The sequence below is a fragment of the Paraclostridium sordellii genome, assembly GCF_000953675.1.
GTDB lineage: Bacteria > Bacillota > Clostridia > Peptostreptococcales > Peptostreptococcaceae > Paraclostridium > Paraclostridium sordellii.
In genome coordinates this window covers 3,059,752-3,117,422 of sequence record NZ_LN679998.1, presented here as the reverse complement: position 1 = coordinate 3,117,422, position 57,671 = coordinate 3,059,752, and the positions used below count along the sequence as shown (strand labels likewise).

Genomic DNA, 57,671 nt, shown 5'->3' with positions numbered 1-57,671 from the left:
GAAAGATGTGATATCTTAAGAGAAGCTGATGCTATATACATGGACGAGTTAAAGAAAGCTGGATTATACAGTGAAATATGGCAAGCATTCGCTACTTTACCTGATGTAAAAACTGTTGGAGTTATGGGAGATGAAAGAACATATGCTTACTTAGTAGGTATAAGAGCTGTTACTTCTTCTGATGGTATGACATCAGATTGGTATAAGATGCCATATGATGTATTAGAAAAGATTTCTAATAGAATAGTTAATGAAGTTGATGGAGCTAACAGAGTAGTTTATGATATAACTAGTAAACCTCCTGGAACTATTGAATGGGAATAAAAAGTTTATTCGAACACTTAATTAATAAATTATAAAAAAATAAAAAGCTTAAGCTTTTTATTTTTTTATTTTATTTTTATAGACGAAAACATATCATCATTGGAGGAAAATATGCAAAATACTTTAGAAAAGTTTTTTAAATTAAGTAAAAATAACACAAATGTTAAAACAGAAGTTTTAGCAGGAGTAACAACTTTTATGACTATAGCATATATATTAGTTGTAAATCCTAGCATATTAGGACAAGCTGGAATGGATAAAGGAGCGGTATTCACAGCAACAGCTATAGCTTCAGGTATAGGGTGCTTTGTAATGGGATTACTTGCAAATTATCCTATAATATTAGCGCCTAGTATGGGTATAAATGCATTTTTTACTTATACTGTAGTACTAGGTATGGGATATACTTGGCAATTTGCTTTATGTGCTATGTTCATAGAGGGAGTTATATTTGTATTATTAACAATAACTAATGTGCGCGAAAAGATAATAGAATGTATGCCAGAGGTTTTAAAACATGCAATTACAGCTGGAATAGGATTATTTATAACATTTATAGGGCTTGTAAATGCAGGTATAGTTCAACAAGGAGGAGCTATAATATCTTTAGGAAATATTAAGTCTCCTGTAGTTTTACTTGCTATAATAGGTTTAATGATAGCGGCTACATTATTAATAAAAAATGTAAACGGAGCATTTTTAATATCTATAATAATAACATCTGCCATAGGGATGATATTTACTATAGTACCTATGCCAACTGGAATAATAGATTTACCACCATCTATTCAGCCTGTATTTATGAAAGTATTTGATGTAAGTCGTAGTCAGATATTTAGTTTAGATATGCTAGTTATAGTTCTTACATTATTATTTGTTAATATGTTTGATTCAATTGGATTTTTATTAGGAATAGCTCAAAGAGCTAATTTATTAGATGAAAATGGGAATATGCCAAATGTAAAAAAAGCATTACTAGCTGAGTCTATTTCTACTACTTCAGCATCTGTATTAGGAACATCTACATTGGCTACTACTGTAGAAAGTGGATCTGGTATAGCTGTAGGAGGAAGAACAGGACTAACAGCATGTGTAACGGGAATTTTGTTCTTTATATCTTTATTCTTTGCTCCATTATTTGTATCGATACCTGCTCAAGCAACTGCACCGATACTTATACTAGTAGGATTCTTGATGGCAAGTTCTATATTAAAAATAAATTTTGAGGATTTTACAGATGCGATACCAGCATTTATAACATTTATTATGATGCCTTTATCATATAGTGTTGCTGATGGTATTATGTTTGGAATAATAGCATATACTTTCTTAAAATTAATTGCTGGAAAAAAGGAAGAAACAAAGATTTCATTACTTGTATTAAGTATAATATTCATTTTAAAATTTGCATTTTTATAAAAATTAAAGTCTATAAACAATATGTTTATAGACTTTTTTATTTGCTAAATAAAATTAAATAAACAATTCAAAAAATGCTAAATAAATTAAATAATTTTTGTAAAAATAATATTTAATTTATTATCAAATATTATTGATTTGATAATAAATATCAATAAAAAGCTTAAGGTATAATTCAGTTAATTTTTTATTTTCTAAATTAAGAATATAATTGTTAAAAATTAAACTAATTAAAAAATATAAATTATATTCCATTAATGTAAATATTATGTAAACAAAAACTATGATTTTTTTGTTGAATATTGTTATATAATTAAAAAAAACAACTCAAGGGGTGAAGTATATGGAAGAAAGATTAGTAGGTATAATTACTAGCAATGATAAGAGTTGGGACAAGAGATGGAAATACAATTGTGCCATATTCATTGTAAGTTATATTTTCATGGGAGCTGTTACTGGTATAACCAACGATTCGTACATATCATATCTTAACTTAACAGTACCAGATGTTGTAAAAGGCTTACCAATGTATACATCTATAGGAACTTTCATAATGGCAATGACACTTTTATTAGTTCACAAATTGGGATACAAAAAAATTATAATATGTGCACCAGTTGTATTAATAGGAGCATTATTATCATGTATTTATAGTAGTAATGCAGGAGTTATTCTTGTAGCCAACATCTTAGTTAATATTGGAGCCGGATTATTCGACTTCATATATCCTCTAATGTTCACATCATATACACCAAAAGATAAAAGAATCTCTATGTTCGCAAGAGTTATGTATTGTAACTTAATAAGTCAATCAATATTAACATTTTTAAATGGGAAAATCGTCGTATGGAAATTTAGTAAATATTTAGATATAAGCTATGATAAAGCTTCAGTTTTATCTGAAAATGCAAGTAAATTAAATTCTACTCAAATGGGATATTATATAAGTTCTTATGAGTTTGCTTTATGGATTGCAATTATATTTACAGCTTTGGCCTTAATTTGTTTATTCTTTTTAAGAGAGAGAGTTGAAGATTACAGAGAAACAGAAGAAGAAATAGCAGCTAGAAAATCAGAGAAAAAATTTGATTTAAAAATATTTTGTAATAAATATATTCTTATGTGGGTTGTAATATTTAGCATAATAAGATTTGGAGCATTATTAATAACACCATATTTTCCAATATATTTAAATAATTTCTTGCATATAAGTAGAGGTACGGTGTCTACTATAATTACAATGCAAACGTTAGCAATGGTATTAGGATTTTTAGCAGCACCATTTTTAGAGAAAAAACTAGGATCTATAGTGACTATATCTCTATCAATGATACTATGCATTCCTCTTATGTTAATCATGGCTAATGGTACTATGTTCGGAGGAAATATTGCATGGATAATAGGGGCTGTATTATTTTTAAGATCAGGACTGGCTAATGCATCGAATCCTATACAGCAATCACTACCACTTACATTTGTTCCTAAAAACTTAGCTCCAGCATATAGTTCATTTATACTTATATCAAATTCTATAGTAGGTATATTTGCAGGGATATATGCTAGATATTCATTATTAAAAACAGAAGCAGGATATGGGAATGCTTATTATATAGCGAGTACATTATATTTTATAGCATCAGTTTTATTAGTAGTTATATTTACAAAAAAATATAATAGAGGTTTAAGTGAAAATGAAATTAAAGAAAATGAAACAAAAGAAGAATTAGTAGAGTCAAAATAAAACAACAAAAACTAGTTTGAAATAGGATGCAGAGCTTATAGTCTATTTCAAACTAGTTTTTTTATTATATAAAATTAGAAAACAAACTAAAAATGAATAAAAAATAAAAAAAATAAAAAAATGTTCGGAAATGACTTGAAAAAATATTGGTTATAAAATATAATTAAGTTGTAAAGTTAATAAAACACGAACGAAATTATAATTATATTTTATAAATAGGAGGAAAGACATGCAAATAGCACAAACTTCGAAAAAAAATAAGTCTTTTTTGGATAGAGTTTTTAAACTAAGTGACCATAACACGAATGTTAAAACTGAAATTATAGCAGGGATAACAACATTTATGACGATGGCATATATATTAGTTGTAAATCCTAGTATATTAGGGGATGCAGGAATGAATAAAAATGCAGTATTTGCTGCAACTGCTATAGCTGCTTTTATAGGAAGTTCTGTAATGGGGTTATTAGCAAACTACCCGATTGCATTAGCTCCTGGGATGGGATTAAATGCATTCTTTGCATATACAGTTGTTTTGCAAATGGGATATAGCTGGCAATTTGCTTTATGTGCAGTTTTAATAGAAGGTTTAATATTTATTTTATTAACAGTAACAAATGTACGTGAAAAAATTATAGACTGTATACCTGGTGTTTTAAAACATGCTGTTACAGCTGGTATAGGTTTATTTATAGCTTTTATAGGTTTAGTAAATGCAGGAATAGTAGAAGGTGGAGGAGCTATATTACAACTTGGTAATATGCAAAGTCCAACTGTTTTACTTGCTATAGCAGGATTAGTAATAGCAGCAGTATTACTTTCAAAAAATGTAAAAGGAACATTTTTATTGGCTATGGTAGTAACTACTGTAATAGGAATTGTTGGAGGGTTAGTTCAATTACCTTCAGCTATAGTTTCATCAGTACCATCTTTAAAGCCTGTATTTTTACAAGCTTTCTCAGTACCTGCGAGTCAAGTTTTTAGTTTAGATATGATTGTAGTAGTATTTACATTCTTATTTGTTGATTTATTTGATACAGTAGGATGTTTAGTTGGGGTAGCATCTAAAGGGAATATGTTAGATGAAAATGGTAAACTACCTAAAGCTAAACAAGCATTATTTTCAGATGCTATAGCAACTACTACTGGTGCATTACTTGGAACTTCAACTGTTACAGCTTATGTGGAAAGTGCTTCAGGTATAGGAGAAGGAGGAAGAACTGGACTAACAGCATTAACAACAGGAGTATTATTCTTATTATCACTATTCTTTGCTCCAATATTTACTTCAATACCGCCACAAGCTACAGCACCAGTGCTTATATTAGTAGGAGTTATGATGGCAAGTTCATTACTTCAAATAGATTTTAGTGATTTTACTAATGCTATTCCAGCATTCTTAACATTTGCTATGATGCCTTTAGCTTACAGTATAGCGGATGGTATTATATTTGGGATAATATCATTTACAGTTTTAAAATTAGCTACAGGTAAGAAAAAAGAAGTAAATATATCCTTAATATTACTTTCAATTATGTTCATATTAAAATTTATTTTATTATAATAATTACAACAAAACAAATAAAAAAGAGACTATACAGTCTCTTTTTTATTTTAAAAAATATATAAAAAAAGGTTAAATACATATAAAATATGTACTTAACCCTTTTTTATACTTAGAAATTTTCAGCTCTTAGCTCATAATATCCTTGAGGATGTTTACATGCTGGACATACTTGAGGAGCTTCTTCTCCCACATGAACATATCCACAAACTGTACATATCCATTCATGAACTTCAGGTCTTTTAAATACTATACCTTCCTCTATGTTTTTAGCTAATCTTAAGAATCTATCTCTATGATGAGCTTCTATACCATGTATATGTGTAAATGAAGCAGCTATCTCTTCAAAACCTTCTTCTCTAGCTTCTGCAGCAAATTTTAAATAAAGAGTGTCTTCTTCATCTTCCCCTTTTGCAGCAGTTTTTAAATTTTCTAAAGTAGTGCCCATACCTACCCCATAAGAGCCTGTTACTTGTAAATCTTCGCCAGTAAAATCATTTAATAAATATCTGAAGAAAATTTTACCATGCATTTCTTCGTTATGTGCAGTTTCATCAAATATATCCCCTATTTGAGCATAACCTTCTTTTCTAGCTATTTTAGCATAGAATTGATATTTATTTTTTGCTTGTGATTCCCCTGCAAATACATTCATTAAGTTTTGTGCTGTTTTAGTTCCTTTTAAAGATTTCATCTTTAATTCATCTCCCTAAGTATAATTTTTAATTATTTTAAATAGATACCACAATAAATAGCTTTCAAACATCTTAATTAGATTTCTAATATTTTTGCAAAATTTAAAATTAATAGAATAATAAATTGAATAAAAATTTATAACTTGTGAACTATATTAGATAGTTAAGATATGGATTGATTTGGAGGTAATTTATGAAATTATACGGATTATTAGTAGTTAGTATAGTTATTTCAGGATTTTTAATTATAGGTTGTGCAAGTAGTTTGAGTTTTGAAAACAAAGATAATGTAAAATCAAATGCTATAGCAGTATCTAATACAAAAGAAAAATTAAGTAAAGAAGATGCTGTAAAATTAGTAAAAGAATATTTAAAAAATGAAAAATCCTATATTCCAAACTTTATAGAAGTAGATAATATTTCTGGGGATGTTTATATTGTTCATGCATATGATGTTATAACCAATAAAGAAGAAAGTCATGTTGCTACTAGTGGGTGGTTTGAGGTTAATATGTATACAGGAAAAATTATAGACATACTAAAAGGATAAGGATTATTAGTTTGTAAAATTTAAAATAGACTATCTAAAAATATCGAATCATTTGAATAAATAGTAGGAGTTTATTCATAAGATATTTATTTTTAGATAGTCTATTTTTTATTAAAAATAAAATTAAAGAATTTTTAAATATAAAATTTTCAATGTAATATCTATGAATTATATTTATTATTAATTTGAAATTAAATATAAATTAGAAAAATACGAACAAAATTAAAAATACGGTTGATAATATACGTACAATAGTATATTATCTAAATATAAAGTTCGTTATATAATATGTATATTAAACTATATATAAAGTCTATATGTACGTAAAAATAGGAGGATTGTGATATGAAAGTAGCAGTAGTTATGGGTTCAAAATCAGATTATCCAAAATTAGAAAAGGGAATAGAACTTTTAGAAAAGTTCAAAATAGAAGTTTCAGTTAGAGTACTATCAGCTCATAGAACACCAAATCAGCTAATGAATTTTTTAAAAGAAATAGAAAATGATACAGATGTAATAATAGGAGCTGCAGGAAAAGCAGCACATTTACCAGGAGTAATAGCATCGCATACTTTAATACCAGTTATAGGGTTACCAATAAAGTCATCTACAATGGATGGATTAGATTCACTTCTTTCAATAGTTCAAATGCCACAAGGAATACCTGTAGCTACTGTAACTATAGATTCTGGAGTAAATGCAGCATTAATGGCTACTCAGATAATGAGCATTAAATATCCAGTAATTAAAGAACAATTAAAGAATTATAGAAAAGAGATGGAATTAAAAGTATTAGAAGATGATCAAAATTTAAGGGGGTAATCAAAATGTTATTATATGAAGGAAAAGCAAAACAAATATTTAGTACAGAAAATCAAAATGAATACTTAGTTTACTACAAAGATGATGCAACAGCATTTAATGGTGAAAAAAAAGCTTCAATAAATTCAAAGGGAATATTAAACAATAAAATATGCACAGCTATGTTTGAAATGTTAGAAAAAGAAGGTATAGAGACTCATTTTATAAAAGGGGTTTCGGACAGAGAAATGATAGTTAAAAAAGTTGAAATTTTACCACTTGAAGTGATTGTAAGAAATATAACAGCAGGTTCATTTTGTAAAAGATATGGAATAGAAGAAGGTATAGTTTTAGAAGAACCAATATTTGAACTTTCATATAAAAACGATGATTATGGAGATCCAATGCTAAATGATGATCATGCAGTAGCAATGAAACTTGCAACTAGAGAAGAATTAGCATTTTTAAAAGAAGAAACTTTAAAAATAAATGAGATAATGAAGAAATTCTTCTTAAGTATGAACTTTAAGCTAGTAGATTTTAAATTAGAATTTGGTAAAGATGTAGATGGAAATATAATATTAGCTGATGAAATATCTCCAGATACTTGTAGACTTTGGGATGTAGATACAAATGAGAAATTTGATAAGGATAGATTTAGAAGAGATTTGGGAGATTTAGTAGAAGGATACACAGAAGTTCTTTCTAGAATAGAAAATTAATCAGGGGGATATTTAAATGTGCGGTGTAGTAGGAATATGCTCGAATAAAGATATATCAAAAGAACTGTATTACTCATTATACTCTATACAGCATAGAGGGCAAGAGAGTTGCGGTATATCAGTTTTAAATGGAAACCAAATAAATTTTAAAAAGGATATGGGACTTGTAGGAGATGTTTTTAAATCTAGTGAGTTAGAAAAACTAAAAGGAAATATAGGAATAGGACATGTAAGATATTCTACAGCTGGGGGAAGTAGCTTATCTAATTGTCAACCATTAGTAGGAAGATGTAGAAAGAGACAATTATCTATAGCCCATAATGGAAACCTTGTTAATGCAAATTATTTAAGAAATATGTTAGAAGAAGAAGGATATATGCTTCAATCAGATTCAGATACAGAGGCTATACTTTGTATACTAGCAAGATATTATAAAGGGGATATAGTTGAAAGCTTAAAAATAACTATGGATTATATAAAGGGTGCTTATTCATTAGTTATAGCGAGCAGTGAAAATGAACTTGTAGCGGTTAGAGATCCTCATGGATTTAGACCATTATTATTAGGAAAAAAAGATGACACATATATAGTAGCATCTGAAAACTGTGCAATTAACATATTAGGAGGCGAAGTTCTAAGAGATATTGAGCCTGGAGAAATTATTGTGATAAAAGATAATAAACTAAAATCATATCACTATAGAGAAAATTATAAACCGATAAAAGCAAGTTGTATATTTGAACATATATACTTTGCCAGAAATGATGCAACCATAGACAATGTTAATGCATATGAGTTTAGAGTAAAGTGTGGAGAAATTTTAGCTCAAGATGAAAATATAAATGCAGATATAGTAGTTCCTGTACCAGACTCTGGATGGGCTGGGGCCATAGGATATTCGAATGCTAGTAAAATTAAACTTACAGAAGGTCTTGTTAAAAATAGATATGTGGGAAGAACGTTTATAAAACCGACTCAAGAAGAACGAGAAATAGGAGTAAAGATAAAATTAAATCCATTAATGAATGTAGTAAAAGATAAGTCAATTGTTTTAGTAGATGATTCAGTAGTGAGGGGAACAACTTCAAGACAAATTGTTAAATCATTAAGAGATGCGGGAGCCAAAGAAATACATTTAAGAATAACTTCTCCTGAAGTAACTCACTCTTGTTACTATGGAATAGATACTCCACATCGTTCTAACTTAATAGCTTCAAAATATGATTTAGAAGAAATAAGAGATTATATAGGATGCGACACACTTAAATTTTTAAGTATAGAAGGAACTTTAGAAGCAACAGAAAATAAATCAACTTTCTGCAAGGCATGTTTTGATGGAAAATATCCAGTTGAAAAAATCGATGAGGGGGAACTTGTATCATGTTAACTTATAGAGACTCAGGTGTAGATATAGACGAAGGAAATAGAGCTGTTAATCTTATAAAAAATAAAATAAAAGGAACTTATGATAATAACGTTATAGGTGATTTAGGAAATTTTAGTGGATTATATAGTTTAAAAGACTTTATGAATATGGAAGAACCAGTACTTCTTTCATCGACTGATGGAGTTGGAACTAAGTTGAAACTAGCTCAGATGCTAAATATTCATAATACAGTAGGTATAGACTTAGTAGCAATGTGTGTTAATGACCTTATATGTCAAGGTGCTAAGCCATTATTTTTCTTAGATTATATAGCTACAGGTAAGTTAGTTCCTGAAAAAATAGATGATATAGTTTCTGGAATAGTTGAAGGATGCAAACAAGCAGGATGTGCACTTATAGGTGGAGAAACAGCTGAAATGCCTGGAATGTATTCAAAAGAAGATTATGATCTAGCTGGTTTTTCAGTTGGGATAGCAGATAAAAATAAAATAATAAGTGGGAAAAGTGTTAAAGCAGGAGATACTTTAATAGGAATCGCATCAAGCGGAATACATAGTAATGGATATTCATTTATAAGAAAGATTTTCTTAGAAGAATATAAATATGAATTAAATCAGTATATAGAAGAATTAGAAATGACATTAGGGGAAGCACTTCTTGTACCAACTAAGATATACGTGAAACTTGTTATGAATTTAATAGAAAAATATGACTTAAAAGCAATAGCACATATAACAGGTGGAGGAGTTATAGAAAATATACCTAGAGTAATACCAAAAGGTCTTGGAATAAATATAAATAAAAATTCTTGGGAAAAGCCACCTATATTCAAAATGATAGAGAAATTTAATTCTATAGATGAAATAGAACTACACAAAAGTTTTAATATGGGAATTGGGCTTGTAATAGTTGTAGATTCAGATAAATCAGGAGAGATAACTAAATTTATAAATGAAGGAGAAGAAAAAGCTTTTATAATTGGTGAAGTTGTAGATAGCCATGAAGGAGTAAGTCTATGCTAAACATTGCAGTTTTAATATCCGGAGGAGGAAGCAACTTACAAAGCATTATAGATGGTTGTGAAAGTGGATATATAAATGGAAAAGTCAAGCTTGTTATATCAAATAAAGATGGAGCTTATGGTCTAGAAAGAGCTAAAAAACACAATATAAAAGCTATAGTTGAGAAAAATGAAGATGAGGTTATTAAATTATTAAAGATAGAAAAAATTGATTTAATAGTTCTTGCTGGATACTTAAAAATTATGAGTCCAAACTTTGTAAAAACTTTTAGAAACAAAATTATAAATATTCATCCATCATTAATACCAGCTTTCTGTGGAGAAGGGTATTACGGGAAACGAGTTCATAAAGCTGTTATAGATTATGGAGCAAAATTAAGTGGTGCTACTGTACATTTTGTTGATGAAGGTGCAGATACAGGGCCTATAATAATTCAAGAAAGTGTAGAAGTTAAGTATGATGATACACCAGAAACTTTAGCATCAAGGGTACTAGATGTAGAACATAAAATTCTTAAAAAAAGTGTAAAACTATATTGTGAAAATAAATTAACTGTTAATGGAAGGGGAGTAATTATAAATGACTAAAAGAGCATTAATAAGTGTAACTGATAAGACTGGGGTAGTAGATTTTGCTAAAAATTTAAATGATTTAGGATATGAAATAATATCAACAGGAAATACATTTAAAACGCTTAAGGAAAAAGGATGCAAAGTTATACAAATAGATGAAGTTACAAACTTTCCAGAAATACTTGACGGAAGAGTTAAAACATTAAATCCATATATACATGGAGGAATACTTTATAAAAGAGATAATGAAGAACATGTTAAAACAGTTAAAGAGCATAAAATAGAAGCAATAGATTTAGTTGTTGTTAACTTATATGATTTTGAAGGTAATTTAAAAAATAATAAAGAACATGATGTAATGATAGAAAATATAGACATAGGTGGACCATCAATGATAAGATCTGCGGCTAAAAATTATAAAGATGTTTTAGTAGTAGTTGATGTTAAAGATTATGATTCTATAATAGAGAGCTTAAAAAATGGAGAAATATCATTGGAGGATAGAAAAAAATTAGCATATAAAGCATTTGCAACTACAGCAAGATATGATGCTTTAATATCTAATTACTTTAGAGGCGAATTAGATGATAAATTCCCAGAATATCTAACTATGACGTTCCAAAAGGAAGATAGCTTAAGATATGGTGAAAATCCTCATCAAGAAGCAGTAATCTATACTCAATCTAATGCTAAAAATCCAATATTAAACTATGAACAATTAAATGGAAAAGAACTTTCATTTAATAATATAAATGATTTACATGGATGCTTAGAAATAATGAGGGAATTTAAAGATAGTAAAAATGTAGTTTGTGTAGCCGTAAAACATACTAATCCATGTGGAGTTGGAATTGCAAATAATAGCTTTAATGCTTATAAAAAATGTTATGAGGCTGACAAGGTTTCAATATTTGGAGGAATTGTAGGATTTACTTCAACTGTAGATGAGGAAACTGCTAAAAAACTAAATGAAATATTTTTAGAAATAGTAGTGGCTTACGACTTTACAGAAGAAGCCCTTGTAGTTTTAAAACAAAAGAAAAACTTAAGAGTATTAAAGCTTTCAAATATAGAAGATAGTCTTCAAGGGTTTGATCTAAAATACTTAGATGGAAAATTATTAGTTCAAGATAGAGATGAAAAATTAATTAATGAATATAAAAATGTTACAGTGAATGAAGCTGATGAAAAAATGAAAAAAGATATGGAATTTGGAATGAAAATAGTTAAAAATATGAAATCAAATGCTATAGCTATAGTCAAAGAGGGACAAACATTAGCACTTGGATGTGGACAAACATCTAGAATATGGGCATTAAAAAATGCTTTAGAAAATAATAAAGATAAAGATTTTGAAGGAGCAGTACTAGCATCGGATGCATTTTTCCCATTTGATGACTGTGTAACTTTAGCTAGTGATTACGGCATAAAAGGTATAGTTCAACCTGGAGGATCTATAAAAGATCAAGACTCAATAGATGCTTGCAACAAAAATGATATGGTAATGGTGTTTACAGGAATAAGACACTTCAAACACTAGGAGGGAAATATATGAGAATTTTAGTTGTAGGTTCAGGAGGAAGAGAACACGCTATATGTTATAAGTTAAGTCAAGAACATAAAGTTGAAAAAATTTATTGTGCACCTGGGAATGCTGGAATTAGTAAAATTGCTAAATGTATAGATATAAAAGATGATGATATAAATAAACTTCTAGGCTTTGCTAAAGAAAATGAAATTGATTTAACTATAGTAGGTCCTGAAGTTCCATTAGTAGAAGGTATAGTTGATGAATTTGAAAAAGAAAATTTAAAGATATTTGGACCTAATAAGGAATGTTCAAAACTTGAAGGTAGCAAAGCTTTTTCAAAAGAATTTATGATAAAACATAATATTCCAACTGCAAAATATAAAGAATATACACAAATTGATAAAGCTATAAAGGATATTGATTTATTTGGATATCCAGTAGTTATAAAGGCTGATGGATTAGCAGCTGGAAAAGGTGTAATAATAGCACAAAATCATGAAGAAGCGGTAAGTTCTTTAGAAGATATGATGAGTGATAAAAAATTTGGAAGCGCTGGAGAAAAAATAGTAGTTGAAGAATTTTTAAAAGGAGTAGAAACTTCTATACTTGCTTTCGTTGATAATAATACAATTGTTCCAATGGAAAGTGCAAAAGACCATAAGAAAGTATATAACAATGAAGAGGGGCCAAATACTGGAGGAATGGGAACCTTCTCTCCAAGTAATATATATGATGATGAGCTATCAACGATAGTAAAAGAAGAAGTTTTAGATAAAACATTAAAAGGGTTTAAAGAAGAAAACCTAAATTATAAGGGAATATTATTTATCGGTCTTATGATAACAGAATATGGACCTAAGGTTCTTGAGTATAATGTTAGATTTGGAGATCCCGAAACACAATCAGTACTTTTAAGATTAGAAACAGATTTAATTGAGATAATCGAATCTATTTTAGATAATAAACTAGATGAAGTTAAAATAAAATATGATGAAAAACATGCAGTATGTGTAATGCTAACTTCAGGTGGATATCCTGAAAACTATGAGAAAGAAAAAGTAATAAAAGGACTTGAAGATTTAGATGAGGATATAGTTGTTTTTCATAGTGGAACAAAAATATTAGATGACCAATTAGTTACAAATGGAGGCAGGGTTATTGGCATAGCCACAAAAGGAAAGTCCCTTGAGGAAGCAAGTAAAAAAGTTTACTCAAATATTGAAAAATTAAATTTTGAAGGAATGCATTACAGAACGGATATAGGAATTTTATAAGAAACTATTACTTATATAATGAGAGACTAAACCAATTCATTTAATGGGGGTAAATACTATGATGTCTATCACTAATTTAGCATCTTCTGTAAGAAGGATACTAGTTGAGAAAAAGCAAGGATTTGACTTAGAAGCTAAGCATCTAAAGTCTGATTTAGAAGAAAGTTTAAATATAGATACAATAGAAAATTTAAGAATTTTAAATAGATATGACATAGAAAAAATAGAAGATGAAGTATATGAAAAAGCAATAAATACTGTATTTTCAGAGCCTAATACAGATGATGTATATAAAGAGTATGTAGAATTAAGCAAAGAAGATAGAGTATTTGCTATAGAATATTTACCTGGACAATATGACCAAAGAGGTGACTGGGCATCTCAATGCATACAAATTATTAATGAAGGAATAAGACCTATTATAAATACAGCAAAAGTTGTAATTCTTACAGGAAATATAACCGATGAACAATTTAAGCAAATAAAATCTTATTGTATAAATCCTGTAGATAGTAGAGAGGCAATATTAGAAAAACCTGAGACCTTAGAAGTTGATACTGAAATACCAACATCAGTAGATATATTAGAAGAATTTATAAATCTAGAAGAAAATCAATTAAAAGATTTAATGAAGGATTTAGGACTTGCAATGACTTTTGACGATTTACTTCATGTACAGAAATATTTTAAACAAATAGAAAATAGAAATCCTACAATAACAGAAATAAAAGTTTTAGATACTTACTGGTCAGATCATTGTAGACATACTACTTTCATGACAAAGATAGAGGATATAGTTATAGAAGAAAGTAAATATACAAATGTAGTAAAAGAGGCTTACGATCTTTATTTACAATCAAGAAAAAATGTTTATGGTGAAACAAATAGAGATGTTTGCTTAATGGATATAGCAACAATAGCTATGAAAGAACTAAGAAAGATAGGAAAACTAGAAGACTTAGATGTAAGTGAAGAAATAAATGCTTGTAGTATAAATGTTGATGTTGAAATAGATGGGAAAAAAGAAGAATATTTAGTAATGTTTAAAAATGAAACACATAACCATCCAACAGAAATAGAGCCATTTGGAGGAGCTGCAACTTGTTTAGGAGGAGCTATAAGAGATCCATTATCAGGTAGAAGTTATGTGTATCAAGCAATGAGAGTTACAGGAAGTGCTGACCCTAGAACTTCCTTAGAAGATACATTAGAAGGAAAGTTAATGCAAAAGAAAATAACTACTCAAGCTGCTAATGGATATAGTTCATATGGAAACCAGATAGGGCTTTCTACAGGTCAAGTTACAGAATTATATGATGAAGATTTTGTGGCTAAAAGGATGGAGATAGGTGCAGTGATAGCAGCAGCACCAAAAGAAAATGTAATAAGAGAAACTCCAGAAAGTGGAGATGTAGTTATATTACTTGGAGGAAAGACTGGTAGAGATGGATGTGGGGGAGCAACGGGTTCTTCAAAAGAGCATAGTGAAGAATCTTTATTTACTTGTAGCGCTGAAGTACAAAAAGGTGATGCACCAAATGAAAGAAAGATACAAAGATTTTTTAGAAATAAAGAAGTAGCTCAAATGATAAAAAGATGTAATGATTTTGGAGCTGGTGGGGTTTGTGTAGCTATTGGTGAAATAGCAGAAAGTATAGACATAAACCTAGATGTTATTCCTAAAAAATATGAAGGATTAGATGGAACAGAGTTAGCTATATCAGAATCTCAAGAACGTATGGCGGTAGTTATAAAAAAAGAAAACATAGAAAAGTTTATAAGTATGGCTAGAGAAGAAAATTTAGAGGCTACTCATGTTGCTGATGTAACTGACAGTAAAAGAGTTAGAATGTTTTGGAATGGGAAAACTATAGTAGATATGTCTAGAGACTTTATAGAAACTAATGGAGTTAAACAAACTACTAAAGTTAGAGTTAAAGCTATAGATAATATAGAAATAAATAACAGATTTAGAGAAAAACATCTTGAAGTAGCAGTAGATAACGTAATGAGTTTAAAAGATAGGTTTGTAGAAACTATGACAGATTTAAATGTTTGCTCACAAAAAGGACTGGTTGAAAAGTTTGATAATACAATCGGAGGAAATACAGTTTTATTACCATTTGGAGGTAAATATCAAGCTACCCCAACCCAAGGAATGGTGGCAAAAATTCCTGTTCTTAATGGAGAGACAGACACATCTACTATAATGACATATGGATACAATCCAAAGATAGGAAAATATAGTCCATTCCATGGAGCTTTATATGCAGTAGTTGAATCTGTGTGTAAAGTTGTGACTATTGGGGGTAATTTTAGTTCAATAAGACTTACTCTTCAGGAGTATTTTGAGAAATTGGGGATAAGTGAAGTAAAATGGGGTAAACCATTTTCTGCATTACTTGGGGCATATTATGCACAAAATAAATTAGGAATACCAGCAATAGGTGGAAAAGATAGTATGTCAGGGACTTTTAAAGATATAGATGTACCACCAACATTAGTTTCTTTTGCTGTTGATACTGTGGATGCAAAACAGGTCTTATCCCCAGAATTTAAAAATTCTAATTCTACAGTAATAATGTTATCAACAAAGGTATTTGAAAATAAAGTAATTGATTTCGAGGAATTAAAGAAAAACTTATCTAAAGTAACTGATCTTATAAAAAGTGAAAAAGTAAGCTCAGCTTACTCAATAGGATATGGTGGAGTATGCGAAGCAATATGCAAAATGAGTTTTGGAAATAAAATAGGATTTAGGTTTAATGAATCTATTGAAATAGATGAAAGTATATTATTTGGGGCATCTTATGGAAATATAATCCTGGAATTAAAAGATGATAATAAAGAAGTATTAGAGTCATTAAGAGGATACAACTATAAGATATTAGGAAATACAGTAAAAGAAAAATCTATATTTATAGAAAATGAAGAAATAGATATAGATTTTATATACAATAAATACTGTGAAGTTTTAGAACCAATATTTCCAACAAGAGTTGAGTCGATTAAAGAAAAAATAGAAACTATAAGCTTTATAACAGATACTAAAGGCTATAAATCAGGAATAAGTTTGGCTTCGCCAAAGGTATTTATACCAACTTTCCCAGGAACAAATTGTGAATATGATTCAGCTAGAGTATTTGAGAAAGCTGGAGCAAAAACTTCTATAAAGGTATTTAAAAACTTAACCGATAAAGATATAGAAAGTTCTATAGATTCTATGGTAGAAGAAATAAAATCTTCACAAATAATAATGTTACCTGGGGGATTTAGTGCAGGAGATGAGCCTGACGGCTCAGGAAAATTTATAGCTACAGTATTTAGGAATCCTAAAATAGCTGAAGCGGTTAATGAATTTTTAACTAAAAAAGATGGATTAATGCTAGGGATATGTAATGGATTCCAGGCACTTATAAAATTAGGATTAGTTCCTTATGGTAAAATAATGGATATAGATGAAAATTGCCCTACACTTACTTATAATAAAATAGGAAGACATCAAGCGAAAATGGTTAAAACAAGAATTTCATCTAATAAATCACCTTGGCTGTATGGCACAGAAGTTGGAGACATTCACAGTATAGCAATCTCTCATGGTGAAGGGAGATTTGTAGCAGATGAAAAAACTTTAAAACAATTAGTAGACAATGGTCAAATAGCTACTCAATATGTAGATTTAGAAGGAAATGCAACTTATGATATAGATTTCAATCCAAATGGATCTACTTTTGCAGTTGAAGGTATAACAAGTATTGATGGAAGAATTCTTGGTAAAATGGGTCATTCAGAAAGAATTGGAAACCAAGTTGTTAAAAATATTATAGGAGAAAAAGATCAAAAAATCTTTGAATCTGGAGTTAAATACTTTAAATAATTACAAACTTTTGACTATCTCAATTTTTATATTGAGGTAGTCTTTTTTATTACTATAAATTAATATATATAATATGAAGGTAAGTTATCAATTTATATAGAATAAACTTAATTAAAGATGAAATTTGAAGTATTATTAAATAAATAGTAAATAATACTTTTTTATATATTTTTCGACAAGTTTTTTAGAAATTATATGGTAATATAAATTTGCCATAGATGGAGGATATCATATGGAAATGAAAGTTTGTGATACTTTATGCTATAAAGGAAGCGCTAAGTATAATGAAGATATAATAGGTGTAAATCCATTTGGAGCATGGGTATTAGATGGAGCTACTGGACTTAATAATAAAAACTTGGTATCAAAGAAAAGTGATGCTAATTGGTATGTAAATTGGTGGAATAATTACTTACATCAAAATATATCTAAAAAAAGTACTCTAAAGGAAATTATGATAGATGGAATAGAGAAAATTAAAAATGAATATTATAAAGTTGTTGATAAGAATAAAATAGAGAAAATTGACACACCTTCAAGTTCTATTTCAGCTGTAAAATTTTATGATGACAAACTAGAATATTTTTTACTAGGGGACTGTGCCTTACACTTTAAGATTAAAGATAATATAAAAATTATAAAAGATAGATCTTTATGTTACTTGGATAAGTTAGTATATGATCAAATGGAAGCCTTACCTAATTTAGATAAACTTTCATATGAAGATATAAAAACTAAAGTAATGAGTACTATAATATGTAATAGATTGAAAAAAAATACTAAAGAAGGTTACTGGATTTTAGATTTTGATAAATGTGCTATTAATAACGCACTAAATGGTTTTATAGAAATAGAAGAAGATATAAAATTGATGTTAATTAGTGATGGATTTTCTTGTATAAGTGATAGATACAATGAAATAGACGAATTGGATTTGCTAAATGAGGTAGAAAAAAGTGGAGTTGGTATAATTTATGAAAAACTTAGGGAAATAGAAAGAAATGATTATTCAACAGTAAAATTCCCAAGGTTTAAAATAAGTGATGATTCTTCTTGTATTTATTTAGACATAAGTTTTTAATTCATTTAAGGGGGAAAATATGAATATACTACATATAATAACTCAAAAACCAAATAGCACTGGTAGTGGTATTTATATGAGTGGAATGATTAAAGGGTTTGATAAGTTAGGATATAGTCAAGGAGTAATTGCAGGTATTGATAAAGAAGATTCTATAAATTGCTTTGACGATAATATAAAGTTTTATCCTGTAATTTATAACACAAAAGAAATTCCTTTTGATACTTTAGGAATGAGTGATATTATGCCATATAAAAGTACTATGTATAAAGATATGGATGAATTTATGGTAAAGAAATTAAAGAATGCATTTAAAATTAGAATAGATAAAGCACTAGATGAAATAAAACCGGATTTAGTCATATGTCATCACCTATATCTTATAACGGCTTTTGTGAGAGAAATTATTAGCGATATTCCTGTTGTTGGTATATCACATGGAACGTGTCTTAAGCAAATAAAAAGTCATAATTTAGAACATAAATTTATAAAACATAATATAAAAAATCTGGATATGATATTTGCTCTTCATGATGAACAAAGAAAAGAAATAATAGAGACATTTGATATAAAAGAAAATAAAGTATTTTCTTTAGGTAGTGGATATGATGAAAATATATTTTTTAATAATCAAATAAAAAATAATATTATAAATATTACATTTACAGGTAAGGTATGTAAACAAAAAGGTGTAGAATCTTTAATAAAATCATTAGATGAAATTAATTATCCTGCTAATTTCATAAATGTAAACATAGTAGGGGATGGAAGTGACAAAAAAGAATATGAGGAAATCCTAGAACTTTCAAGAATGAGCAAGTTTAATATTAAATTTTTAGGAAAGGTAAATCAAAAAGATTTAGCACAAATTTTTAGAGATTCTCATATTTTTATACTTCCTTCATTTTTTGAAGGATTACCATTAGTTGTTATAGAAGCGCTAGCTAGTGGGTGTACTGTTATTACAACCAATATACCTGGGGTTAGTAAATGGATAGGAGAAGATATAAATACTTCAGGAAAAATTAAATATATAGACTTGCCTAAAATGAAAGGTATAGCATCTCCTATAGATTCAGATTTACCTATTTTTGAAAAAAGATTAGGTAAATCTATAAATGAAATAATAGAAAATATAATAACTTTTAATGTTAGAAATAAAAATTTAGATATGAGTGATAAAACATGGTTAGGTTTATGTAATAGACTAAATCAATTTACAAACTCTTTAGGGATTATAAAAAAATGTAACATTGTCACAGATAAAATTAAAATTAAATAGTAAAATAAACATAAATAAATGATAAAATTTATATTGAAAGACTAACATAAATTGGAGGGCAAATAAATGACTAGACCATCAGAATATCATAAAGAAGGATACACTTGTGCAGAGGCTATAATAAAGTCGTACAATGAAGAACACAATACTGATATACCAGTTTCATTAGGAAGTGGTATGGGAACTGGAGTTACTGTTGGGAGTTTATGTGGAGCAGTAAATGGAGCAGTATTAGTTCTAGGTTATTTAAAAGGTAGAGAAGAAAGTTCACAAGCTAATGATGCTAGAGCTTATTCTAGAGAATTAATGAATAGAGTTAGAGAAAAATATAATAGTGAAATATGCAAAGATTTAAAAATGAATAAGGTTAGCTGTTCAGAAATAATAGATTTTTCATATGATGTATTAAATGAAATAGTAAACAAGTAATAATAAACTTGATTAAAGGGGATGATTTATCATCCTTTTTTTATTTTCAAATATATATATAAATTGTGTATAATATAAATGCAGAAAAATAATATATAGATATGACTTTAATTTAGCAAAGGCACAAACGTTTGCTAAGTCTTAGATTAAAAGGAGACAAATATATGAAAACTATAGGTGTAGTCACTGATGGCTTATCTAAACTAGAAATATTTTTGAATGAAAATATACGTATGATATTTAAAGATAATATAAAAATTAATAATTACTTTTTTAATAATCTTCAAAAAGGACAAGTTATAACTGATGATATAGTACTAGTAATGCTTAGAGAAAGGTCTATAAAAATTAAAGAATATGTAGACGATAGCAAAAAAATAATAATTTTAAATAGAAGTGTTAAGCAAAAAGATATTTATAAATTATTTTCTCTACCAAAAGGAATGGATGTTTTAGTTGTAAATGATAATGAACAGACTATATTAGAAACCATGTCAACTTTATATCATATAGGTATAAATCATTTAAATTTAATTCCTTACGATAAAAATAATGAGTATAAACATATAAAGGTATGTGTAACTCCCGGTGAGGTTCATTTAGTACCTGAATATATAGATGAAATAATAGATATAGGTCATAGATTTATTGATATTTCTACATTTTTGCAGATATTAACTAAATTAAATATAGATAATAAAGAAATAACTGAAAGGCTAATAAAATATTCAGAGGAAGTAATAAGCTTACACTCTGGAATTAATCATACATACAAAAATCTAACTGTTGAAAATGACGAATTAAAATCGATTATAAACTTATCTAAAAATGGTATGATACTAATTTCAAATGATGGAGAAATAAAAGTTTGTAATGAAAGTGTAAAAAATATATTAGACATAAAATTTGATATAGTAGGAAAAAAGCTAAATAATTTAGAGGATAAAGATATATTAGGCGTGCTTAAGTTAAAAAATCCAAAAGATGAGGATGTAAAATTTAAAAATAAATATATAACTGTAAATAAGCACACTATAAATAGTTTTGGAAAAGAAATTGGATTTTATTTTTGTATTCAAGAAATCACATATATAAAGAAACTAGAACAAAATTTAAGTAAGATGTTAAGAGATAAGGGGCAAATAGCTAGATACACTTTTGATGATATAAAAACTAACTCAGTTAACATGGAGAATACTAAAAATTTAGCAAAAAAAATTGCGAAATCAGATTACACAGTTCTAATAACAGGAGAAAGTGGAACAGGTAAGGAGTTATTTGCACAATCTATTCATAATGAATCCGATAGACGTAACCAACCATTTATAGCTATAAATTGTGCAGCTATGCCTGAAAACTTACTTGAAAGTGAGCTTTTTGGATATGAAGAGGGAGCTTTTACAGGGGCATTAAAAGGTGGGAAAAAAGGTTTATTCGAACAAGCTCATAATGGAACGGTTTTTCTAGATGAAATTGGGGATATGCCTATGTATCTTCAAATAAAACTACTTAGAGTACTTCAAGAAAATCAGGTTATGAGGGTAGGTGGTCAAAGCATAATTGATATAGATGTTAGAGTAATAGCAGCTACGAATAGAGATTTACCTAAGATGATAAAAGAAGAAAAATTTAGATCAGACTTATATTATCGAATAAATGTATTACCTATAAATATACCGCCTCTAAGAGAAAGAAAAGATGATATAAATATGATGTTAAAATATTTTATAGAAAGAGATATAAGCATAAGTGAAAAAGTTAAATCTATTATAAATTCATACAATTGGCCTGGGAATATACGAGAGCTTAGAAATACAGCTATGTATATAAATACTATGTCATCAGGTGAAGAGGTTTCTATAGATGATTTACCATATAATCTTATAAATATAAAAAAAGATTATAAAAAAGAAATAGATTATTTAAAAAATAAAACCTGTATTGAAAAAACTATTGAAGTTATGAAATGTATAGATAGACACAATAAAAATCAAAAGTCTTCAGGAAGAAGTAGTATATATAAAGAACTTAGTGAAAAAGGGATTTTAATTACAGAAGGAGAAGTTAGACACATTTTAGAGATACTAAAGGAGGAAGATATTGTATTATCAAATTCAGGAAGAAAAGGAAGCGAACTTAGCAATAAAGGATTAGAGATTCTTACTGCTTTAAACAGGTAAAAAAATAGGATGAAAACATTTCCTATTTAACCTATTTAAATAATGAGGTAGATAAATAAGTATTTATCTACCTCATTATTTTTTTATTAGATAAATAATAGACTTCACTTAAAGTACTAGAAAAACTAAATACTATAAATTTTTATAGTTTATAAAAATAAAAAACTATCAATAAATCTAAAATTGGCATAGAAATTGCTTTAAATTATTATTGAAATAATTAAATTATAGAAAATCTTTAAATTTTATTTATTTGATGATGGGAGTGCATTAATTCATGAAAACTAAAAAGGCAGTAATAGGAATTTCAGGAAGTTTAATAATTGATGAAGGAGGAATGTTTCCAGGGTATGAAAGAGCATATGTAAATAATGACTATGTACAATCTGTAGCAAGATGTAATGCAGTACCTTACATAGTTCCAATGGTTTACGATGATGAGATTATAAAAGAGCAAGTTGAAAATATAGATGCTCTTATATTATCAGGAGGACATGATATAAATCCTTTAAATTGGGGAGAAGAACCTCATCAAAAACTTGGAGGAATCTTACCTAAAAGAGATACTTATGATTTTAAACTTTTAAAATTTGCTTTAGAAATGAAAAAACCAATACTAGGAATATGTAGAGGAGAGCAAGTTATAAATGTATTTGGTGGAGGTAGCTTATACCAAGATTTATCTTTAATTGAAGGATGTTATGTAAAGCATAATCAACAACATTTATCTAATGTAGCTACACATACAGCAATTGTAAAAGAAGGAACAAAATTATATGAGATACTAGGTGAAAAAGAAATTCATGTTAATAGTTTCCATCACTTAGCTGCAAATGAAATAGCTGATGGATATATAGTTTCTGCTGTATCTAAAGATGGAGTTATAGAAGCTATAGAAAAAGAAGGCGATGAATTTGTAATAGGAGTTCAATGGCACCCAGAAATGATGACAAAAGATAACCCAATGATGCAAAAGTTATTCCAAGCATTAGTTGATGAAACAACTAAGTAAAATAAAATATATAAATAAATCTATGGAGGAAAACTATGGGAGATAGCAAGAAATTAGGACTTTGGAGTATTGTTCTTTTTAGGTATTAACTCAATTATAGGTTCTGGAATATTTGGATTGCCAGGTGAGGCATACAAAATGATAGGACCTGCTAGTATAGTAGTTTTAGTATTCTGTATGGTACTTGCAGTATCAATAGCTCTTTGCTTTGCTGAAGCAGGTAGTTGGTTTGATGAAAATGGAGGTCCATATCTTTATGCAAAAGAAGCATTTGGTGATTTTATAGGTTTTGAAGTTGGATTTATGAAATGGGCTATAGGTATGATAGCTTGGGCAGCGATGGCAAACTTTTTTGCTATAACTATTTCGACAGTTTGGCCACAAGCAGCAGATCCATTTACAAAAAACGTTATAATAGGAGTAGTTTTAATAGGACTTGGAATTGTAAATATAATGGGGGTTGAAGCCTCAAAAGTTTTAAATGATATAATAACTGTTGGTAAACTTGTTCCATTAATATTTTTTATAGCAGTTGGTATATTCTTTATAAAAGGTCATAATTTTACACCTTTTGTAATAGTACCAAAAGGTGAAGCAACAACTACAGCATTTGTTGCAGCAGCTATATCATTATTTTATGCATTTACTGGATTTGAGTCTTTAGCAGTTGCAGCAAAAGATATGCAAAATCCAAAAGAAAACGTTCCTAAAGCACTTATAGCAGTAATGGCAATAGTATCTATAGTTTATGTATTCGTATTAGCTATAAGTATAGGTATATTAGGACCAAACTTAAGCGGAGCAGCAACTCCAGTTGCAGATGCAGCAAAATCAATGATTGGTAATGCAGGAGTTTATATAATTACAATAGGTACAGTTATATCTGTTGGAGGTATAAACATAGCAGCATCTTTCCTTACTCCTAGATCAGGAGTTGCATTAGCAGAGCAAGGATTAGTTCCAAAATGCATAGCTAAAAATAACAAAAAAGGTGTTCCATATATAGCTATAATAATAACTGTTGTAGGAACTCTTTTAATAGCATGGTCTGGATCTTTCAAGGTATTATTACAAATAAGTGTTATATCAAGATTTATACAGTATATACCTACTTGTATAGCAGTTTTAGTATTTAGAAAGAAATATGCAGGAAAAGAAGTTAGATTTAGAATACCAGGAGGAGCTTTTGTTCCAATATTTGCAGTAGCAGTAAGTGTATGGTTATTAATAGAAGCTGGAATGAGTGATCCTATGAAAATTGTTTGGGGATTAGGTGGATTGTTAGTAGCAGTACCATTCTATTTCTATATGACTAAGGTATATAAAGAAAAAAATTGTAATTAATATATATATAAGCCTACTTTTACAGTAAAGTTTTAAACTAAAAAGCTTACTTAAAGTAGGCTTTTTAACTTTATAAAGTATTAAAACTACTTTAAGTAAGAAGTAAATTTAGTATTTATATTTAGATACTAGTAAGAATGTATATTTATTTATACAAGCCTGTATGCTAAATTCATAGTATATGGGTTATTTTATTATTATGATAAAATTATGTTAAAACTTAAAATTGATGAGGAGAATTAATATGCTTAAAATAGCTATATGCGAAGATGAGCAATCACAAAGAGAATTAGTTAAAAATTATATAAATAGATCGCTTTTAAATAAAAATTATGAGATTTTTGAATTTAAAAGTGGAGAAGAATTAATAGCTAATTATCCACAAAAACTAGATATATTATTTCTTGATATACAGATGGAAGAAATCAATGGAATGGATACAGCAAGAACAATAAGAACATTTGATAATAATGTTGAAATTATTTTTATAACTGGAATTTGGGATTATGTTCAAGAAGGATATGAAGTAAGAGCATATAGGTACATTATAAAACCTATTGGATTTGATAACTTTGATTCTCAGTTAAATCTTTGTATAAGAGAAATAGAAAACAAAAAAAGGCCTAGTGTTGTTGTTACTTATAAGGGTGAAGTAAATAAAATAGAGTTAGGATCTATTGTATATATTGAAACAGATAATAGAAATACATTAATACATACAAATCAAAGAAGTTATAAATCTAATATGGGAATAAATAAAATAGAGAAACATTTAGAAGGATCAACATTCTTTAGATGTCACAATAGCTTTATAATAAATTTAGAACATATAAATAAAATAGGTCAAGATAGTGTTTTTTTAGGAAAATATGAGGTGCAAGTTAGCAGGCATAAAATGAAAGATTTAAAAATTCAATTTACTAGTCTTTTAGGAGATAAATTATGATAATAAATAAGACTTTCGTAGCTTTAATAACAAGTTTAAGTTTAACAACTATAGCATGGATATGTTTTAAAATCTTATTAGATTATATAAGTAATCAAAAAACATCAAGGAAAATAAGATTTATTACATTTTTATTATGTGTAATAGCTAGTGTGATATCTACAACTTCTCTAAAACCACTAATCTATATAATTACAGGATTTTTATTTTATAAAACAAATTATAAAGAAACTTTATTTAGATCAGTTATTATTACATCAGCATTTTGGATATTGATAGTTACATTGAAAACAATAGGATTAGCTATAATTTTAAAAATAAGTAACTTAAGTGATATTGAAGTTAGCTCGTATAATTATTTTTCAAGCTTAGAAATAATGACCTTTTCAGTTCTTATATTTATAGCAACTTCAGTGCTTTATAAGTACTTCAAATCATATAAATACATAAATAAAAAACATTTTATAGCAATATTTTTTCCAATATGTGTAAACATACTGAGTTTATCGATAGTTTTAGTTAATAAAACTAATAAAGTATTAGGAAATGATTTTATAAATGATTTTTCAGTTTTTTTTATGGGAATATTAATGATATTTTCTAATATATTAATGATATTTCTTTTTAGAAAGATAACAAGAGATAATCGTATTTATATAGAGAATAAACTTATGAAAGAAAAAATGGACATGGAATACAAATATTATATGAAAGTAAAAGAAAATCAAGATAGAGTAAGACAAATGTACCATGATATGAAAAATCATATGGCGTGCATGCAAAACTTATCTAACACAGGTGAAGGTCTTAATGAGTATATAACAGAGATAAATACTGAGATAGAAAATTGTGAAAGTTGTTTTAACACGGGAAATTTGATCTTAGATATAGTTCTTAATGAAAAGAAAGGAATTTGTTTAGATAAAGAAATTAAGTTTAATGCATATATAGAATTTAAAAAGTGTGGTTTTATTAAAGTTAATGACGTATGTACGATATTTTCAAACTTAATAGATAATGCTATAGAAGCTTGTGATAAACTACAGGAGGATAAATATATAAGTTTAAAAGGTTCTTATATAAATGAAAATTTCTTTGTAATGAAGATAGAAAACAGTAAGTGTAATACAATTGACATTAAAGGTGGCAATTTAATAACAGATAAAGAAGATAAATTAACCCATGGAATTGGATTAGAGAATGTAAAAAGGACTATTTATAGTTATGATGGAGAAGTTGATATAAAATATGATGATAAAAAATTTATTGTGAAAATATTAATTCCACTACCAACTATGAAGTAAAATCTACCAAACATGCAAGTTATATTGAATATAAAAATGATCATTGATATCTTAAGCTTATAAAATCTTTATAAGGAGAAATCAGATGAGTAAGATAGCTAAAAATACTGCGTTAATAATGATATTAGGAGTATTTTGCAAGGTAATTGGATTTGGTAGAGATCAAGCTTTAACTGCATTATATGGGATTAATGGTTACGGAGGAATATATTTAGCTGTATCAAGTATTCCAGATATAATATTTGCTTTAGTTGGGACTTGTATAATAACTACATTTATACCTATGCACTATGAAATAAGAAGTATAGATGGAGAAGAAAGAGCAAATAAATTTTTAAACAATGTATTTAATATTACTATAGTTGTAAGTTTGTTTATAACTTTATTTGGTATGATTTTCCCAGATATTTTAGTAAAAGTATTTGCTATGGGACTTAAGGGAAGTCAATTTAATACTGCTGTTAAGTTTACTCAAATACTAATGATTGGTGGATTTTTTACAGGTATATCTGGAGTTATAACTGCATTTTTAAACATAAATGAAGAATTTGTAATACCAACTATAGTGAGCTTACCATTTAATATTATATCTATAATTTCAATTTTTATAAGTGTAAAAACAAGTCCTTACGTAATGGTTATAGGAATATCTATAGGATTAATATCTAAGTTTTTAATACAGATTATTTATGCCTATAAAAAGGGATATAGATACAAATTTAAAATAGATATAAAAGATAAGTATTTAAGAAAAATGATGATTTTACTAATACCTATTTTAATTGGAGTTGCAGTAAATCAAGTTAACTCAGCAGTAGATAATAGTATGGCAACTAATTTTGGAGTAGGCTGCGTATCTGCAATTAGTTATGCTGGAAAGTTAAATAGTTTCATAATGGGGATATTTACAGTATCATTGACATCAGTAATATATCCTAAAATTTCGGAGCTATTAGTTGATAAAAATAAGGATGGATTTGTAAGTATAATAACTAAAAGTATAAATTTAGTAATAATATTTATACTACCAGTATCTGCAGGGGCTATAATTTTATCAAGTCCTATAGTTAGTATTTTATTTGAGAAGGGAAGATTTGATAGTAATGCCACTTATATGACAGCATTGGCGTTGTCAGGGTATTCAGTTGGTATGATAGCTTACTCCCTTAGAGATATATTGGGAAAAATTTTCTACTCTCTAAAAGACACTAAAACACCTATGATAAATGGGATTATCGCTGTTATTTTAAACATAATTATGGATATTTATTTTTCAAAGGTTTTTGGATATGCAGGATTAACATTAGCAACAAGTATATCATCTATAGTGTGTATAATTACACTTTTTATCAGTTTACATAAAAAAGCTGGATATTTTGGTCAGGATAAGATTTTTTCTACTTTGATAAAGTCATTAATTTCTGTTATTATCATGAGTTTTACGGTTAAGTTTGTTTTTAACAATATGTCTAATTTAATAGATATAAAAATTATTGATTTATCAGTATCGATTTTAGCAGGAGGTTTTGTTTACTTAGGCCTAATGTATATACTAAAAGTAGATGAATTAAATATGATACTAGAGATTGTTATTAAATATAAGGAAAAATTAATATCTAGTGTAAAAAAAGAAAAGTCAGAGCTAATATAATAGCTCTGACTTTTTATTTATTAAAAATGTATATTTTTATCTTCAAGCCTTTTATTTATGTATCCAGAAGCTAAGGTATAAATAACACTAAATAAAGGAACACCTATTATAATTCCTAAAACACCAAATGTAGATGAACCTACAAAGATAGGAACTAAAATCCAAAATGAAGATAATCCAATAGAGTTTCCAACAACAAATGGATAAACTAAATTACCTTCTATTTGTTGGATTACAACTATCATTATTATAAAATATAAGGCAGTTATAGGTTTAACCATAAAGATAATGAAAGCTGCAATGGCTGTACCTATAAATGTACCAAATATAGGTATTAAATCAGCTATAGCTATTAAAGTACTTACAAGAAGAGCATAAGGCATTTTGAATATACTCATTCCGATAAAGCATAGAGTTCCAAGTATTACTCCATCTGTACATTGACCTGCTATAAATCTAGAGAACTTATGACATACTAGGTGAGATACATCAATAGCTCTATTAGCATTTTTTTCACTTAGAAATGCATAAGTAACTTTTTTACATTGAATTAGAAGTTTTTCTTTACTTAAAAGAATATAGATAGCTATTATGAAACCTATTAAAAAGTTAGTAATAGCAGAAGTAATACTAAATGTAATACCAAGTATGTTTGAAATAAAGTAATTTGCAAACTTAACTACAAAATTAGATAATTTCTCCATTCCGGATAAAATATTTGTATGCATACTATCTGATAATTTTATATGTGAAAAATAGTTTGTAGCATAAGATTGTAACGTATCTATATATTGAGGCACACCACTTACTAGACTAGAAGTACTTTTAACTAACTGGGGAATTACAAAGTTTACAAAAGAACTGATTAGTACAAATAATATAATAAGTGTAAGTAGTAAAGATAAAATTCGTGCAAATATTTTAGAATTTTTCAATCTAGATTTTTTTAAAAGGGGAGTAATTAGTCTTTTCTCAAAACATTTCATAGGTATATTTATTAAAAATGCAATTGCTATACCAATTATAAATGGTTTAAATACTGACAGAGATTGCCCTAAAATTTTTAATACAGAATGTATATTTAAAAGTAAGAAAGCTAAAACAACTATATAGGTTGAAATTAAAATCTGATTTTTCATTTTAAAATTTTTCATCAAATTCCAAACCTCCTTTCGACAAATTTAAATCATACAATCAGTATACAACAAAACAAAAATAATTTTTATAAAAAATAAAGTTTGTTACTAAATTATAAATTAAGGTAATATATTTTTATAGAAAGTATGTATTTTTAATATGATAAAATTAATAATATAAAAAAGCTTAGGGGGGGTTATATTGAGTATATACTTAGGAATTGACATAGGTGGTACATCTATAAAATATGGTACATATAATGAATATGGAGAAGAATTAATAAAAGGAAGTAAATATATAAAAACCCCTAAATATGACTTAGGAAAGCTTGTGAAAATTATTGATTCAATAGTTAATGAATTTAAAGAACTAGATGGCATAGGACTTAGTATACCAGGATGTATTAACCCTGAAAGTGGATATATACAAGATGGAGGGTCTATTAGGGCTTTAGATAAGGTAAATATAAAAGAACTTTTAAAACGAGAATTAAAAATAGATGTAGAAGTAGAAAATGATGCTAACTGTGCCCTCTTAGCTGAAAAATGGATTGGAAATGCTAAAGAAAACTCTAATTTTATTTGTATAACATTAGGTACGGGAGTTGGAGGAGCACTTTATATAAATGATAAGCTAGTAAGTGGAAATAACAATTTTGCAGGAGAATTTGGGTACATGATAGTTGATAACATATATGATAGATATAAGGTGAAAACTTTAAATAGAGATAGCTCTACAATAACTTTTATAAAGCAGGTTGCTAGTAAAAAAGGAATATACTATAAAGCTCTGGATGGTATTTCTATATTTAATTTAATAAAGAGTAAAGATGAGGATGCTGTAGATGCTTATAAAAAATGGATAAGAAGAATAGCTATATGTATATATAATTTAGGATTTATAATAGACCCAGAAAAAGTTTTAATAGGGGGAGGAGTAAGTGAGGAGTCTATTTTTATAAGTGATATAAAACTGGAATTAAACAAACTATCTGTAGAATTAATTAAAGAAAATGGAAAACTTGAAAATTTATCGTCTAAATGGAATGTTATACCGTGTAAATATTTAAATGATTCAGGAAAGATAGGAGCGGTTTATAACTACATGATTAGAAATTAAAGGTAGATGATTATACAAATTTCTTCCCGGGTATAAAATAAATGTTAATTTAAGACCTAAGGAGGCTTGTGTTATGACATTAGTAGAAAAATTTAAACCAGCAGTTTCAAAAAGGGTTTTATTTTTATTAGCAGCAATTGTATGGGCAATAGCAGCAGATAGAGTTTTATCAATAGGGATAGGGGATATACTAAAGAATGCTCATAATAAATATATATTTTTTGCAATAGGAATTTTGGGAGCATATATTTTTTTTACAAAGATATTTATAAAAATTTACAAACGAAATGTTTATAGGATAGTAAATTCTCAACTAGAAAAACATTGTGCATTTTCTTTTTTTGATTTAAAGGGATTTATAACTATGGCATTTATGATTACATTTGGAATATCATTAAGAAATGTATCGTTTATACCTAAATTATATTTAGGGACTTTCTATATAGTAATAGGATTATCATTACTAGCTTCAGCTATAATTTTTTTAGGAGCATTTATAAATTTCAAATCCATAAAATCTAAATATATAAACGACAAGTTTTAAATAAAAAATACTTTTGAATAATTTTAAAAATGAGATAAATCATATAAATGTATTTTTAATAATAATTGTTAATATGAAGAAGAGTTTGCTATTTTAGCAAACTCTTTTTTAGTCTATACATTTAAAGCTTATATGCATATACCCATCAAATGCAGGTTGGGATTGGATTTCAGTAATAGTACATGACTTAACCTCATTATCTAGTAATAAGTCTATATTAAGACTTTTATTATTTTCTATATATCTTAAAAAAGATGTCTTAGGTATTTTAATAGGTATAGTATTTTTTAAATTAGGACCATATATTACACCTAAAATATATCCTGATTTTCTTAAAATTTTATTTTTGTCATTTAAATTTCTACTATAAACTTCAATCATAAAAATATCATCCCCCTTAGATAACTCAATATATAAAGCTCATATTATATAATATTTTTAAAGTTGTATATATATTCTTATTTTTAAAATAAATTTACTTTAAGAAAAAGATTAATATGACGTATTAAAAAATTAAATTATACTATTTAAAACAAATTTTATATAATTTAAATAGTATGATTTAACTAAAAACAAAGGTATTTATATAGGCGAAAATGGTATTAAGACCTATATTAGAAGGGAACTGAGATATGATAGATAAGCATGTGAAACAGGTTTTAGATAATATGCCATTTCCAGTTTGGATAAAAGGATTAGATAATAAAATAAAATATGCAAACAGTAAATTTGATGATATATGTAATTTAAGTTTAATAGGTAAAGAAAATAAATATGATAGATTGTGTAAAGAGTGTTATTTAAATGATAAATGTAATAACCTTATGTATGAAGTAATAGAAAATAATAAAGAAATGATTCAATTTGATATAGATATATATGATAAAATATCAAAGTGTTATATAACTCAATTTAAAGATAAAAATAAAAACGTAATTGGATTTATGGGTATGTTAATGGATATCAGATGTAAATGTGAAACTCAAAAAAAATTAGATAAAAATGAACATATACTAAGAACTATAATAGATACTATACCAGATTATATTTTTTATAAAGATAAAAATTGCAGGTACCTAGGGTATAATAAAAAATGGAAAGATTTTTATATGAACTTAGGGATAGATTCTATGATAGGAAAGAGCGATTTTGAAAGTGGAGCAGTTCCTTATGAATTAGCAAAAAAGTTTGTAGAAGAAGATGAATATATATTAAAAAATAAAAAAATAAAAATTTGTGAAAGAGAATTTAAGGATAAAAGTGGAAACTTAAGGGTTGAAGAAACCATTAAAGTACCAGTTATTAATGATAATGGAGATGTATGGGGAATAGTAGGTTTGGCAAGTGATGTAACTGAAAAAATAGAGTTAAAAGAAAAGTTAATAAAGTTAAGTTATACAGATAGTTTAACTGGAGTTTACAATAGAGCATGCTTTGAAGATAAAAAAAATGAATTAAATAAAAGTAAATACCTTCCAATAGGTGTTATAATGGGAGATGTAAATGGATTAAAGGTAGTAAATGATACATTTGGGCATTTAGAAGGAGACAAGCTATTAAAAGAAATAGCTAATGTACTTAAACTTTCAACTAGAGAAGAAGATTACATATTTAGATGGGGTGGAGATGAATTTGTAATACTTATGCCTAATTGTGGTAAATATAAATGTGAAGAGATTATTGCTAATATATTAAATAGATGTAAAAAATCTAAATTTAATCTAATAGAGTTAAGTATAGCATTAGGGTCATCCATAAAGGATACATTAGAAAAGGATTTATATGAAAACTTAAAAGAAGCTGAAGAAAAGCTATATAGACAAAAATTCTTAAAAGAAAAAAGTATACAAAGTTCAATAATATTTTCATTATTTCAATCCCTACATGATAAGCAAATTGAATCAAAAATCCACATACAAAAACTAGTCAAATATGCTCTTAAAATTGGATATAAATTAGGTTTTACTCCTGTTCAATTAGATGAATTAGAATTAGTAACAAAACTTCATGATATAGGTAAAGTTGGAATTGATAAAGATATTCTATTAAAAAAAGAACAGTTAACAGATGAAGAAATTAAGATTATTAAAACACATACAGAAAAAGGATATAGAATTTTACAAGCTTCTAGTGATTTATCACATATATCTAGAGTAGTATTAACTCATCATGAAAAATATGATGGAAGTGGCTATCCATTAGGTCTAAAAGGTGAGGAAATTCCTATCATGGCTAGAATAATAAGAGTTGTAGATTTTTATGATAGTATTATGGATAGTAAATATAAAAACAGATTAGAGCTTAAATCTAATGCTATAGAAGAAATTAAAAGATATAAAGGAAAGAAGTTTGATCCAAAGATAGTAGATATATTTATAGAAATTTTAGAACTAGAAAAGGAGTACTAATATTAAAAACCTTAAAGAGGTGATACATGAAGCTGGCAAAATCAAACAAATATATATGTATATTTATAGTGTTTATAGGAGCCTACTTTTTGTTTCTAAATATAAACAGTATAAATGAAATTAGAGAAAGTAAAAAAGGTATATTAAATGAATCAAAACTCCAAATCCAGGAAGGAAAGTATGATTTAGCAGAAAAAAACCTAGAAAAAATTGCAAATGATAAACATATATTTAATGCTTTGAGTAAATCAGATAAATTTAATGTTTATAACTATCTTGGAATAATAAATACATTCCAAGGAGAAACAGTTAATGCAATACTTATGTATGAAAAGGCTGATAAATATGTAAGTAGAGGTAATAAATATAAAATAGATATAAATTCTGCAATTGCATATAGACATATGGGAGAGTACCTTAAAAGTGCAGAAATTTTAGTGGGAATAATAAGAACTAAGGATGGTAATGAGGCAGAAGATGCTAGGATAAAGACGTATGCATTACTTAATTTAGCAGAGATATATTTGCATATAGGTGATATGAGTGAGTTTCAGTCTATTTTAAATAAAACTGAGGGATATCTAGACAAACTACCACAATATCATAAAGACGATTTACTTATAATGTATTACTCAGATTTAATTGTGAGTGAAGTATATAATAATAAACTTGAAAAAGTAAAATATTATTTCGATAAGATAGAAAGCTTAGAAGCCAAAAACTCAGAAATTTATTATACCGAAAATAAAATGCTAAAAATTCGAGCATATGCTATTTACTATAAAAAAATAGGAGAAACAGATAAGGCACTAGAAGAGTTTAAAAAGCTTGAATTATATGGTGCAAAAGAAGGAGATAATTATATTTCTAAGTTTGCGATATCAGAGCGAATAAACATATATAAAAAGCAAGGTAATCAAGAAGAATATGAGAAACTAATAGAAGAATATTATAATGAGGATAAAGAAATTTCAACTATAAATAATAGACAATATAAATTTCATTTAAGTAATAGAATTTTAGAACAAAATAAAGTAACTATAATGAAAAGAACAGTAATATTATTTATATTAATAAATGTAGCCCTTGTTATAGTTGTAATACTTATTTATAAAAATATGAAAAAATCTAGAATAGAGTCTATGAAAGACGCTTTATGTGGAGTATACAATAGACGATATTTTGAACTATATAAAAAGAATATACGAAAAAAAGATTTTCCTATATCTTTTTTAATGATAGATGTTGACTATTTTAAACTTTATAATGATAATTATGGCCATCAAAGTGGAGATGAAGTATTAAAACTTATCTCTAACGTTTTAAAATATAGTTGTAGAGGTAACGACATGGTTTTTAGATATGGTGGAGAAGAATTCTGTGTAGTACTTAAAAATACGTTCAAAGATGAAGCTATAGGCTTTGCAAAGAGGATAAAATATAATATATCTAAAGAAGAAGTCAAACATGATTACTCTGAGGTAGAAAATTATATAACTTTAAGTATTGGAATCTCAACTATATATTCAAAGGAAAACTTAAAAGAAGCTATAAATTTAGCAGATAGGGCACTTTATACATCAAAGGCTAATGGAAGAAATAGCTATACTCATATAGAAGATTTATAAATAGTGTAACTTAGGTTACGCTATTTTTTTTTATTTAAATATATAATTATCTCATAAGGAAAGACAAATAAATTGGAGGGATTTTTATGGAGAATAAAATGTTTTGTTTTCAATGTCAAGAAACAGCAGGTTGTACAGGATGTACTAAATTCGGAGTTTGTGGAAAATCACCAGATTTAGCTAGAATGCAAGATCTTTTAATATATACTACAAAAGGTTTATCAGAAATTACTACAAGATTAAGAAATGAAGGTAAAAAAGTAGCAGATGAAGTAAATCATTTAGTAACTATAAATTTATTTACTACAATAACTAATGCAAATTTTGATAATGAAGTATTTTATGAAAGAGTAAATAAAACTTTACAAGTAAAAGCTGATTTATTAACTGAGTTAGCTGATAAAGAAGATTTATCTGAGGCTGCATTATGGAATGCAACAACTAGAAAAGAAATGGATGAAAAATCAACTAAAGTTGGAGTATTAGCAACAAAAAACGAAGATATAAGAAGTTTAAGAGAATTAATAATATATGGACTAAAAGGAATGTCTGCATACATGAAGCACGCAAATGCATTAGGATATGATAATGAGGATATTAATGCATTTATGCAAAGCACTTTAGCAAAAACTCTAAATGATAATTTAACTGTACAAGAATTAGTTGAGTTAACTTTAGAGACAGGTAAAGTAGGGGTAGATGCGATGGCATTACTTGATAGTGCTAACACTGGAACTTATGGACACCCAGAGATAACAAAAGTTAATATTGGAGTTAGAAATAATCCAGGAATATTAATATCAGGTCATGATTTAAAAGACTTAGAGTTATTACTAAAACAAACAGAAGGAACAGGTGTAGATGTATATACTCACTCAGAAATGCTTCCAGCTCACTACTATCCTGCATTTAAGAAGTATTCTCATTTTGCAGGAAACTATGGTAATGCATGGTGGAAACAAAAAGAAGAATTTGAAAGCTTTAATGGACCTATATTAATGACAACAAACTGCATAGTTCCTCCAAAAGATAGTTATAAAGATAGAGTATACACTACAGGAGCAGCAGGATTTGAAGGATGTACTCATATAACAGGAAATTCAGAAGATGATAAAGATTTCTCAGTAATAATAGAGCATGCTAAAAAATGTGCAGCGCCTAAAGAGATTGAAACAGGGGAAATAATAGGTGGATTTGCTCATAATCAAGTTTTCGCACTTGCAGATAAAGTAGTTGATGCAGTTAAATCAGGAGCTATTAAGAAGTTCTTTGTTATGGCAGGATGTGACGGAAGAGCAAAATCAAGAGAATATTATACAGAATTTGCAAAAGCTTTACCAAAAGATACTGTTATATTAACTGCAGGATGTGCAAAATATAAATATAATAAACTTCCACTAGGAGATATAAATGGAATACCAAGAGTTTTAGATGCAGGGCAATGTAATGATTCATACTCATTAGCTCTAATCGCTTTAAAATTAAAAGAGGTATTTGAGTTAGAAGATATAAATGAATTACCTATAGCATTTAATATAGCTTGGTATGAGCAAAAAGCTGTAATAGTTTTACTATCACTATTATACTTAGGAGTAAAGAATATACATTTAGGACCTACATTACCTGCATTTTTATCACCAAATGTTGCTAAAGTTTTAGTTGATAACTTTGGTATAGGTGGAATAACTAATGTTGAAGATGATTTAAAAATGTTCTTAGGATAAAATAAATAAGGTAAGTGATTATAATCACTTACCTTATTTTTATAAAAAATAATTATAAATTAAAATATGTTATTAAGTATAAAGCTAGTTAATAATAAATATAATTTACTATAAAGTAAAATATATGGGGGAAAGAATATGAAAATTATTGCTAAACCTGCTAAAGCTAAAAGACAAAATATAAGTAATATACCTAATACTATAGCTTTCACATTTATTAGAAATTGGCTATCGGATAAGAAATATGCTAGTGAAAGAGAACAGTATTTTATAGGAAATTTATCTTCTCAAGAAGTTAGTTTAGCTATGAAAGAAATAAAATGGTTATCAAGAAATTATAAAGATTTAGATATTATAACAGTAGAAGATAGCGGTGGAAATATTACTAAAGTAATAATATAAATTAAAAAAAGAAGGCATCTTAAATTAAGATGTCTTCTTTTATAAAACTTTCACACTATAGTTCAAAGCTGAACATTTATATCTTACATCTTTACCCTAGGATGTAAGGTATTTCAACAAAACAAATAAAATAAAACAAAGTCAGGAGTATGATATGTAATCTATCACACAATGTTCAAACATTAAAGATATATTGAACAATTTAATTATATTCCTAATAAATAAATTTGTAAATAGTAAAAAAACTAACAAATTATTTTTTTACATTATTTTACATACCCATCAACTACAATATCTAATTTTCCAGTAGTAGGACAAATCACTAAACCATGAACAACTATATCTTTTGGAGTTAAAGGATGATTCTTAACCATTTCTACACTATCTACTATAGATTCTTCAACAGATTCAAATCCATGTAACCATTTTTTAATATCTATACCAGAATTAGAAAGTATATTTATTGTCTCATTAGGTATTCCTTTTTTTACAATTTTATCTAATAAATTTTGAGTATCTAGATTACACATACCACAGCCTTGGTGTCCTATTATTAAAACTTCATCAACTTCAAATTCATAAATAGCAACTATTATACTTCTCATAATACTGCCGAAAGGATGAAGTACGGTTGCTCCTGCGTTTTTAATTATTTTTGCATCTCCATTTTTTAGATTCATAGCTTTTGGAAGTAAATTCGTAAGTCTAGTATCCATACAAGATAATATAACTATTTTTTTATCTGGATGTTTAGATGTTTCATATTTTTCATATTCTTTATTTTCTATAAAATCTCTATTAAACTTAAGTATTTTATCTAATTTCCTATTTTCGAAACTCATATAAATACCCCTTTCATATCCTTTTTATTTTCACTAATTTTATATTACAAAAAGATATTTTACAAGTTAAAACATTAATATGCAATTTGCATTAAAAAATGTTTGATTAGTTAAAGTTGGGTATATATATAATATAAAAATTGAGGAGGGTTTAGAGTATGAGTAGAGATAGAATGAACTTTAGATCAACAAAAGAAGACATAGAAAGAAAAGATTGTAATTATAAAGCAAAACAAGATGAAGAAAAATATGAAATAAATAGAAAAAAAGAAATCGAAAAATCAAAAGAGCATAGATAGGAGAATGGAATATGAGTAATTTAAAGCAAGAAAAAAATAAGCTAGATAAAGAAATTTTATCAGAAGAAAGAATAGTCAATAAAATAGAAAGAAAATCAAAGGAATTCGATAAAAAAGAAAGTGAAGTTGATAGTAAGTTACATTATCAAGAAGCACAAAAAGAATCAAGAGCAGAGCATAAAGCTGAAAGAAAACTTGAAGTTGAAAATTTTGAAGAAAAGCGTTTAGAAAGAGAAATGAAGAAACAAGATAAATAGATGTTTATAAATTTGTATAAATAAACTTTTATACAAGTATATAAGTATCTATTTTATAAATAAAAATTTTGAATAGTAAAGTGTAGACTTTTCATAATATAATGAGGGGATACACTTTTTTTTTGAAGAAATATATATAAACTAAATTTAAAATCGCTAAAAGGTGGTTAAGTAATGATTAAAATAAAAAAACAATTAACTAATATATTTGTATTTTTTATAGCTATTATATCTATATTTTCATTTTTAATATTTGGAAAAGAGAACCTATTAATAGGAATAGGATCCATTAGTATAGCTATAACTATGATAGGTCAAAATTATAAATCTAATAAAATACAAACTTTTATAACTCTATCAGTAATTCAATTGATACTAGGTTTAGGAGCATATATATCAGGATACTCGTCAATAATAGCAACTTTTGTAAGTTTGAGTATAAGTTTTTCCATTTATTACATATTTAGTAATGAAACCAAAGCATCAAAGAGTAGTGCATTTATGACTTTATACGTATTACTTTTATATTCACCTATAACAATCGAACAATTACCTAAAAGACTAATTGCTTTAATTTTTTCATCTTTAGTTATAATGTGCTTATATTTTATATTAAGTAGATACAATTTTAAAAAGATAACTAACAGTCAGATTATAAATACTATAGATTTAATAAATAAACAATTAGATTTGATAAAGGAAGGACAAGTAATTGAGGAATTTAATAAAAATGCAAGTATACTTTTAAAAAATATAGAATTAAATATATACGATTCAATTGAAAAAAATAAAAAGCTATCAATTGAAGTTTACAAAAAAGAGGTTGTAGTACTTTTGTTAAAAAAAATTAATACGAGTTTAAATTACATAAAAGAAAGTGAAATAGATGAAACTTTATTTAAGAATCTAAAATTTGTTTTAGATGATATAAAGTTATATATATTAGAAAAAATTTCAGATAATGAACTAAAAGAAAGATTTATTAAGTACGATAGTAATTATGATATAAAAAGTTTAAATAGTGATTTAAAAACCTATAATTATTACAATCTAAGATTAGCCATAAAAGAATTATATAGACAATTAGATAATGAATTTATAATTCAGAACTTAAGAGAAAAAATAAGCCTTAGATTACAGTTAAAAACAGATATAGACATACTAAAAAATAATTTTAGTATGTCATCTTTAAGATTTAATATAGCTGTAAAGGCATCTATACTAATTGCAACTTCTATATTTATAGTTAATTATTTTAATATATACGAAGGTAAATGGATTGTGCTTACTCTTTCAATATTACTATTACCATATGCAGAACAGAGTAGTAAAAAAGCATTAGATAGAGTTATAGGGACTGTAATAGGTGCTATTATATTTGGATTAATATATAAATTTATTGATGGAAATATTATTTTAATTACAATAGTGTTTTTAATTTCATTATATATGAATATATCAGTAAGAAAATACGATATAAGATGTATCTTCATAACTATAAATGCAATAATGGCAGTAAAAATGATATATCCAAGTTCTGTAGTATTTAAGTTAATAGAATACAGGATAGTTTTAATTTTAATTGCAGCATTACTTACATGGATTATAGTTAATTTAATATTTCCATATAAAATAAAAAATGATATTGCAAATATTATTAAACATTATATTAAATTCGATAACTATATAATAAGTTTGTCTACATCAGAAGGAATTGAATATGAAGAAATAGAAAAGATTAATATTAAAAATAACTATTTATGGAGTAGGGTTAATTTTATAAACAAACAATTAAAAAATGATGATATAGAAGAATTTTTAAAAAGACAAAATGATTTTTTTACAAATATAAGCTTATCAATACTTTTAGGTGGAGGAGTAGATAAACAGCTAAGATTAATAAAAAAATTAAAAAGGGAAGCAAAGAGTCAAATTAAAAGTAAAAGTTTATATGATTCATATAAAAAGATTTTTTCTAAATCAAATGATGATTTAGAAAAAGCTATAATTATAAGTTTTTATAGAATATATATGGATATAAAAGATATAAGTTTATTGGGAGAAAATATTATAAAAAAATATATTAATTAATTTTATGGGGGATAAAATGAAAAAATTTATATGTTTAGATATAGGTGGAACCTATATAAAGTACGGTGTATTAACTGAAGATATGAAATTTTTAACTAAAGGTAAAGTACCTACAAAAAAAGAAAATATCAATATTTTAGAAAATATATCATCAATAATAAAAAATTGTAAGAGAGATCATAGTATAAGTGGAATTGCTATATCTAGTGCAGGAATTGTAGATAGTGATAAAGGAAATATAATATCGGCTACATTAATCGATGGATACTCTGGATTAGAGTTGAAAAAAGAGTTAGAATATGAATTTGATTTAAAATGTGAAGTTGAAAATGATGTAAATTGTGTAGGTATAGCTGAAAACTATTTAGGAGAAGCAAAAGATGCTAAATCTTGTGTATGCATAACTGTTGGTACAGGTATAGGAGGTTGTGTATTAATCGATAACAATGTTATAAATGGATTCACTAATAGTGCAGGAGAGTTAGGTTATATGTATGTAAATAACAATAGATTTAGTCAAGTAGCAACAGCAAGTTCATTAGTAAAAAATGTTTCTAGATTAAAAGCTAAGGAGATGAATGGAGAAGAAATATTTCAACTGGCTAAGGATGGGGATAGTTTATGTATAATAGAAATAGATAAAATGTTAGAAAATTTAGCTACAGGAATTGCAAATATAATATATATACTAAATCCAGAAGTTATTGTACTTGGAGGAGGTATAATGGAACAAGAAATGTATATAAAAGAAAGACTTAATTATTTTTTAAAAGAAAAAGTTGTAAGGGATATATTTAATAATACAACAATTAAATTTGCAAAAAATCAAAATGATAGTGGGATGTTAGGAGCTTTAATAAATTTTTTACAAAAAAATAAAAAATACTAGTTTTTACTAGTATTTTTTATTTTTGAAATTTATCATTAGATTCTTTAAAATTTGTACTTAATTTTTTTAATAATCTCAAAAATTCTTTTTTTTCATCTTCAGTAAAATTTGAATAAGCAGTCTCTTTTACTTGACTAGATATAAGATCAAACTTATCTTTAATTTGAAATGCTTTATCTGTCAAACTTATATAAGTAACTCTTTTATCTAAATTGCATTTTTCTTTTTTTATATAACCTAGATTAATTAACTTATTAACTAAAGCTGTTACAGTTGACTTGTCTTTACCTATTTTATTAGATATTTCCTTCATAGTTAACTTACCATCACTTTCATAAAGTGCAGTTAATATATTACCATGAGTTGGAATTAAATCATTTAAATTATTACTTTTTAATCTATTTTCTATAAACTTAATCATATTCGCTTTAGCTCTACTAACGAAATACACAATATATTTATCATTCAAAAAAATCACCCCCTAAAAAGGATAAATCAATTTATATAATATAATACCACATCATTGTATTTTCTAACTATATCTTTAAAATAAAAAAACCACCTATTACTTTTTGTAAAAGTGGTTTATGTTAGGGTTTAGTTATTTTAATCTTGGGTCATCCTCGTTTACATATTCTAATATATCACCAGGTTGACAGTCTAGGATTCTACATAAAGCATCTAAGGTAGTAAATCTAACCGCTTTAGCTTTATTGTTTTTTAGAATTGATAGATTAGCCATGGTAATACCTAATTTTTCAGAAAGCTCAGTTGAGCTCATTTTTCTCTTTGCCATCATGACATCTAAGTTAACAATAATTGGCATAATAAAATTCCTTTCTATATTGTCTTATCATTTTCATCCTTAATATCTATAAATAGTTTAAATAGTTCCGAAGCTACTAACGATAATAATCCTATTGTAATAGAAACAAAAGTAATAGCTATAAAAGGGCCGAACCAAAGGATATTTTGGAAGAAATCTACAAAGCTTTTTAAGTACCAAACACATCCTATAAATATAAATATTTCGCTAAATGCACAAATAGAAATTTGTCTTAAAAATATAACTATTTTTTTAGAAAATGGATTATTTTTAGCTATTAGACTACAAAGCCTTTTCAGGTTGAAAAGTGCTATTAAATACGGTACAGCACATATATAAATGCAAGTAGTTAAACCTATAACTAAATTATGATCTATTAACGAATAAGAACTTTTTAAGTAAGCTGTTAAAATCAGTGGTGTTCCTAACAGAAGTATACATGTAATTGTTATTCCTAACAATACGATTATATTTAAAATTTTAGAAGTCATACTACCTTTCATGAATTTCACCTCGTTTTTATTTTATTATGATCTTAATAATATATAAATATTTATTGAATGTCAATAAATATTTATATATTAAGAATAATGCAAGGATAATAAATATCAAAATATAATTAGATATAAGAAAGATTATAAAAATTAAAATAGGGAATAAATAATTTAAATATTAATTTAGGAGGGATGTATATGAAAAAACTAGCAACATTTGCAGGGGGATGTTTTTGGTGTATGTTTAAACCATTTAGTAATTATGATGGAGTAGAGAAAATTATAGCTGGATACACTGGTGGTATAGCTGAAAATCCTACATACGAGGAAGTTTGTTCAGAAATTACAGGACATTTAGAAGCTATACAAATTGTTTATGATGATACTTTGGTTAGATATGAAGATTTATTAGATATATTTTGGAAGCAAATTGATCCGACTGATGAAGGAGGACAATTTAATGATAGAGGAAATAGATATAAAACAGCAATATTTTATCATGATGAAAATCAAAAAAAATTAGCTATAGAATCAAAAGAAGCACTAGAAAAAAGTAACTTATTTGAAGATCCTATAATGACTGAGATTTTACCTGCAGAGAAGTTTTATATAGCAGAAGAATATCATCAAGATTATTATAAAAAAGAACCTATACATTATGAATTATATTTTAGAGGATCTGGAAGATATGATTTTATCAAAAATAATTGGGATAAAAATAATATAAATAGAGATAAATTAAAAGAGTCACTAAGCCCTATACAGTTTGAAGTTACACAAAATGATCAGACTGAGCCCCCTTTTAAAAATGAATATTGGGACAATAAGGAGGAAGGAATATATGTAGACATAGTAAGTGGAGATGTTTTATTCACATCAAGAGATAAGTTTGACTCAGGGTGTGGATGGCCAAGTTTTACAAAGCCAGTTAGTGAAAAAGTACTTAGGGAAAAAAGTGATTTTTCACATGGAATGTATAGAACAGAAGTTAGAAGTACTAAAGCAAACTCTCACTTAGGACATGTCTTTGATGATGGGCCTAAAGAATCAGGTGGACTTAGATATTGCATAAATTCGGCAGCTTTAAAATTTATTCCAAAGGATAAAATGAAAGAAATGGGATATGAGAATTATTTAAATTTACTAAATTAATTTAAAAACTTGTAACTTAAAATTAACTTTATTTGGGTATATAAAAGTTATAATTAGGTTAGAGAATTAAAAGAGGAAGTGAATTTAAATGGATAAATCAACTATGAATCCTATGTCACAAGTATTTAAATACTTAGCTATTTCAATATTGTTTTGTTTTGTAGGCTATGGATTTGGAAAAGCATTCATACCTGAAAGTGTAGCTATGATGGCTAACTTGTTGGTTATAATTTTAGTTATTGCATTATTGATTTTATGCTTATTGTCTAGAAAAGGAATAATACCAGATAGATTTAGTATGAACTGGGTATATTTATTTACTTTTATAAATGGTATATGTATATATCCTATACTTGAAATGTATGTTGGTGAATTAGGAACACCAGTAGTTTTAGGAGTGCTAGTAGGAACTGCTGTTATTTTCTTTGTATTATCATTAATAGCTAGAAAAGAAGATAGTGATAAATATTTAAGAATGGGTAACCTATTATTTATATCTTTGTTAGTACTTATAGTTCTTACTGTAATAGGTATATTTGTAGGATATGGAACTTTTAATATATTAGTAACCATATTTAGTATATTAATATTTGGTGGATATATTTTATATGATGTTAGCTTAGTAAAACATGATATTGAAAATGGAAATGTAAATGATAGCAAGGATTTATCTTTACATGTACTTAATTTATATCTAGACTTTATAAATATATTCTTAGATATATTGAATTTAATATATAATTTTAAAGAATAAAGAAAATACCCCTTGGATGCTTACAAGGGGTATTTTAATTTTATAGAAAGGAAAATGTGATGAAAATAGGGATAATATCAGATACTCATGGATTATTAAGAGATGAAGTGAAAAGTAATTTACAAGATTGTGATTTGATTTTACATGCAGGAGATGTAGGAAATTTAGAACTAATAAATGAATTAAATAGTATAACAAAATGCGAATTTATAAAAGGAAACTGTGATAAGAAAATTGAATTTGAAAATATTGAAGATAATAAGGTTATTGATATAAATGGAATAAAAGTTTATATGGTTCATGATTTAAAATCCATAAAATATAATCTAAAAGAACTAGATATAGATATAGTTGTCTATGGTCATTCTCATAAAAAAAATTACTATGAAAATGATGGGATTATTTATATAAACCCTGGATCAGTTGGGCCTAAAAGATTTAAGTTGCCTACTCATATGGCTAAATTAGAAATTAAAAATAATGATTTAAATAACTTTAAGTTAGATTTTATAGAAATATAAATTAAACTATGGCAATTAGTTGCTAAGCTTTGATACAATGTTTTATAGCAAAAAAAGTAATTGTATCTAGGAGGATAATATGGACAGGTTTTATAAGTATATAGATTTAATTTTAGAAGAAGCTCCTGAATTTATGAAAGTAGATGAAGGCGGAGAGGTTTATGTAATTTTAGACTATATAGTGTCTAAGATGAGTGATAAAGCAATGCCTTGGTTATTTAAGGTTTATTTAGATAAAAAATTTAATATAATAGTTGATGATGAACTAACTGAATATATTATTAGGAAATATAATAAAGCAAACTTAAAGATTTTAAATATAAATGGAAATTTATTTTTAAATAAAGAAGTTATAGCTGTTATTTTAGAGGAATTAGAAAAAGCTAATGAAGGAGAGTTTAATCAAAAAAGTTTAACGTTTTCATTAAGATAGAGTTATATATAGCAAATTTTTAACAAGTAATGATATAATTATATTTGAAGAGGTAAATTAAGGATAAAATATTTTGGGAGGCTATAGAGATGACTTTTAAATTAAGAGAGTATAGAGAACCAGATTTTACACAAGAGAGATTTGTTAATGCACCAGATGCAATTTACGGAGTAGTTGAAAAAGATGGAGTAGCACCAGATAATTATCATGCTATGTCTATATATCCAGAGTACTTTAAAATAGCTGGTAAGTGGGTTTTGGCTGAAGAAAGTAGAATGGATTGTGTACCTATAATAACAAATGAAAATAAAATAGATGTTGTAGAATTTAGGAGACTAAAAGTAGGGGATAAAGTAATTGTAGGAAGAACAGAAGATGCAGCTGATGGTATATATTTATATCCAAATGGTTTCCAAAGTGAAGAAGAAGCTAAAGGCGATGTATTTGCTTTTAGATCAGGAAGATCTAGAGAAACATCGTATACTAAAGATTATGAAAATATGTATGAGTTATTAAAATATGAAAAAGAACATGGATATATAGTTTGGGTCCTAGGGCCTGCTGCTGTATTTTCTAAAGGGGCTAGAGATGCTATGGCATCTTTAATAGATAATGGATATGTAAATGCATTCTTGGGAGGAAATGCTGTAGCTACACATGACTTAGAGGCTGGTGTATTTGAGACAGCGCTTGGACAGCATGTTTACACTCAAGAATCTATAAAGGACGGTCATTATCATCATTTAGATTTATTAAATAAAGCAAGAAGAGCAGGGGCAATAGAAAAGTTAATTGAAGAAGAAAATATAACAGATGGAATAATACATGCTTGTGTAAAAAATAATATTCCTATAGTACTTGGAGGTTCTATAAGAGATGATGGACCATTACCGATAGTATATGGAAATGTATATGAGGCACAAGATGCTATGAGGCAACATGTGAGAAAAGCAACTACAGTAATTTGTTTAGCTACACAGCTTCACACTATAGCTGTAGGAAATATGACTCCTTCATATAGAGTTGTAGATGGAAAAGTTAGACCTGTAAATTTCTATACGATTGATATTTCTGAATTTGCAGTAAACAAATTAAGAGACAGAGGTAGTTTAGAAGTTATAACTATGGTTACTAATGTTCAAGATTTCTTAGGAAAACTAGCAGAAAATTTAGTAGATTAATTATAAAATAAAAAACCATAAGAATTTTTAATTCTTATGGTTTTTTCTATATAGAGTATATATAACATTAGGGTTTGATATAATACTAAAATACATATATTATTATATAAAGAAAAAGAAAATATACTTATGGCTAAAAAATAGAAAGGATATATATGTTTGGATATGTTAGAATTAATAAAATGGATTTAACTTTTAGAGAGTTTGATACATATAAAGGGTATTACTGTGGACTTTGTAAATATTTAAAAGAAAATCATGGAGAAATTTCAAGATTATCATTAAATTATGATATAACATTTTTAATATTATTATTAACATCTGTTTATAGACCAAAGTCAACATTGACTAAAGAAGTATGTATTGCTAATCCTATAAAGAAAAAAAATAGAATTGTCAACGAAGTTACAGAATATGCTGCAAGTATGAATGTACTTTTAACTTATTATAAGTTAGAAGATAATTTACATGATGATAAAGGTGTAAAAGATATAATAGCTTATAATTTATACAAAGGGAAGCTTAAAAAGGCATATGAAAAATATCCTAAAAAAGCTGATTATATAAAAAGTCAGTTAGAAGAGTTACAAAAACTAGAGTCAGAAAACAGTACAAATATAGATAAAGTATCTAATACATTTGGTAATCTTATGGGAGAAATATTTGCTTATAAAGAAGATGATTTTGAGGGAAAATTAAGAAGTATAGGTTTTAATATAGGGAAATATATATATATATTAGATGCATATGAAGATTTGGATAAAGATATAAAAAAAGGAAGATATAATCCATTTATTGAATATATTGATAAAAAAGAAGAACTGATAAAAAAAGTAGATAAGCTTATATCTATAAGTTTAGGCTATTTATCACAGTCAATAGATGAGTTACATATAAAAACTAATGTAGGAATAATAGATAATATAATTTATTCAGGTGTATACTTAAGATATAAAAATATACTAAATAAAGGGTGTGAAGTTAATGTATAGTAATCCTGTTTACAATGAAAATATGAATTTAGCTAAAAGTCTTATAGAAAGAAAAGACTTTAAAAAGGCCTATGATTTACTGGAATCCGTAGCTGATAAAAGTAGTGCTAAATGGTTTTATCTAATGGGGATAACTTCTTTAAACATAGGATATTATGAACAAGGAGAAGAATATTTAAAAAAGGCTGTGTCATTAAGTCCAGATAATAACGAATATAAAGATGCTTTCATTAGATATAATAATAATTATAATGATTATGATAGGAGAGCTAGAAGTTATAATAGAAGAAGACGTAATGATTTAGACGGATGTTGTTGCTGTTGTTGTGATGATTGTTGCTGTTGTTGTGGAGATGACTTCTGTGAAGTTTGTACAAAATTATGGTGCTTGGATAGTATTTGTGAGTGCTTTGGTGGAGACTTTATAGAGTGTTGTTAATCTAGCATGGGGAAAAAAATATCATACACGGGAATCTTATTAGCTTTAAATATTATATTACTGATTTTATCTAATATAATACCTGTTAATACTTTATTCTTTATGGGATTAGCATCTTTAATAGTAGCAATTGTTGTTTTAGAATATGGATTTAAAATGGGAGTGGTTTTCTATATAGCATCATCTATTTTAAGTTTCTTTATTATAATGAATAAAGCTCAATGGCTGTTATATATATCTACATTTGCTTTATATGGATTAATTAAATATATAATAGAAAATGGTAGGTCTATTTACCTAGAGATATTTTTAAAATTAGTTTTTGCAAATTCAATAATGATATTTTTAATATGTATACTTAAAGGTATAATTTTTATACCTGTAAATATAGTATCGATTTTATTGTTCCAAATTATATTTTTAGTATACGATTATGTATATACGTTATTTATAGATTACTATGAAACTAAATTAAGAAAAATTATAAAGTAAAAAGGAGGGAATTTATCCCTCCTTTTATAATTTCCTAGGAAATTATATCTTATATTAAATTAAAATGTTGTAATTGGATATCTTCTAGTGGTTTTCTGCAAGATTTACAACAATATGTAGATTTATCATCTTCAAAAGTATCATTATCCTTATTGAATTTTACATTTACTTCTTTTAAGATTCCGGATGTAGGTAGATGGATATTACAATTCTTACAATTTTCAATATTTATAATATCTTCCAATTTTGAAGGTGTTATATCATAAATCTCATTTTTACAATTAGAACAAACCACTATATCAAGCTGGTTAGGACTAGATCGGATAAGTTTTCTATGAGAAACTGAATATGTACATTTTGATGATATAAGTATGTTATATCCAGATTCAAATATATTTAAATTACAATGAGGACAGTTATAAATCGGTCCTACATAATTTTCGCTTAATATTTCTTTGATTTCAAATTCTATATCGCTATCCTTTGAAGTTTCTTTAAGGTCATTTAAATCTTCTTTTCCAGCTAGATATCTTAAAACATTAGAAGAACCTTCTGTATTAGCAACATCAATTAAATGATTTCTTATAGAGCTAAAAGATTTATTCTTAGATACACTGTCTAAATTAAACTTATTAACTTCTACTGAATATCTTATTATAGAAATAAAATCGTGTTTTGCTGCAAAGAATAAAGCCATTTCATCGAAATCTTTATCACTAGATTTTTCTAGAAAATCTAGCCATAAGTCAGGGTTTTCTAAATATAAAGACTTACTTAAAGCCTCAACATCATTATCTAAATTTTTCATGAATTCACTATTATTTCTTAAATCCATTTATACCTCCTAGTAAATGTTATATATCTAAAATCTCAACAGAAGCAGGTAACTGATATATTAAGTCTTTTCTTTCAACTATTATTTTAGATATGTTCTTTATATTTTTATCTGAGTTTATTTGAGAAAGTAATTCTTTTGTTGGATTTATAGCTATTGGATTTCCTACTCTTCTAAGCATATTTATATCTCCGTTGGTATCTCCATAAGCATATGATTTAGATAAATCTATATTGTATTTTTCAACAAATCCATTTATAGCAACATTTTTACTTGCAGAATCCCACATTGGAATAACCTCTCCATTAAATGTTCCATTCTCAAAAACATAAGTACTACCTATAAAATCAGTAGCATTATATTTTTTTGCCATTTTAGAAACTAAGAAATCAGGACTTCCAGATATAAATATTACAACGTGACCTTGATCTAAATGCCAATTAATTTGAGATCTAGCATACTTATATACCCTATCGGATTTTAATTTTATAACTTGGTCACTAGTGAAGTTTATAGAACATAAATCTAAACCTTTTAATGATTCAACATATATATCACATACTTCAAATAAATAATCATCGTAATTACCTTGTCTCTTATCCCAATTGACAAATGTATCTCTTGCATTAGCTAACCATACTTTTTCGTCTATTATTTCATATCTTATAAGTTTCTTGAAGTGCTCAACCATTAATGAATCTCTGTATAGAGTACCATCTATATCAAAGAATGCTGCAATTTTTTTCATACTATACCACCTCAATTCATACGATTTTTCTTTTATCTATTATATTATAAAATTAGCATAGAGTTGTAAAAATATAAGAAATAATTTAAAATTAATTTTTAAATAGATGTATTTCATAATACATTAATTCAAATGATTATATTTAGTTTACTATAAATTTAAATTAAATATTATAAGAAAGGATGTTAAAAATGAATTTCATTTTTGCCAAAGTTACCAATTCTAGGTTAATGGGAAGTATGGGGCTTATTATAGGTTGGGAAGATAAAGATGACGTATTGTATCAATATTTTTTAATTGATGCAGAAGGCTTAGGAATAGCTGACTACGTAAGCTTGAGAAATGCATCATATGAAGAATTAAATAGAGAACAAGAAAGATTAATGGGCGGATTAGGAGCAGATAGAATACAAATAACAGAAGATGAAGCACTGACTTTAGTTAACTACTATGGCAATAAAACTATTTATTGGGAAAAAGAGTTGCCAGGGGAAACAAGTGAGTATATAGATTTTATAAAAAATTATAAACCTACAATTGATATATTTGATTTATACCCTAAGATTTGTAAAAAGATAGATACGGATATAGAATTTATAAATTATATGACTATGAGATTTATAGCTTGGGATAAAGATAGTTTAAAATATTTTTCAAATAATGAAGATATAGCTAGTATGCATATAACTAATATCAATGGAGCTCTACTAAAGAATAAAGTTACTAAAAAAGATGATAGTATGTATATTTGCGATGTTTTATATGAGGATAATGATGGATATTATACATGCAAATTAGCTTTTCATATAAACTACGAGAATGATCAATATAAAATTAACTCATTAATGTTTACAGATAAAGAAGGTATATATGATTTTGAGGTATTTGATGAAATCTCAAAGTCAGAGTATGTTGCTATTTATGATTTAAAAGAAAAGGATGATTTTATAGATAAATTTTATAAATTAAATCCATTTGTTTTAAAAAGTGATTTAGACTTAGGAACTCTTTTCACTAGATTTAATTTTGACAATAATCATGTTAAAGAAGACGTTTATGTAATAAATAATGATTTAAGTGCTCTTTATTATCAGATGAAAGATCAGTTTTTTGTAGCTACATATAATGAGAAAGATAGATTATATATAAATAAGCTATTACAATGCAATTTTTCAGACTATATAGATTTTAAAGAGGAGTTATTTTTTGATCAAAATGTTTTATATGAATTTGTAGAGTGTGAATCAGAAGATTTTTATGATTTTCTAGATTAAATTAGATTTTGACATTATTTTATTGTAAAATAATGTTAATTTACTATTAATCTGGGTATACATTTTGATATAAAACAAATTTGGAGGAGATAAAATGAATTTAGCACAAAAAATAGAACAAAAAAGAAGAGCAAAAAAAATAGCTGAGAGAAATAAAAAAATGAAAATAGCAACAGCAGGGATAGCTGCAGGAATAACAGCAGGGGCTTTAGGTGGTATATTGTTAGCTCCTAAGTCAGGTAAAGAAACAAGATTAGACATAAAAGATAAATCTCAACAAGTAGCAAATAATATAAATGAAAAATCACAAAAGGCTAAAGATAAAGTTAATGAACAAATGTCTATAGGTAAAGAAAACTTTAATGAGTCAAAGAAAAAAATAAAGGAATATTTACAAAGTAGAAAAAATAAAGAAACTAATATAGAAAATACATCAGAAGATGTTGCTCAAGTAGAATCTGAGGAAAAGGTAGAGGCTTAATATGTATATAGATATAAACATATTATACTTTATATTAGCATTATTAGGATGTCTAGTTTTAGTTTACCTAATAATTACTTTAAAAAATATAAATGACTTTATAAAGTCTACAAAAAATATAATAGAGCTTAATTCAAATAACGTAACAACTACAATAAATAAATTGCCTGAAGTTATAGATAATGTTAATGAAATCAGTGATAATTTAAAAGATGTAACGGAAGTTATTACTGATACTACAGCAGACTTTATAGTTGCAAAAGAACATGTTAAGTCAAATGTAGAAATAGCAACAGATATATTAAAGATAGTAAAAAATGTTGTTTCAAATAAATAATGTAGAAAAAAAGCCCTTAGCATAAGCTAGGGCTTTTTTCATGTATTTATAATATTGGGGGAATATTATGAGGAATACATTAGTATTATTGATCAAAATTATAAATTTTATACATAAATTAAAAAAATAATTAAAATTAATTACTACATTTCTTCCTCATCAAATTCCTCAATATTTATATTGGGCATACCAGGCATATACCCCATACCAGGCATACATCCCATCATAGGCATTCCATTCATAGGTTTCATTGAATCCATACATGGGTTTGGAATATTATCTTGCATATGGTTATCCATATTCATAGAAGGCATAGGATTAAATTGATTTGCACCACCCATCATTTGCATCATTTGCATCATTTGCATACACATTTGCATCATTAGACTTGGGTCCATACCACCCATCATAGGATTCATCATATAAGGATTCATATACATCATAGGATTATTTTGATATGGATTTGAATATTGTTCATTTTGATTTTCATTGTTACTTTGTTGCTTATTATTTTGGCTAGGCATAGGATTTACCATATAAGGATTCATATATACCATAGGATTAACATAAGGCATAGGATATATATATTTATTATCCATGTCAGAAAACATAGGGTTCATATAACCATCAAAATTCATAAGTAATTGACCTCCTAAATTAAAGACTTCGAATCTTAAATCTGAAAACACTTTATTATATATATATAAGAAAAAATCATTGATTATGTGCATTTAAAAATAAATTTATATAATTTGTTGCAAAAAGAACAAGCTAAGCATATAATATTATATATGAACAATTATTCATATGTTTGTATGAATGGGAGGTAAAATTATGAAATGTAATACAGAAGAAATAAGAGATTGTCTTTGTGAACAAGTTCATGAAGAGTTAGTAGATAAAGCTAAACAAAAAATGCCAGAAGAAGAAACATTATATGATTTAGCTGAACTATTTAAAGTTTTTGGTGATACAACTAGAATTAAAATTTTATATGCATTATTTTCAAGTGAAATGTGTGTATGTGATATAGCTGATTTATTAAAGATGACGCATTCTGCAATATCTCACCAGTTAAGAGTTTTAAAGCAAGCAAGACTTGTTAAATTTAGAAAAGAAGGAAAAATAGTTTATTATTCGCTAGATGATAATCATATAAGCCAAATTTTTAACTGTGGATTATCTCATATACAGGAAACATACAATAAATAAATTTCATAGAAATAGAGGGGATATTATGACTACACAAGCTCTTGTAAAAAGAGAGATTATATTAGATGGATTAAACTGTGCACATTGTGCAGAAGTAATAAACGAAAAAGTTAATAATTTAGAAGAAGTTGAGAGTGCTAATTTAAACTTTATAAATAAAATTTTAACTTTAAATATAAAGCCTAGTTATAATCAAGATAAAATTATAGAAAAAGTTATAAAAATAATAGATGATACAGAACCAGGATTAAATATAAAAGTAAAAGAAATGAAAAATAAATCTAAAAAGAAAGAATTAGTATTAAATGGACTTAATTGTGCACATTGTGCAGAGGTAATCTGTGAAAAAGTGGATAAGTTAAGTGAAGTAGAAAGTGCTAATTTAAACTTTATCAACAAGGTGTTAACAATTAATTTAGAGTCAGGAGTTAACTCTAAGGATACTCTAAATAAGATAATAAAAATAATAAATGATACAGAACCAGGTTTAGATATTCAATTAAAAGAAAATAAGAGAAGCGTAAATAAAAATAAAGAAACTGAAAAAAGTAATACAGATAAAAAAGATTTATTAAAGCTTATAATAGGAGTTTTAGTGTATATATTTGGTATATACGAGATTGCAATAGGAAAAGAGTCTGAATTTAGTACTATTGTATTTGTAGTAGCTTATATAATTGTAGGTGGAGATGTATTACTTAAAGCCCTTAAAAATATTGGTAAGGGGCAAATATTTGATGAAAACTTCTTAATGTCTATTGCAACAGTAGGGGCATTAGCTATAGGTGAATCAGCAGAAGCTGTCGGTGTAATGGTATTTTATAAAGTCGGTGAGTTTTTACAAGCTAAGGCTGTTGGAAAATCAAGAAAATCTATAGCATCTCTTATGGAGATAAGACCTGACTATGCAAATTTAAAAATAGGTTCAGATATAAAAGAAGTTTCCCCATATGATGTAGAAGTTGGAGATTTAATAGTAGTAAAACCAGGTGAAAAGATACCGTTAGATGGGGTTATTGTAGATGGATTTAGTATGGTTGATACATCTGCTTTAACAGGAGAATCTTTATTAAGAGAAGTAGGTAAAGGTGAAGAAGTTTTATCTGGCTTTATAAATAAAAATGCAGTCTTAACTATATCAGTCCAAAAAGAATTTGAAGAATCTACAGTTTCTAAAATTTTAGACTTAGTTGAAAATGCTAGTGCTAAAAAATCTAAAACAGAAAACTTTATAACTAAGTTTTCTAAGTACTACACTCCTATAGTTGTTGTATCTGCAGTATTAATAGCTATAGTTCCTCCAATAATAATTCCGGGAGCAACATTTGATAATTGGTTTTATAGAGGGTTAATATTCTTAGTAGTATCTTGTCCATGTGCATTAGTTTTATCTATACCACTTAGTTTTTTCAGTGGGATAGGATACGCATCTAAACAAGGTATTTTAATAAAAGGAAGTAGTTACTTAGAAACATTAAGAAGTGTAGATACTGTAGTATTTGATAAAACAGGTACACTTACAAAAGGGGTATTTGATGTAACTTATGTAAAGCCTGTAGGAATAGATAAAGAAGAGTTAATAAAATATGCTGCCATAGCAGAGGTTAACTCAAATCATCCAATTGCAAAGTCTATAGTGAGACATTATGAAGGTAATATAGATTTAGATAAGGTTAAGAATTATGAGGAAATAGCAGCTCATGGAATTAAAGTAGATTATGAAGGAGAACATATTTTAGCTGGAAATGAAAAGTTAATGATGGCTGAAAATGTATTTTATTCAAAAGCTGAAGAAGTAGGAACTGTTGTATATATAGCTGTAAATAAAAAATTTAGAGGATATATTGTTATATCAGATCAAGTAAAAGAAGATTCAAGAGCTTGTATAGAAGGACTTAAGAAAATTGGAATAAAAGAAACTGTAATGTTAACAGGTGATAACCAAGCTGTTGCCAGTGATATAGCTAATAAATTAAGCTTAGATAAAGTTTATGCAAATTTACTTCCAACTGATAAGGTGGAGAAATTAGAAGAGCTATATAATAGTAAATCTGAAAATGAAAAAATTGCATTTGTTGGAGATGGAATTAATGATGCTCCAGTTCTTGCTAGAGCAGATGTTGGTATTGCAATGGGAGGATTAGGATCAGATGCAGCTATAGAAGCTGCAGATGTAGTTCTTATGACTGATGAACCAAGCAATATTGTAAAAGCCATAGAAATATCAAAGAAAACTAATAAAATTGTTTGGCAAAATATAATTTTTGCTTTAGGAGTTAAAGTAATAGTTTTAGTACTAGGAGCAGGTGGAGTAGCGACTATGTGGGAAGCTATATTTGCAGATGTAGGAGTTGCCTTAATAGCTGTTTTAAATGCAATGAGAGTTATGAAGTAAATGTTTATAATAAAAAGGATGTGGGATTTAACCTGCATCCTTTTGTTTTTAAATGATTTTTATAACTAAAAATAGAAAAAGTCGAACTTAATTTAAGTTCGACTAAAATTTATATAACATAATTAAAAACACAATAAAAATGTGTTAAACTTCCAAGCATAACAAAAATGTGGAATATATCATGGAAGCTTAGATATTTAAAATTTAAACATTTAGGTTTAAGTCCATATATTATGCCACCTATAGTATAAAATACTCCTCCTAAAGCTAAATAAAAAACGCCTTCAGGAGATATAGCCTTAGATAGGGGTCCAATTATAAATATAGAAATCCACCCCATAACTATATAAATAGAAGTTGATAGCCATCTAGGGCAATTAAACCAAAACATTTTAAATAGCACACCGGCAACTGCAATAGCGGAAATTAATCCGAAAAGCATTGAACCGTGACCTCCATTTAATGCGATTAAACAAAATGGAGTATATGAACCTGCTATTAATATAAATATCATTGAATGATCAAGTTTTCTTAAAAACTTAATTACTTTATCTGATGAAACTACTAAATGGTATGTGGCAGAAGCTGAATACAGAAGTATCATACTTACACCGAAAATTATTACTGCAGTTAAGTTTACTATTGTAGGGCTATTTATAGTAGTTTTTATAACTAAAGCTAAAAGGCCTACAAAAGAAAGAACTGCACCTGCTAAGTGAGTAAACCCACTAACTGGTTCTCTAAGATAACCACCCAAAATAATCACTCCTTTATTTAAATGATGAATTATTATATTTAAAGTTATGTCCAAACATATATCTGTTTAAAATATTTTATCATACTTACAATAAGTTTATGTTAAATATATGAATTATTTATGAATTATCAATAAATTAATAAAATTAAAAAATATAATAAAAAATAAAAAACTTTTTAAAAAAGTATTGACGTTATAAAATGAAGGTGATATAGTATTACTTGTCCTTAAGAAAAGGGCAAACATGAACTTTGAAAATTAAACAGTAGGTTAATTATAAAAATTCTTTTTAAAGAATTA

Annotated in this window: 56 protein-coding genes (1 of these 56 running past the window's edge); 45 read left to right on the top strand and 11 right to left on the bottom strand. The window is 26.8% G+C overall.

All coding sequences use genetic code 11. From position 1 onward, the window contains the following. The 4 genes from guaA to ATCC9714_RS15075 all read left to right on the top strand — a co-directional run. Window positions 1–324, top strand: partial view of a glutamine-hydrolyzing GMP synthase gene (guaA, locus tag ATCC9714_RS15090; RefSeq protein ID WP_057545779.1) — the final stretch only. The gene continues 1,215 nt to the left of window position 1, outside the view; 324 of the gene's 1,539 nt are visible here — the last part of the coding sequence; its start codon lies beyond the left edge, outside the window; it ends in the stop codon at window positions 322–324. Window positions 325–435: 111 nt separating this feature from the next. Next, the gene (locus ATCC9714_RS15085; RefSeq protein WP_057545778.1) at window positions 436–1,743 is read left to right on the top strand and encodes an NCS2 family permease; all 1,308 of its coding nucleotides are present in this window, start codon (window positions 436–438) and stop codon (window positions 1,741–1,743) included. 343 nt (window positions 1,744–2,086) lie between these two features. Further along, complete coding sequence (locus ATCC9714_RS15080) at window positions 2,087–3,484, top strand: MFS transporter (protein ID WP_057545777.1); 1,398 nt, start codon at window positions 2,087–2,089, stop codon at window positions 3,482–3,484. A 229-nt stretch (window positions 3,485–3,713) separates the two neighbouring features. Continuing rightward, window positions 3,714–5,048 (top strand): NCS2 family permease, encoded by a 1,335-nt coding sequence (locus ATCC9714_RS15075; protein ID WP_057545776.1) that lies wholly within the window; start codon window positions 3,714–3,716, stop codon window positions 5,046–5,048. A 112-nt stretch (window positions 5,049–5,160) separates the two neighbouring features. Here the strand turns inward: ATCC9714_RS15075 and rbr are convergent, their stop codons facing one another. Further along, the gene (gene rbr, locus ATCC9714_RS15070; protein ID WP_021127477.1) at window positions 5,161–5,742 is read right to left on the bottom strand and encodes a rubrerythrin; all 582 of its coding nucleotides are present in this window, start codon (window positions 5,740–5,742) and stop codon (window positions 5,161–5,163) included. 194 nt (window positions 5,743–5,936) lie between these two features. On the opposite strand from rbr, the gene ATCC9714_RS15065 reads away from it, so the two are divergent. From ATCC9714_RS15065 to murJ, 18 genes are all read left to right on the top strand, one after another. Then, complete coding sequence (locus tag ATCC9714_RS15065) at window positions 5,937–6,293, top strand: hypothetical protein (protein ID WP_021127478.1); 357 nt, start codon at window positions 5,937–5,939, stop codon at window positions 6,291–6,293. 345 nt (window positions 6,294–6,638) lie between these two features. Continuing rightward, window positions 6,639–7,115 carry a 5-(carboxyamino)imidazole ribonucleotide mutase gene (gene purE / locus ATCC9714_RS15060; RefSeq protein WP_021121802.1) on the top strand — a complete coding sequence of 159 codons (477 nt, stop codon included), beginning with the start codon at window positions 6,639–6,641 and terminating at the stop codon, window positions 7,113–7,115. A 5-nt stretch (window positions 7,116–7,120) separates the two neighbouring features. Further along, window positions 7,121–7,816 (top strand): phosphoribosylaminoimidazolesuccinocarboxamide synthase, encoded by a 696-nt coding sequence (purC, locus tag ATCC9714_RS15055; RefSeq protein WP_055332839.1) that lies wholly within the window; start codon window positions 7,121–7,123, stop codon window positions 7,814–7,816. Between the two features lie 16 nt (window positions 7,817–7,832). Beyond that, a complete protein-coding gene (gene purF, locus ATCC9714_RS15050; protein ID WP_054630702.1) occupies window positions 7,833–9,203 on the top strand; it encodes an amidophosphoribosyltransferase in 1,371 nt (456 codons plus the stop codon). After that, window positions 9,197–10,225 carry a phosphoribosylformylglycinamidine cyclo-ligase gene (gene purM / locus ATCC9714_RS15045; RefSeq protein WP_057545775.1) on the top strand — a complete coding sequence of 343 codons (1,029 nt, stop codon included), beginning with the start codon at window positions 9,197–9,199 and terminating at the stop codon, window positions 10,223–10,225. Before purF ends, purM begins: the two co-directional genes overlap by 7 nt. Continuing rightward, entirely contained in the window at window positions 10,219–10,812 is a 594-nt protein-coding gene (gene purN / locus ATCC9714_RS15040) for a phosphoribosylglycinamide formyltransferase (RefSeq protein ID WP_057545774.1), read from the top strand. The genes purM and purN overlap by 7 nt, the downstream gene beginning before the upstream one ends. Continuing rightward, window positions 10,805–12,337: a bifunctional phosphoribosylaminoimidazolecarboxamide formyltransferase/IMP cyclohydrolase gene (gene purH / locus ATCC9714_RS15035; RefSeq protein WP_057537010.1), complete on the top strand. Its 1,533-nt coding sequence runs from the start codon at window positions 10,805–10,807 to the stop codon at window positions 12,335–12,337. The genes purN and purH overlap by 8 nt, the downstream gene beginning before the upstream one ends. 11 nt (window positions 12,338–12,348) lie before the next feature. Beyond that, window positions 12,349–13,602 (top strand): phosphoribosylamine--glycine ligase, encoded by a 1,254-nt coding sequence (gene purD, locus ATCC9714_RS15030; RefSeq protein ID WP_057545773.1) that lies wholly within the window; start codon window positions 12,349–12,351, stop codon window positions 13,600–13,602. Between the two features lie 58 nt (window positions 13,603–13,660). Beyond that, a complete protein-coding gene (locus ATCC9714_RS15025; RefSeq protein WP_057574396.1) occupies window positions 13,661–17,479 on the top strand; it encodes a phosphoribosylformylglycinamidine synthase in 3,819 nt (1,272 codons plus the stop codon). Between the two features lie 232 nt (window positions 17,480–17,711). Next, window positions 17,712–18,560, top strand: a complete 849-nt coding sequence (locus ATCC9714_RS15020; RefSeq protein WP_057545771.1) for a hypothetical protein — start codon at window positions 17,712–17,714, stop codon at window positions 18,558–18,560. A gap of 19 nt (window positions 18,561–18,579) precedes the next feature. Beyond that, window positions 18,580–19,842, top strand: coding sequence for a glycosyltransferase family 4 protein (locus tag ATCC9714_RS15015; RefSeq protein ID WP_057545770.1), 1,263 nt, complete (start codon window positions 18,580–18,582; stop codon window positions 19,840–19,842). 66 nt (window positions 19,843–19,908) lie between these two features. After that, window positions 19,909–20,271, top strand: coding sequence for a C-GCAxxG-C-C family (seleno)protein (locus tag ATCC9714_RS15010; protein WP_021121800.1), 363 nt, complete (start codon window positions 19,909–19,911; stop codon window positions 20,269–20,271). A gap of 164 nt (window positions 20,272–20,435) precedes the next feature. Then, entirely contained in the window at window positions 20,436–22,451 is a 2,016-nt protein-coding gene (locus ATCC9714_RS15005; protein ID WP_057574393.1) for a sigma-54 interaction domain-containing protein, read from the top strand. A 277-nt stretch (window positions 22,452–22,728) separates the two neighbouring features. Next, window positions 22,729–23,463 (top strand): gamma-glutamyl-gamma-aminobutyrate hydrolase family protein, encoded by a 735-nt coding sequence (locus ATCC9714_RS15000; RefSeq protein ID WP_021121754.1) that lies wholly within the window; start codon window positions 22,729–22,731, stop codon window positions 23,461–23,463. Window positions 23,464–23,532: 69 nt separating this feature from the next. Beyond that, window positions 23,533–24,807, top strand: a complete 1,275-nt coding sequence (locus ATCC9714_RS14995; RefSeq protein WP_208872221.1) for an APC family permease — start codon at window positions 23,533–23,535, stop codon at window positions 24,805–24,807. A gap of 244 nt (window positions 24,808–25,051) precedes the next feature. Then, window positions 25,052–25,753 (top strand): LytR/AlgR family response regulator transcription factor, encoded by a 702-nt coding sequence (locus tag ATCC9714_RS14990; protein WP_057545768.1) that lies wholly within the window; start codon window positions 25,052–25,054, stop codon window positions 25,751–25,753. Next, on the top strand, window positions 25,750–27,057 hold the full coding sequence (locus tag ATCC9714_RS14985) for a sensor histidine kinase (protein WP_057545767.1): 1,308 nt from the start codon (window positions 25,750–25,752) through the stop codon (window positions 27,055–27,057). Before ATCC9714_RS14990 ends, ATCC9714_RS14985 begins: the two co-directional genes overlap by 4 nt. A gap of 85 nt (window positions 27,058–27,142) precedes the next feature. Further along, window positions 27,143–28,708: a murein biosynthesis integral membrane protein MurJ gene (gene murJ / locus ATCC9714_RS14980; protein ID WP_057545766.1), complete on the top strand. Its 1,566-nt coding sequence runs from the start codon at window positions 27,143–27,145 to the stop codon at window positions 28,706–28,708. Between the two features lie 20 nt (window positions 28,709–28,728). On the opposite strand, the gene ATCC9714_RS14975 is transcribed toward murJ, so the two are convergent. Beyond that, a complete protein-coding gene (locus ATCC9714_RS14975) occupies window positions 28,729–29,862 on the bottom strand; it encodes an AI-2E family transporter (protein ID WP_054630691.1) in 1,134 nt (377 codons plus the stop codon). Between the two features lie 184 nt (window positions 29,863–30,046). Between ATCC9714_RS14975 and ATCC9714_RS14970 the strand changes: the two genes are divergently transcribed. Together ATCC9714_RS14970 and ATCC9714_RS14965 are read left to right on the top strand one after the other, a co-directional pair. Next, window positions 30,047–30,964 carry an ROK family protein gene (locus tag ATCC9714_RS14970; RefSeq protein ID WP_054630690.1) on the top strand — a complete coding sequence of 306 codons (918 nt, stop codon included), beginning with the start codon at window positions 30,047–30,049 and terminating at the stop codon, window positions 30,962–30,964. Window positions 30,965–31,037: 73 nt separating this feature from the next. Further along, window positions 31,038–31,508: a hypothetical protein gene (locus ATCC9714_RS14965; protein WP_057545765.1), complete on the top strand. Its 471-nt coding sequence runs from the start codon at window positions 31,038–31,040 to the stop codon at window positions 31,506–31,508. 108 nt (window positions 31,509–31,616) lie between these two features. Here the strand turns inward: ATCC9714_RS14965 and ATCC9714_RS14960 are convergent, their stop codons facing one another. Continuing rightward, the gene (locus ATCC9714_RS14960; RefSeq protein ID WP_057545764.1) at window positions 31,617–31,889 is read right to left on the bottom strand and encodes a hypothetical protein; all 273 of its coding nucleotides are present in this window, start codon (window positions 31,887–31,889) and stop codon (window positions 31,617–31,619) included. 251 nt (window positions 31,890–32,140) lie between these two features. On the opposite strand from ATCC9714_RS14960, the gene ATCC9714_RS14955 reads away from it, so the two are divergent. From ATCC9714_RS14955 to ATCC9714_RS14940, 4 genes are all read left to right on the top strand, one after another. Next, complete coding sequence (locus ATCC9714_RS14955) at window positions 32,141–33,916, top strand: HD domain-containing phosphohydrolase (RefSeq protein ID WP_057545763.1); 1,776 nt, start codon at window positions 32,141–32,143, stop codon at window positions 33,914–33,916. A gap of 89 nt (window positions 33,917–34,005) precedes the next feature. Beyond that, window positions 34,006–35,544, top strand: a complete 1,539-nt coding sequence (locus tag ATCC9714_RS14950) for a GGDEF domain-containing protein (RefSeq protein ID WP_196333221.1) — start codon at window positions 34,006–34,008, stop codon at window positions 35,542–35,544. A gap of 86 nt (window positions 35,545–35,630) precedes the next feature. Beyond that, entirely contained in the window at window positions 35,631–37,268 is a 1,638-nt protein-coding gene (hcp, locus tag ATCC9714_RS14945; RefSeq protein WP_057545761.1) for a hydroxylamine reductase, read from the top strand. Window positions 37,269–37,406: 138 nt separating this feature from the next. After that, window positions 37,407–37,670 (top strand): hypothetical protein, encoded by a 264-nt coding sequence (locus ATCC9714_RS14940; RefSeq protein WP_021121788.1) that lies wholly within the window; start codon window positions 37,407–37,409, stop codon window positions 37,668–37,670. 266 nt (window positions 37,671–37,936) lie between these two features. Here the strand turns inward: ATCC9714_RS14940 and ATCC9714_RS14935 are convergent, their stop codons facing one another. Beyond that, a complete protein-coding gene (locus ATCC9714_RS14935) occupies window positions 37,937–38,512 on the bottom strand; it encodes a beta-class carbonic anhydrase (RefSeq protein ID WP_057536998.1) in 576 nt (191 codons plus the stop codon). A gap of 158 nt (window positions 38,513–38,670) precedes the next feature. Between ATCC9714_RS14935 and ATCC9714_RS14930 the strand changes: the two genes are divergently transcribed. From ATCC9714_RS14930 to ATCC9714_RS14915, 4 genes are all read left to right on the top strand, one after another. Continuing rightward, window positions 38,671–38,811: a hypothetical protein gene (locus ATCC9714_RS14930; protein WP_021121807.1), complete on the top strand. Its 141-nt coding sequence runs from the start codon at window positions 38,671–38,673 to the stop codon at window positions 38,809–38,811. 11 nt (window positions 38,812–38,822) lie between these two features. Beyond that, the gene (locus ATCC9714_RS14925) at window positions 38,823–39,068 is read left to right on the top strand and encodes a hypothetical protein (RefSeq protein ID WP_054630683.1); all 246 of its coding nucleotides are present in this window, start codon (window positions 38,823–38,825) and stop codon (window positions 39,066–39,068) included. Between the two features lie 174 nt (window positions 39,069–39,242). Then, window positions 39,243–41,159 carry an FUSC family protein gene (locus tag ATCC9714_RS14920; RefSeq protein WP_057545760.1) on the top strand — a complete coding sequence of 639 codons (1,917 nt, stop codon included), beginning with the start codon at window positions 39,243–39,245 and terminating at the stop codon, window positions 41,157–41,159. 16 nt (window positions 41,160–41,175) lie between these two features. Then, window positions 41,176–42,048 carry an ROK family protein gene (locus ATCC9714_RS14915; RefSeq protein WP_057574391.1) on the top strand — a complete coding sequence of 291 codons (873 nt, stop codon included), beginning with the start codon at window positions 41,176–41,178 and terminating at the stop codon, window positions 42,046–42,048. A gap of 16 nt (window positions 42,049–42,064) precedes the next feature. Here the strand turns inward: ATCC9714_RS14915 and ATCC9714_RS14910 are convergent, their stop codons facing one another. The 3 genes from ATCC9714_RS14910 to ATCC9714_RS14900 all read right to left on the bottom strand — a co-directional run bounded on the left by ATCC9714_RS14910 (window position 42,065) and on the right by ATCC9714_RS14900 (window position 43,377). Continuing rightward, window positions 42,065–42,517, bottom strand: a complete 453-nt coding sequence (locus ATCC9714_RS14910) for a MarR family winged helix-turn-helix transcriptional regulator (RefSeq protein ID WP_021121728.1) — start codon at window positions 42,515–42,517, stop codon at window positions 42,065–42,067. A 132-nt stretch (window positions 42,518–42,649) separates the two neighbouring features. Next, complete coding sequence (locus tag ATCC9714_RS14905) at window positions 42,650–42,874, bottom strand: helix-turn-helix domain-containing protein (RefSeq protein ID WP_021121751.1); 225 nt, start codon at window positions 42,872–42,874, stop codon at window positions 42,650–42,652. Between the two features lie 14 nt (window positions 42,875–42,888). Beyond that, window positions 42,889–43,377 (bottom strand): DUF2975 domain-containing protein, encoded by a 489-nt coding sequence (locus ATCC9714_RS14900; protein ID WP_021127507.1) that lies wholly within the window; start codon window positions 43,375–43,377, stop codon window positions 42,889–42,891. Between the two features lie 189 nt (window positions 43,378–43,566). Here ATCC9714_RS14900 and msrB point away from each other — a divergent pair, with 189 nt between their 5' ends. The 8 genes from msrB to ATCC9714_RS14860 all read left to right on the top strand — a co-directional run bounded on the left by msrB (window position 43,567) and on the right by ATCC9714_RS14860 (window position 49,332). Beyond that, the gene (gene msrB, locus ATCC9714_RS14895) at window positions 43,567–44,520 is read left to right on the top strand and encodes a peptide-methionine (R)-S-oxide reductase MsrB (RefSeq protein WP_054630679.1); all 954 of its coding nucleotides are present in this window, start codon (window positions 43,567–43,569) and stop codon (window positions 44,518–44,520) included. An 88-nt stretch (window positions 44,521–44,608) separates the two neighbouring features. Further along, window positions 44,609–45,274, top strand: a complete 666-nt coding sequence (locus ATCC9714_RS14890; RefSeq protein WP_057545758.1) for a Bax inhibitor-1/YccA family protein — start codon at window positions 44,609–44,611, stop codon at window positions 45,272–45,274. Between the two features lie 59 nt (window positions 45,275–45,333). Beyond that, complete coding sequence (locus ATCC9714_RS14885; RefSeq protein ID WP_021127510.1) at window positions 45,334–45,795, top strand: metallophosphoesterase family protein; 462 nt, start codon at window positions 45,334–45,336, stop codon at window positions 45,793–45,795. A gap of 79 nt (window positions 45,796–45,874) precedes the next feature. Continuing rightward, a complete protein-coding gene (locus tag ATCC9714_RS14880; RefSeq protein ID WP_054631929.1) occupies window positions 45,875–46,228 on the top strand; it encodes a hypothetical protein in 354 nt (117 codons plus the stop codon). A gap of 89 nt (window positions 46,229–46,317) precedes the next feature. Then, on the top strand, window positions 46,318–47,409 hold the full coding sequence (locus ATCC9714_RS14875) for a putative NPN-dependent ornithine cyclodeaminase (RefSeq protein ID WP_054631930.1): 1,092 nt from the start codon (window positions 46,318–46,320) through the stop codon (window positions 47,407–47,409). A gap of 155 nt (window positions 47,410–47,564) precedes the next feature. Further along, a complete protein-coding gene (locus ATCC9714_RS14870) occupies window positions 47,565–48,401 on the top strand; it encodes a DUF5685 family protein (protein ID WP_054631931.1) in 837 nt (278 codons plus the stop codon). Continuing rightward, window positions 48,394–48,840: a tetratricopeptide repeat protein gene (locus tag ATCC9714_RS14865; protein ID WP_021121741.1), complete on the top strand. Its 447-nt coding sequence runs from the start codon at window positions 48,394–48,396 to the stop codon at window positions 48,838–48,840. Before ATCC9714_RS14870 ends, ATCC9714_RS14865 begins: the two co-directional genes overlap by 8 nt. Window positions 48,841–48,846: 6 nt before the next feature. Continuing rightward, window positions 48,847–49,332: a hypothetical protein gene (locus ATCC9714_RS14860; protein WP_054631933.1), complete on the top strand. Its 486-nt coding sequence runs from the start codon at window positions 48,847–48,849 to the stop codon at window positions 49,330–49,332. 49 nt (window positions 49,333–49,381) lie between these two features. Here ATCC9714_RS14860 and ATCC9714_RS14855 read toward each other — a convergent pair whose 3' ends face one another. Both ATCC9714_RS14855 and ATCC9714_RS14850 read right to left on the bottom strand, forming a co-directional pair. Next, window positions 49,382–50,167, bottom strand: a complete 786-nt coding sequence (locus ATCC9714_RS14855; RefSeq protein ID WP_021121804.1) for a hypothetical protein — start codon at window positions 50,165–50,167, stop codon at window positions 49,382–49,384. Between the two features lie 19 nt (window positions 50,168–50,186). Continuing rightward, window positions 50,187–50,915 carry an HAD family hydrolase gene (locus tag ATCC9714_RS14850; protein ID WP_021127517.1) on the bottom strand — a complete coding sequence of 243 codons (729 nt, stop codon included), beginning with the start codon at window positions 50,913–50,915 and terminating at the stop codon, window positions 50,187–50,189. Window positions 50,916–51,106: 191 nt separating this feature from the next. On the opposite strand from ATCC9714_RS14850, the gene ATCC9714_RS14845 reads away from it, so the two are divergent. From ATCC9714_RS14845 to ATCC9714_RS14835, 3 genes are all read left to right on the top strand, one after another. Continuing rightward, a complete protein-coding gene (locus ATCC9714_RS14845; RefSeq protein ID WP_057545757.1) occupies window positions 51,107–52,189 on the top strand; it encodes a hypothetical protein in 1,083 nt (360 codons plus the stop codon). A 94-nt stretch (window positions 52,190–52,283) separates the two neighbouring features. After that, a complete protein-coding gene (locus ATCC9714_RS14840) occupies window positions 52,284–52,670 on the top strand; it encodes a YtxH domain-containing protein (protein WP_021127519.1) in 387 nt (128 codons plus the stop codon). A gap of 1 nt (window position 52,671) precedes the next feature. Continuing rightward, window positions 52,672–53,007 (top strand): hypothetical protein, encoded by a 336-nt coding sequence (locus ATCC9714_RS14835; RefSeq protein ID WP_021121767.1) that lies wholly within the window; start codon window positions 52,672–52,674, stop codon window positions 53,005–53,007. 143 nt (window positions 53,008–53,150) lie between these two features. Here the strand turns inward: ATCC9714_RS14835 and ATCC9714_RS14830 are convergent, their stop codons facing one another. After that, window positions 53,151–53,645 carry a hypothetical protein gene (locus tag ATCC9714_RS14830; protein WP_021127521.1) on the bottom strand — a complete coding sequence of 165 codons (495 nt, stop codon included), beginning with the start codon at window positions 53,643–53,645 and terminating at the stop codon, window positions 53,151–53,153. A 196-nt stretch (window positions 53,646–53,841) separates the two neighbouring features. Between ATCC9714_RS14830 and ATCC9714_RS14825 the strand changes: the two genes are divergently transcribed. Both ATCC9714_RS14825 and ATCC9714_RS14820 read left to right on the top strand, forming a co-directional pair. Further along, a complete protein-coding gene (locus ATCC9714_RS14825) occupies window positions 53,842–54,219 on the top strand; it encodes an ArsR/SmtB family transcription factor (RefSeq protein ID WP_021121818.1) in 378 nt (125 codons plus the stop codon). Window positions 54,220–54,244: 25 nt separating this feature from the next. Next, window positions 54,245–56,614: a heavy metal translocating P-type ATPase gene (locus ATCC9714_RS14820; RefSeq protein ID WP_057545756.1), complete on the top strand. Its 2,370-nt coding sequence runs from the start codon at window positions 54,245–54,247 to the stop codon at window positions 56,612–56,614. 109 nt (window positions 56,615–56,723) lie between these two features. Here the strand turns inward: ATCC9714_RS14820 and trhA are convergent, their stop codons facing one another. Next, window positions 56,724–57,380 carry a PAQR family membrane homeostasis protein TrhA gene (gene trhA, locus ATCC9714_RS14815; protein WP_333634580.1) on the bottom strand — a complete coding sequence of 219 codons (657 nt, stop codon included), beginning with the start codon at window positions 57,378–57,380 and terminating at the stop codon, window positions 56,724–56,726. Between the last annotated feature and the right edge of the window lie 291 nt (window positions 57,381–57,671).

Coding starts and splice junctions, on each gene's coding strand:
- ATCC9714_RS15085 (WP_057545778.1), top strand. CDS start 436: ATGCAAAATACTTTAGAAAAGTTTTTTAAATTAAGTAAAAATAACACA.
- ATCC9714_RS15080 (WP_057545777.1), top strand. CDS start 2,087: ATGGAAGAAAGATTAGTAGGTATAATTACTAGCAATGATAAGAGTTGG.
- ATCC9714_RS15075 (WP_057545776.1), top strand. CDS start 3,714: ATGCAAATAGCACAAACTTCGAAAAAAAATAAGTCTTTTTTGGATAGA.
- rbr (WP_021127477.1), bottom strand. CDS start 5,742: ATGAAATCTTTAAAAGGAACTAAAACAGCACAAAACTTAATGAATGTA.
- ATCC9714_RS15065 (WP_021127478.1), top strand. CDS start 5,937: ATGAAATTATACGGATTATTAGTAGTTAGTATAGTTATTTCAGGATTT.
- purE (WP_021121802.1), top strand. CDS start 6,639: ATGAAAGTAGCAGTAGTTATGGGTTCAAAATCAGATTATCCAAAATTA.
- purC (WP_055332839.1), top strand. CDS start 7,121: ATGTTATTATATGAAGGAAAAGCAAAACAAATATTTAGTACAGAAAAT.
- purF (WP_054630702.1), top strand. CDS start 7,833: ATGTGCGGTGTAGTAGGAATATGCTCGAATAAAGATATATCAAAAGAA.
- purM (WP_057545775.1), top strand. CDS start 9,197: ATGTTAACTTATAGAGACTCAGGTGTAGATATAGACGAAGGAAATAGA.
- purN (WP_057545774.1), top strand. CDS start 10,219: ATGCTAAACATTGCAGTTTTAATATCCGGAGGAGGAAGCAACTTACAA.
- purH (WP_057537010.1), top strand. CDS start 10,805: ATGACTAAAAGAGCATTAATAAGTGTAACTGATAAGACTGGGGTAGTA.
- purD (WP_057545773.1), top strand. CDS start 12,349: ATGAGAATTTTAGTTGTAGGTTCAGGAGGAAGAGAACACGCTATATGT.
- ATCC9714_RS15025 (WP_057574396.1), top strand. CDS start 13,661: ATGATGTCTATCACTAATTTAGCATCTTCTGTAAGAAGGATACTAGTT.
- ATCC9714_RS15020 (WP_057545771.1), top strand. CDS start 17,712: ATGGAAATGAAAGTTTGTGATACTTTATGCTATAAAGGAAGCGCTAAG.
- ATCC9714_RS15015 (WP_057545770.1), top strand. CDS start 18,580: ATGAATATACTACATATAATAACTCAAAAACCAAATAGCACTGGTAGT.
- ATCC9714_RS15010 (WP_021121800.1), top strand. CDS start 19,909: ATGACTAGACCATCAGAATATCATAAAGAAGGATACACTTGTGCAGAG.
- ATCC9714_RS15005 (WP_057574393.1), top strand. CDS start 20,436: ATGAAAACTATAGGTGTAGTCACTGATGGCTTATCTAAACTAGAAATA.
- ATCC9714_RS15000 (WP_021121754.1), top strand. CDS start 22,729: ATGAAAACTAAAAAGGCAGTAATAGGAATTTCAGGAAGTTTAATAATT.
- ATCC9714_RS14990 (WP_057545768.1), top strand. CDS start 25,052: ATGCTTAAAATAGCTATATGCGAAGATGAGCAATCACAAAGAGAATTA.
- ATCC9714_RS14985 (WP_057545767.1), top strand. CDS start 25,750: ATGATAATAAATAAGACTTTCGTAGCTTTAATAACAAGTTTAAGTTTA.
- murJ (WP_057545766.1), top strand. CDS start 27,143: ATGAGTAAGATAGCTAAAAATACTGCGTTAATAATGATATTAGGAGTA.
- ATCC9714_RS14975 (WP_054630691.1), bottom strand. CDS start 29,862: ATGAAAAATTTTAAAATGAAAAATCAGATTTTAATTTCAACCTATATA.
- ATCC9714_RS14965 (WP_057545765.1), top strand. CDS start 31,038: ATGACATTAGTAGAAAAATTTAAACCAGCAGTTTCAAAAAGGGTTTTA.
- ATCC9714_RS14960 (WP_057545764.1), bottom strand. CDS start 31,889: ATGATTGAAGTTTATAGTAGAAATTTAAATGACAAAAATAAAATTTTA.
- ATCC9714_RS14955 (WP_057545763.1), top strand. CDS start 32,141: ATGATAGATAAGCATGTGAAACAGGTTTTAGATAATATGCCATTTCCA.
- hcp (WP_057545761.1), top strand. CDS start 35,631: ATGGAGAATAAAATGTTTTGTTTTCAATGTCAAGAAACAGCAGGTTGT.
- ATCC9714_RS14940 (WP_021121788.1), top strand. CDS start 37,407: ATGAAAATTATTGCTAAACCTGCTAAAGCTAAAAGACAAAATATAAGT.
- ATCC9714_RS14935 (WP_057536998.1), bottom strand. CDS start 38,512: ATGAGTTTCGAAAATAGGAAATTAGATAAAATACTTAAGTTTAATAGA.
- ATCC9714_RS14930 (WP_021121807.1), top strand. CDS start 38,671: ATGAGTAGAGATAGAATGAACTTTAGATCAACAAAAGAAGACATAGAA.
- ATCC9714_RS14925 (WP_054630683.1), top strand. CDS start 38,823: ATGAGTAATTTAAAGCAAGAAAAAAATAAGCTAGATAAAGAAATTTTA.
- ATCC9714_RS14920 (WP_057545760.1), top strand. CDS start 39,243: ATGATTAAAATAAAAAAACAATTAACTAATATATTTGTATTTTTTATA.
- ATCC9714_RS14915 (WP_057574391.1), top strand. CDS start 41,176: ATGAAAAAATTTATATGTTTAGATATAGGTGGAACCTATATAAAGTAC.
- ATCC9714_RS14905 (WP_021121751.1), bottom strand. CDS start 42,874: ATGCCAATTATTGTTAACTTAGATGTCATGATGGCAAAGAGAAAAATG.
- ATCC9714_RS14900 (WP_021127507.1), bottom strand. CDS start 43,377: ATGAAAGGTAGTATGACTTCTAAAATTTTAAATATAATCGTATTGTTA.
- msrB (WP_054630679.1), top strand. CDS start 43,567: ATGAAAAAACTAGCAACATTTGCAGGGGGATGTTTTTGGTGTATGTTT.
- ATCC9714_RS14890 (WP_057545758.1), top strand. CDS start 44,609: ATGGATAAATCAACTATGAATCCTATGTCACAAGTATTTAAATACTTA.
- ATCC9714_RS14885 (WP_021127510.1), top strand. CDS start 45,334: ATGAAAATAGGGATAATATCAGATACTCATGGATTATTAAGAGATGAA.
- ATCC9714_RS14880 (WP_054631929.1), top strand. CDS start 45,875: ATGGACAGGTTTTATAAGTATATAGATTTAATTTTAGAAGAAGCTCCT.
- ATCC9714_RS14875 (WP_054631930.1), top strand. CDS start 46,318: ATGACTTTTAAATTAAGAGAGTATAGAGAACCAGATTTTACACAAGAG.
- ATCC9714_RS14870 (WP_054631931.1), top strand. CDS start 47,565: ATGTTTGGATATGTTAGAATTAATAAAATGGATTTAACTTTTAGAGAG.
- ATCC9714_RS14865 (WP_021121741.1), top strand. CDS start 48,394: ATGTATAGTAATCCTGTTTACAATGAAAATATGAATTTAGCTAAAAGT.
- ATCC9714_RS14860 (WP_054631933.1), top strand. CDS start 48,847: ATGGGGAAAAAAATATCATACACGGGAATCTTATTAGCTTTAAATATT.
- ATCC9714_RS14855 (WP_021121804.1), bottom strand. CDS start 50,167: ATGGATTTAAGAAATAATAGTGAATTCATGAAAAATTTAGATAATGAT.
- ATCC9714_RS14850 (WP_021127517.1), bottom strand. CDS start 50,915: ATGAAAAAAATTGCAGCATTCTTTGATATAGATGGTACTCTATACAGA.
- ATCC9714_RS14845 (WP_057545757.1), top strand. CDS start 51,107: ATGAATTTCATTTTTGCCAAAGTTACCAATTCTAGGTTAATGGGAAGT.
- ATCC9714_RS14840 (WP_021127519.1), top strand. CDS start 52,284: ATGAATTTAGCACAAAAAATAGAACAAAAAAGAAGAGCAAAAAAAATA.
- ATCC9714_RS14835 (WP_021121767.1), top strand. CDS start 52,672: ATGTATATAGATATAAACATATTATACTTTATATTAGCATTATTAGGA.
- ATCC9714_RS14830 (WP_021127521.1), bottom strand. CDS start 53,645: ATGAATTTTGATGGTTATATGAACCCTATGTTTTCTGACATGGATAAT.
- ATCC9714_RS14825 (WP_021121818.1), top strand. CDS start 53,842: ATGAAATGTAATACAGAAGAAATAAGAGATTGTCTTTGTGAACAAGTT.
- ATCC9714_RS14820 (WP_057545756.1), top strand. CDS start 54,245: ATGACTACACAAGCTCTTGTAAAAAGAGAGATTATATTAGATGGATTA.